This window comes from Cobetia sp. MMG027, assembly GCF_027947415.1.
GTDB lineage: Bacteria > Pseudomonadota > Gammaproteobacteria > Pseudomonadales > Halomonadaceae > Cobetia > Cobetia marina.
Genome location: NZ_JAQJIO010000012.1, coordinates 57,672 through 115,342 on the forward strand (window position 1 = coordinate 57,672; position 57,671 = coordinate 115,342).

Here is a 57,671-nt window from a genome sequence, read left to right on the forward strand (position 1 = left end):
CCCGCTTTGCCGAAGCGATCGCCTCGCTGACGCCACAGCAGTTCCGCGTGCTCAACATGCTGACGGAAGGCCTGCTCAACAAGCAGATCGCCTATGAGCTGAATGTGTCCGAGGCCACCATCAAGGCGCACGTGACCGCCATTCTGCGCAAGCTTGGCGTGCATTCCCGCACCCAGGCCGTCATCGCGGCGCAGCGTCTGGAAGTCGAGCCGCCGAAGGTTCGCTCCTGAAGTGGCTGTGATTGACGGGATGATGCATCCCGTTCGATGAGCATGATCCTGCTTCGGAAAGACAAAAGCCCGCCCTGTCACTGACAGGGCGGGCTTTTTGCGGATACAGCGCCTGCTCGTTCACAGGCGCTGCGCGATTCACCCGCGATCAGCCATCGCTGTTCTCCGGGGCTCCGCCTGTCTCATCCGAGGTACCGCTGGCATGCTTCTCGGCACGATTGGCCTGCAGGGTACGCGTCAGCAGTGCGCGCAACGCCGCTGGACGCACCGGCTTGAGCAGCAGGTGATAGCCGGCACGGCGTACCTCCTCGGCGACTTCGTCAGTGCGATCCGCGGTGATGACGATGCCGGGCACGGAGCCTGCCAGGCGTTCATCCAGAGCATCCAGCGCCATCAGACCGGTCACTTCATTGTCGAGGTGATAATCGGCGAGGATGGCATCCGGATCACCATCCAGATTGCGAATCACGGATTTGGCGCCACCGATGGACGTGGCGGTGAAGACTTCGCAGCCCCAGCCGGACAGCATCGCCTTCATGCCTTCCAGAATCAGGCTCTCGTTGTCGATGCACAGCACGCGGGTGCCGGTCAGCTTGTTGCCGGCGCGCTTGCGGGCCGGGACGGCATCCGGCTGTTCAGCGGCCGGCAGTGTCTTGCTGATCGGGACGCTGACGGCGAAGACCGTCCCCACACCGACCCAGCTGCGCACCGTGATCGGGTGATCGAGCACGCGACTCATGCGCTCGGCGATCGACAGGCCCAGTCCCAGCCCCTTCTCGCTCTCCTTGTGACGCTCGCTCTGATCGAGACGCCGGAATTCCTGGAAGATCTCGGTCAGCTTGGACTCGGGGATGCCGGGGCCGGTGTCCCAGACTTCGATGCGAATGCGATCCCCCAGGCGGCGACAGCCCAGTAGTACGTGGCCCTGACGGGTGTAACGCACGGCGTTGGACAGGAAGTTCTGCACGATGCGCCGCAGCATCTGGCCGTCAGAATCCACCGCCAGCTGGGTCATCACCACCTTCAGGTCCAGCCCTCGGTCTTCCGCCATCACCTCGAACTCGGCCTTCAGCGGCTTGAGAATATCCGACAGGCGGAACACGCTGCGGCGTGGCGCCAGCGCGCCGGCATCGAGCTTGGAGATGTCGAGCAGGGTGCTGAGCAGCTCCTCGGCGGCCTGCAGCGAGTTGTCGATGTGATTGGTGGTGGTCTTCATCTCGCCTTCCACCTGCTGGGCGAGAGCGGAGGTGAACAGACGTGCGGCATTCAGGGGTTGCAGCAGGTCATGACTGGCCGCGGCCAGAAAGCGCGTCTTGGAGGCGTTGGCATCCTCGGCCAGCTGCTTGGCCTGACGCAGTGCCTGCTCGGCTTCCGCGCGCACACGGTTCTCGGTACGCAATGCCTCGTTGACCTGTGACAGCTCCTGGGTACGCACGCGAACGCGTTCTTCCAGATTCTCGTTGGTTTCCTTGAGGGCAATCTCGGCCAGGCGGCGTTCGGTGATGTCCTGATAGAGCGCGAAGAAGCCGAGGATGTTGCCCTTGCCGCTGAAGTGCGGCGTATAGGTCACCAGCATGTAACGCACACCGCCCTCGGGGGCTTCCAGCGAGATCTCGAAGGAGACGCGTTCCCCCGCCAGGGCGCGCGTCATCCAGGGGGCGCGCTGGCGATAGATGTCTTCAGGCATCGCCGCCTCGGCCGGCTCGCCGATGACGGCGGTACGGTCGATGCCCATCACCGCTTCATAGGCGCGGTTGGTGAAGAGGTAACGACACTCCTTGTCGAAGTAGGCGATCAGCGCCGGCACGTTGTCGGTGTAGATGCGGATGTTGTTTTCCGAGCGGATCAACGCCTCTTCGGTGCGCTTCTGCTGGGTGATGTCCTGGTAGGTATAGACGAAGCCGCCGCCGGGCATCGGGTTGCCCTGGATCTCCATCACGGTGCCGTCCTGGCGATAGCGCACGTAGCGATGCGGCTCGCCGTCACGGATGGCGTCCAGCAGCTGATCGACATGCTCTTCCGGGTCGCCCGGACCATATTCACCATTGTGCGCGTTGTAGCGGAAGATGCGATCGATCGGGGCGCCGACACGGATCAGGTTGTCAGGGAAGCGGAACATGTCCAGATAGCGCTGATTCCACACCACCAGGCGCATGTGCTGGTCGACCACGCTGATGCCCTGATGGATGTTCTCGATGGTGGCCTGCAGCAGGGCGCGGTTGAATTCCAGCACCTGTGAGGCTTCATCGACGATGGAGATGACATCCGAGATACCGATGCCGCGCCCCTGCAGGGCGGAGTTGACCACGATCCGCGCCGAGGAGGCACCGAGCACGGAAGCCAGGAAGCGCTCGGTGAACTGGATCAGGTCGATTGACGCGCGCCCGTGCAGTTCCAGCGGCTGGCCGCTGCGGCGTGCGTAATCTTCGAAGGCGCGTTCGACCTGCTCATGGCTCAGGAAGCGCTCACAGAGTACGCGCAGGTCCGAGACGGAGGTAGAGCCGGTCCACGGGCGCGAGACGCTGGTCTGACGCGTCTCGACGCTATCGACGAACAAGGACGCCTGGATGCGCTCGACCACGCGTTGCGGCGTCATCTGCGAGACGAAGATATAGCCGAACAGGTTGAGGCCGAGAGACAGCATCACGCCGTGGGTCAGCGGGTCACTGAAGCGGAAGCCGAACAGGCCATGCGGCGAGAGCCAGTCGATGCCGAGCGGACCGTAATTGACCATGTCGGCGGGCATCAGGCCTGCCTGGGCCAGTGCCGGAACCAGCAGGGTCCAGGCCCAGACGGCGAAGCCGAGGTTGAGGCCGACGATGACCCCCAGGCGATTGCCACGCTTCCAGTAGAGCCCGCCCAGCAGAGAGGGCGCGAACTGGGCCACGGCGGCGAATGACAGCAGCCCGATGGCTGACAGCGTGCTGTATTCGGCGATCAGAAGATAGAAGCCGTAGGCCAGGCCGAGAATCATCACGATGGTCAGGCGGCGGGCCAGCAGCACGATATGACTGTAGTCGCGGGCTTCGGTATCGAACCAGCGCAAACGGAACAGCAGCGGGATGACGATCTCGTTGGAGATCATGATCGAGACCGCGACCGCCGCGACGATGACCATGCCGGTCGCGGCCGAGAAGCCCCCGATGAAGGTCAGCAGGGTCAACCAGGTCTGATCTGCCGCCATCGGCAGTGCCAGCACGAAGCTGTCCGGTGATACCGAGCCATCCGGGAACATCGTCAGGCCGGCGGCGGCGATGGGCAGCACGAAGAAGGAGATGGCGATCAGATAGATCGGGAACAGCCAGCGGGCGCGGCGGGCATCCGAGTGGTGGGTGTTCTCGACCACCGCGACATGGAACTGGCGCGGCAGGCAGAAGATGGCCAGCATCGCCAGCAATGTCTGGGCCCAGAAGCCGGAGCCGAAGGTCTGGTTCTCGAGCTGTTGCTGGAGCTCCAGATAGGTGTCCGCCTTGGTGAAAAGATCCCCCAGGCCATTGAACATGCCCCAGGTGACATAGGCGCCCAGCGTCAAAAAGGCGATCAGCTTGACCAGAGATTCGAAGGCGATGGCCTGCAACAGGCCGACATGGTGCTCGGTGGCATCGGTATGCCGCGTGCCGAACAGGATGGCGAATATCGCCATCACCGCCGCGACATAGAAGGCGGTATCCCCCAGCCAGGCAGTGCGCGTGACGTCACTGGTGTCGGTCAGTACCTGATAGGCACTCGACACCGCCTTCAGCTGCAGGGCGATGTAGGGCAGGGTGCCGACCAGTGCCACCAGCGAGGCAAACACGGCCAGTGACTGCGTCTTGCCGTAGCGCGAGGCGATGAAATCGGCGATCGAGGTGATGTTCTGTCGCTTGGCGACGCGAATCATCTTCAAGAGGATCGGCCAGAACAGCAGACAGGTCAGGATCGGCCCGATGAAGATGCTCAGGTAGCTCCAGCCACTGGTCGCGGCCTGGCCGACACTGCCGTAAAAGGTCCAGCTGGTGCAGTAGACCGCAAGCCCCAGACTGTAGACTGCCGGTCGGCGAGTGGCCGACCCGTGCTTCTTGGCGTTGCGATCCCCTCGCCACGCAATCATGAACAGTACCGCGATATAGCCCAGCGCCACTGCGATTAGCCACCACCCCTGGAACATGTTGCTCTCCTCTCTGGAAGCGCCATTCTACGCAGGCCCGGCCATGAGTCCCAAGCCTTGCAGGCCGCTCAGGGCTTCCGCCTGGCCATCAGACGACAAGATGTCTGCTCTCGCTCGTCCGTTCTCACCCGGCCTGAGGTGTCTCCGGCAGAAAATTGCGCCGCTTTCTTTCAGTGACATGACGAAAGAGCGGGGCCGTCTCGCCATCATTTCCGACGCGTCATGAGAGTGTTTCGTTACTCATTTGGCCAATAGACCAAGGGAGTGCGTCTTTAGTTTATCTTTCAAGTATCTGTTATTTAAGGAATTGATGAGAGGCGTCATGAGGTCTTCAAGCGGATGCTCATGCTCTCGACTAAAGTCAGCCTGCGATGAGCTGGCCCCTTGGCTACTGTCAGAAGCGAGTCGCCAAGTTTCCTGATAAGCAACGCAAGACGCAGGGAATATCACTCACTCCATGAGGACGAATGATTCAGTCAATGGAGACCATTCATCGGTTCATCGCCGATGGGTCTCTCGCCAATCACAATAACAATGCGAGAACTCCGTCATGAAGGAAGAGAATGCCAAGGCGTATTGGGCCGCCAATATCAGACTGATCATGGGGTATCTCGTGATCTGGTTTGTCGTGTCCTATGGATGCGGAATCCTGTTGGTGGATGTCCTCAACAATATCCAGTTCTTCGGTTTCAAACTCGGTTTCTGGTTTGCTCAGCAAGGGGCGATCTATTTCTTCCTCGCGCTGATCATCTTGTACGCCCGTTCGATGAACAAGCTGGATGAACGCTTCGACCTCCACGAGCAATGAGCGGTGTTGAACCGCTTCCGTGGGCAGGTCTGCGATGAATTCCAGCAACGGCTCTGCAGGAAAGGAACAGGACTGAGCGTTTCATCTCTCACGACAACAAGATGATCGATATCGCCAAGGACAACGCCAATGGATGTTCAATTACTGACGTACCTTTTCGTGGGCGCCTCGTTCGCGCTCTACATCGGCATTGCGGTGTGGTCGCGTGCCGGCTCTACCAAGGAATTCTACGTGGCGGGCGGAGGGGTCCACCCCATCGCCAACGGGGCCGCCACCGCTGCGGATTGGATGTCTGCCGCCTCCTTCATCTCCATGGCGGGCATCATCGCCTATGTGGGCTATGACGCCTCCGTCTATCTGATGGGCTGGACGGGTGGCTATGTGTTGCTGGCGATGTTGCTGGCACCGTATCTGCGCAAGTTCGGCAAGTTCACGGTGCCGGATTTCGTCGGTGACCGTTATTACTCGAGCGTCGCACGTACCGTGGCGGTGGTCTGTGTCATCTTCATTTCCTTCACCTATGTCGCGGGTCAGATGCGCGGCACCGGCATCGTCTTCGCGCGCTTCCTTGAAGTGGACGTGAACGTCGGTGTCGTCATCGGCATGGCGATCGTCTTCTTCTATGCCGTTCTGGGTGGCATGAAGGGGATCACCTATACCCAGGTGGCGCAGTACTGCGTGTTGATCTTCGCCTTCCTGGTACCGGCCGTCTTCCTGTCGATCATGATGACCGGACACGTGCTGCCTCAGACCGGCTTCGGCGGCACGCTGGTGGATGCACAGGGCAACGATACCGGCGTCTATCTGCTGCAGAAGCTGGATCAGGTCGTGACCGACCTCGGCTTCCGCGAGTATACCGAAGGCTCCAAATCCACCATCGATGTCTTCTTCATCACGGCGGCACTGATGTGCGGGACCGCGGGTCTGCCGCACGTCATCGTGCGCTTCTTCACGGTACCGACCGTCAGGGATGCGCGTATCTCCGCTGGCTGGGCGCTGTTCTTCATCGCACTGCTCTATACCACTGCGCCGGCCGTGGGTGCCTTTGCGCGGGTGAATCTGGTCGAGACCGTCAACGAGACACCCTATGAGGAACTGCCGGGCTGGTTCTACAACTGGGAGAACACCGGTCTGATCGGCTGGGTCGACAAGAATGGCGACGGCATCATCCAGATGCGCGGCGGTGACCCCTTCGCGGGCAAGCCGAGCTATGAAGGCGACGCCGACAGCCAGGCCGCTCGTGGTGAGTATGGTCAGCGTCTGGTGAGCAACACGCCCACCGACAACGAGAGCGAGGTCTACATCGACCGCGACATCATCGTGCTGGCCAACCCGGAAATCGGCAATCTGCCGGCATGGGTCATCGCGCTGGTGGCGGCAGGTGGCGTGGCGGCGGCGCTCTCGACGGCAGCGGGGCTGTTGCTTGTCATCTCCTCGGCCATCTCGCATGACCTGCTCAAGAAGACCTTCAAGCCAGACATCACCGAGAAACAGGAGTTGATGGCAGCTCGCATGGCGGCAGCGGTGGCCATCGTGATCGCCGGTTACTTCGGCATCAATCCGCCAGGCTTCGTGGCGCAGGTGGTGGCCTTTGCCTTCGGTCTCGCGGCCTCGAGCTTCTTCCCGGTCATCCTGCTGGGGATCTTCTCCAAGCGCATGAACAAGGAAGGCGCCATCGCGGGCATGCTGGTCGGGCTGGTGTTCACCTTCAGCTACATCGTCTACTTCAAGTTCATCTCGCCGGAGCTCAACACGGCGGAGTACTGGCTGCTGGGCGTGTCGCCGGAGGGGATCGGCTCGCTGGGCATGGTGTTCAACTTCGTCGTCGCGGTCGTCGTCTGCAAGGTGACACCGCCGCCGCCCGAGCACATCCAGCATATCGTCGAGGATATCCGCGTGCCGCGCGGGGCAGGAACGGCAGTGGATCACTGATCCCTGACGACAGCGCCTGGCCCGCTTGACCTCTCGGTCTGCGGGTCAGGCCCTACATATCCCGAGGCCCCGTCGTGCATTCGCAGGCGGGGCCTCATGGCTTGATGATCCGTGCCCTTCGGGACGGAGAGCCAGTGGAGTCGTGTCATGCAAGCCACATTAGTCGAAATTCCGTTCGGCGAGCCGCCGTTCAGCCTGCTGGATGAGCGCAGCCGGGCACGCCTGGCCGAGAACGTCGACCTGCAGTACTTCGCGGCCCTGGAGCAACCGCTGATACCGGGAGCGGTGGGAGAGGCGCTCTTCATCATCCACAAGGGCGAGGTGGTCGAGCTGGCGGCAGAAACACCATTGCCGGACACCGCCACCCTGGAGCAGGCGCGACGTGAGGGTCACGACGCCTGGCTGAGTCTGCGCATCGGGCATTACAGCAAGGGAGATCTGTTCGGGGCCTTGACCCTGCTCAACGGCGAATGCCGGACACGCTTCGTCTGCGAGCAGGAAACGCTCTGCTATCAATTGCCGGCCGACCACTTCCATCAGCTGTGTGAAGACAATCCCGGGTTCGAGGAGTATTTCCAGCACAGCCTGCGTGACAAGGCCCGGCTGCTCGCGGCGTATCGGGACACCCGACTCGGCAGCAGCCGGGACCAGACAGGCTTCATGCTGGCGAGGGTGATGGATTGCATGCGTCCGCCACTAGTGATGCCAGCCAGCAGCAGCATCGAGGCAGGCGTGAAGGCCATGGGAGAGGCTGGTGCTGACAGTCTGATCATCGAGGTACAGGGCCGTTGTGGCGTGGTCACGCGCACCGATCTGCTCAACGCACTGGTGCTGGAGGGACTTCCTGCCACGCATCGTCTCGCCCCTCTGGGCACCTTCGCGCTGGTGGCGGTCACCGCCGAGGATTATCTGTTCCAGGCACTGGTCCAGATGACGCGTCATCGGGTCGCCCGCGTGGTGGTGCAGGAATCGCTCGCTGCCGATGCCAAGGTGGTCGGAGTCATCGAGCTGACCGATGTGCTGGGCTTCTTCTCCAATCGTAGCCAGCTGGTCAGTCTCGAGATCGAGCGCGCGGCGGATCTGGAGGCGCTGGCGCTGGCCAGTGCTCGCCTGCCGGAGCTGGTCCGCGCGCTGGTTCTCCAGGGCGCGCATCTGCGCCATGCCATGGCACTGCTCAGCGCCCTCAATGGACGTCTGATCGAGCGCACCTTCGCCCTGCTGGTGGAAGAGCAGCACCGAGTCTCCTGCTGTCTGATGCTGATGGGCAGTGAGGGGCGTGGCGAGCAGATGCTCAAGACCGACCAGGACAACGGGCTGATTCTCGCTGATGGACATCAATGGCCAGACTGCAGCGACGCCATGCAGACCTTCAGCGCTACCCTGGCACGCCTCGGCTATCCGCCGTGTCCGGGCAACATCATGGTCTCCAATCCAGAGTGGGTCGCGACCGAATCCCGCTGGCGCGGCAAGGTGGCGCGCTGGTGTGCCGGACGCGATGGGGAGGCGCTGATGAATCTGGCCATCGTCTTCGATGCACGCGCCAGCGGTGGCAATGCCGAGCTGGTCGACAGTCTGCGCGGACACCTGGTGCAGCATGCCCGACGTGATGAATTGCTGCTGTCGCACTTCGCGCGCCCGGCATTGCGGTTCTCGACGCCGTTGACGCTGTTCGGCTCACTGCGCTCACCCCGCCATGGCATCGACATCAAGAAGGGCGGCATCTTTCCCATCGTGCATGGGGTACGCACCATGGCGCTGGAGCGTGGCGTGATGGCGACCGGCACCTTTGCGCGTCTTGAGGCGCTGGTAGAGGAGGGGCGTATCGAGGCCAGCGACAGCGAAGATCTGTCTGAGGCCCTGTCGCTGTTCTCCGAACTGCGTCTGCGTCAGCAGTTGCGGCATCTCGAGGAGGCGCCGGCCAACGCTGGCAGACACGCTGAGCAAGAGCTGTCCGAGGCACGGGGTGACGCCAGCACCGCCAGTGCCAATCTCATCATCACCCAGTCGTTGTCTTCGCTGGAGCGGGACCTGCTGCGCGATGCCTTGAGTCGGGTCAAGGATTTCAAGCAGCGCCTGACCCATCGTTATCACCTGGATTACTGACGCGCGGCCGAGCGCCGCAAGGAGATGGCATGTTCCAGCAGCTACGTCGTGCGGCAGACCGCCGCCGCCATGGGCATGGCGAGTTTGCCGAGCTGTTCAGACCCTGGCACGCCAGTGAACATGAGGGAGAGCGGGTGGCACTGGATTGCGAGACCACCAGTCTCGATGTCGAGCGTGCCGAGCTGGTCTCGCTGGCGGCGGTACGTTTCGATGCGCGCCGGGTGAGGACGGCCAGCGCGCTGTCGTTGCAGCTCCAGTGTCCGGAAGGCCTGCGCGGTGACTCCATCCGGATTCATCGCCTGCGCGGAATCGACCTGCATGGTGGCGAGGCGCTCGGCGACGCCTTGCACCAGTTGCTGGCCTTCATCGGCAATCGCCCGCTGGTGGGGTGGTGCATCGATTTTGATGTCGCGGTGATCAATCGCCACCTGCGGCCACGTTTCGGCTTCGACCTGCCCAATCTGCGTCATGATCTCGCGCGCGACTACCTGAAGCGCTGTCGTCACGCTCAGCCCGAGGCCGCGCCGGACCTGCGCTTCGAGGCCATGGCCGAGGCGCTGCAGGTGCCGGTGATCGGGCGGCACACTGCGCTGGGGGATGCCGTGACCAGCGCCATGATGGCGCAGCGCCTGATGCTGCCGGTCACTCAAGTCGTGCCACGTCACGATGCCTGTTCAGGCTCATGAGCCTGAACCACCTGGTCCATGCGTCGCCCGGGCGACGAGCCTGTGGTTGATGGCCCTGCGATTGATGGCCCTGTCGTTGTTAAACCTCTTGGCTAATAAACCAAGGTCTGTTGCCGGAATGTCCAATGGCAAGACATCACCCGCTTGGCCACACTGGCCCCATACGACGACGCCACGCTGCTTTTCCTCATCGTGACAGGCATGCGCGAGCCCTTGTCGAACCGGATTACACGCCAGTGCAGTACCGACCAGCAACACGGTCAGCCATGCAGGATGCATTACCGAGCAGCTTGATAATCATAACGGGGTAGCGACAGCGTGCAGAGGTCATGATCGACGAAGACCTGCTGTCAGCCAGCCCCAGTCAGGCCCGAGGGATGTGAACGCTTCGCCCTGCGCGATGACGGATGCACTCTCGGGATCGCCATCACTACGCCAGGTGATGGCACCGGGCCTTGGGCACCTGCCTGAGGCCCGGTTTCAGATTGGGCACCACGCGCTGTTGCCTTTCTTGCCTATTCAGGGTTCTTGCCCACGAGGTGCGACATGCTGATCGCGACCAACACGTTATTGATCATTGGCCTTGCCACCGTTCTGTTTGCCTATTCCCTCTACATCCGTCGTACCCAGGATGTCCGGGGAGTACTGATGTTCTGGTCTCGCAAGCTGGCGCTCACCGCGCTCGAATTCCGACTGCAGCGCTTCGGCATCATGGTGATGCTGGGCGGAGTGGTCATCCGCTATCTGGAAGTCCTGCGGCTGTTCTGATCGCTTCCCGTCATCTGCACGAATCCCCCCACGCCCGCTGACTGCGGGCGTCTTGCGTATTGCGGCAGGCCGTCCGCCTCTGTGACGTGACACTGGCCGATGCTAGACTGTGTGCCCTCCCAAACTGCCTGTCTGATGCCCCATGTTCACACCTGAAACTGACGCCACCTCCCGCACGCATGACGCAGCGGATGCCAAGCATGAGCTGAACAAGCTGCAGAAGCGGCTGCGCCGCAATGTCGGCACCGCCATCACGGATTACGGCATGATCCGCGATGGCGACAAGGTGATGGTGTGCCTGTCAGGTGGCAAGGACTCCTACACCATGCTGGACATCCTGATGAACCTGCAGCGCAATGCGCCGGTCCAGTTCAGTCTGGTGGCGGTGAATCTGGATCAGAAACAGCCCGGTTTCCCGGAGCACGTGCTGCCGGCATGGCTTGAGTCAGTGGGCGTGGAATACCACATTCTCGAGCGTGACACCTATTCCATCGTCAAGGAGAAGGTGCCCGAGGGCAAGACGACCTGCGGGCTGTGCTCACGCTTGCGGCGTGGCTCGCTGTACGGCTTTGCCACCGAGATAGGGGCGACCAAGATCGCCCTTGGCCATCACCGCGATGACATTCTCGAGACGCTGTTTTTGAACATGTTCTTCGGTGGCAAGCTCAAGACGATGCCGCCCAAGCTGCTGTCGGATGATCAGCGGCATATCGTCATTCGTCCGCTGGCCTATTGCCGCGAATCGGACATCGAAGCCTATTCCACGGCGCGTCAGTTCCCGATCATTCCCTGCAACCTGTGTGGCTCCCAGGAGAACCTGCAGCGTCAGGTGGTCAAGGAGATGCTGCAGGACTGGGAGACGCAGCATCCCGGGCGGCTCGAGACCATGTTCCGTGCCGTCACTTCCGTGGCACCCTCGCACCTGGCGGACCGTGAGCTGTTCGACTTCGCGGGGCTGGATGAGAAGCGCGATCGCTTCCAGGCCACGCGTATCGATGCGCTGGACATGGGCTCGGAGCAGGCCGGCATGGCAGAAGACCTCTTCGAAGCCGAGCGCCGTGTTCAGACTGCCTCCGAGACTGCGGCCTCATTGGGCCGGGAGCTCTAAGCCCGGATCCTGCTGACATCCGCGAATCCCCGACGCCATCTCGCCTGTCGCGAGGTGGCGTCGTGCGTTTCAGGGCCGGTAATCCGTAAATGGCAAGACGGGACAGCGCTGGCGTGCGTGAGTGGAACGTCATCGACAGTTGATGGCCCGCGACCATTGTCGTCTCGCCTGACGGGGCAACTGTCCGCATGCTCTGAGGATGTCGGATGACCCAAGGGCAGGGGGCGGTGATGGACAATGATGTCGATGAACGTGGCAATGGTCAGCAGGGCCAACGTCTGGCGGCGACGGTGCTGCATGGCTTTGATGAGTACCGCTCGCGCTTCAAGCAGATTTCCAGCGATGCCAGACGGCGTTTCATCGAGGCCGACTGGCGTGAGGCACAGCAGGCCTCGGCGGCACGCATCAACCTCTATGACGAGAAGGTCGCCGCGACCATGGAGCGTCTGGCGCGCGCCTTCGAGCCTGAGCGTCTGAGCGAATGCACCCTGTGGGGCGAGGCCCGACGCCATTACATGACGCTGATCGATCAGCGCCTGGACTACAAGCTGGCCGAGACCTTCTACAACTCCATCTTCTGCAGTGTCTTTTCCCACCGTCATATCCGGGACGACTGGATGTTCGTGTCATCTTCCCGACAGGCGCCAGCTCGCCACTCCGGGATGAGCATCAGCCACCGTGTGCCGGTCGAGGGTGATTGGGCAGGGGCGCTGGACACGGTATTGAGCGAGGCCCCGCTGGGGATCGCCTTCGAACATCAGGGGCGCGACGTGACATTGGGCGCCGAGATGCTGCTCGAGGTGTTGCCACCCGAGGTGCGTGAGGCCTCCGATGCCACCTTCGAGGTGCTGCGCAGCGTCTTCTATCGCAACAAGGGGGCCTACCTCATCGGACGCATCGAGGGCGGCGGGCAGACGCTGCCGCTGGTGCTGCCGGTACTGCATACCGAACGCGACGGCGTCTATCTCGATACCGTGATCATCGAGCCCGAGGAAGTCTCGATCATCTTCTCCTTCACCCGCGCCTACTTCCAGGTCGAGATCGAGGTGCCCGGTGAGGTGGTGGGCTTCCTGCAGACACTGATGCCCGACAAGCCCATCGGCGAGCTCTACGCTGCCATCGGGTTCTACAAGCACGGCAAGACCGAGCTTTTCCGTGGCCTCAACGACCACGTCGCCAGCCGCACCGACCGATTCATCATCGCGCCGGGCGTGCGAGGCATGGTGATGGCGGTCTTCGTGCTGCCCAGCTATCGACTGGTCTTCAAGCTGATCAAGGATCGCTTTGCGCCCAGCAAGGACATGAGCCGGGACCAGGTGCGCCAGAAGTATCGTCTGGTCAAGCGCCACGACCGCGTCGGCCGTCTGGCGGACACCCAGGAGTTCTCCAATTTCGCCGTCGGACGCGATCATTTCGATCCCGACTGCCTGGCCGAGCTACTGGAGGTCTGCAGCTCCTCCATCACGCTGCGCGGCAACAAGGTATTGATTCGGCATTGTTATACCGAGCGCATGATGACGCCGCTCAATCTCTATCTCGAGCAGTGTGATGAGGATGAGACGCGTGCCGTGCTCAATGACTACGGCAATGCGATCAAGCAGCTGGCCGCGGCCAACATCTTCCCCGGCGACATGCTGCTGAAGAACTTCGGCGTGACCCGTCATGGTCGGGTGGTCTTCTACGATTACGACGAGATCAACTATCTCACCGAGTGCAATTTCCGCGAGATTCCCGAAGCGCTCTACCCTGAGCAGGAGATGGCCAGCGAACCCTGGTATTCCGTGGGACCGAACGACATCTTCCCGGAAGAATTCGGCCCCTTCCTGTTCGCGGATCTTGGGCTGCGCAAGCTGTTCTACGAGCTGCATCCGGAAATCTTCCAGGCCAGCTGGTGGAAGGGGCTGCAGGATGCCATCACGGCGGGACGGGTGATCGATGTCTACCCCTATCGCAACAAGCGACGTTTCGGGGTCGATCGCAGCCAGGACTTCATCGATGACTGAAGGCTTGCGTTTGGACAGGAAGCGCCCCCAGGCTCGGCAATGGGACGTCACGATCAAGTTCACAGCGAGAGAGAGTGTTGGATGAGTGAAGGTTTCAGGGATCCTGGCGCGCGCCATGGTCGGCATCTGGTCGTGCTCAGTGGCGCAGGCATCAGCGCGGAAAGCGGTCTGCGCACCTTCCGTGCGGAAGATGGCCTGTGGGAAGAGCACCGTCTGGAGGAGATCGCCACTCCGCAGGCATTTCGGCGTGATCCGCAGAAGGTGCTGCGCTTCTATGATGATCGCCGTGCCCAGGTCCGGCGGGCCAGGCCCAACGCGGCGCACAAGGCACTGGCAGAACTTGAACAGGCCGGTTTTCGTGTCTCGGTGATTACCCAGAATATCGATGATCTGCACGAGCGCGCCGGCTCGCGTGAGGTCATGCATCTGCATGGCGAGATTCTCAAGGCACGCTCGAGCGTCGACCACGGCTTGCGCTACCCGCTGCCGCGCGGTGGCATTCGGCTGGGAGACCTGTGTGACAAGGGCAGTCAGTTGCGCCCGGACGTGGTGTGGTTCGGTGAGGCAGTGCCACTTTACGGCGTCGCCGAAGGCCTCGCGGCGGAAGCGGATCTGCTGTTGATCGTGGGGACCTCGCTCAAGGTGATGCCGGCCTCGAATCTCTATGCAGCGGCACCGTTGGATGCCCCCATCGTGCTGGTGGACCCGAATGCCCATGAGCTGGCGGAGCCCGGCGTGCATCCCCTGGCGGAAAGCGCCGGGCAGGCAGTGCCACGTCTTGTGCGCCATTGGTTGTATCAGGGACACCTGGGCCTGCCTGATACGTTATGATGCGCGGCTTCAGGCCTGCCATGGGCGGTGGGCCAGCAATCCCGGAGGCAAGCAACCTTCGGTGACCGGAAATTGAAAGCATGTTTGAGACGCTGAATCGTTTCTTCCCGCTGTGGGCCCTGTTGTTCGCCGGCCTCGCCGTGCTGGCGCCGGCGCCTTTCGTGGCCCTCAAGGATGTCATCCAGCCGCTGCTGGCCCTGATCATGTTCGCCATGGGACTGACGCTGTCGCGTGAGGATTTCATGCGTGTCGCACGTCGCCCGGGGCCCATCGCGCTGGGCCTGCTGCTGCAATACAGCGTGATGCCGCTGGCTGCCTTCCTGATCGCGCGGCTGCTGGGGCTGGACCCCGCGTTGACGGTCGGCATGGTGCTGGTGGGGGCCACTGCGGGGGGAACCTCCTCCAACGTGATGACCTGGCTCGCCGGTGGTCACGTGGCCCTGTCCGTCTCGATGACCATGGCCTCGACACTGCTCTCCATCGTGATGACGCCGCTGTTGACCTGGTGGCTGCTGGGGACGGACATCGACGTGCCGGTGAGCGGCATGCTGCTGAGCATCGCCAAGCTGGTGGTGGCGCCCATCGTGCTGGGTGTCATCGTGCATCACTTCGCGCGTGACGCCATCCGCGAGTGGGAATCGGCGCTGGCGAGTCTGGCCATGCTGGCGATCGTGTTGATCATCGCCATCGTGGTGTCGCTCAATGTCGGTCGCCTGGCCACGCTGGGCCCGCTGGTGGCATTGGCCGTCGTGGCGCACAACGCCATCGGCCTGAGCGCCGGCTATGGCCTGTCGCGCCTGTTCGGACTGGATGAGCGTACCTCGCGCACCATCGCCATCGAGGTCGGCATGCAGAACTCCGGACTGGCGGCGTCACTGGCCAGCCAGTTCTTCTCCGCCACGGCGGCGTTGCCGGGAGCGATCTTCTCCATCTGGCACAACGTCTCCGGCTCGTTGCTGGCCGGTTACTGGAAGCGTCGGCCGCCGAAGTTCGTGACCGGCGGCAAGCACCGCTACGAGGTATAGCCGCGACACTCGCTGAGTGAACCACGCTCGGCGACATGAGACGGCAACATGAGAAAGGGACACGCATGCTAGAATGCGCGTCCCTTTTTCTTTGGTACTGACCACCCATCATGTGTGATTCCCGTCTTACGCCGGCCGCTGGTCATCCCGCCAGCGTTGATCAAGCCGCTTCCTCCGCCCCGGAGTCGACCGAGCCGGGCGAGGCCAGCGGTATCACGACGCTTCCCAGTGGCGAGCCGGATGAGTGGCACGGACGCCACCCGCGACGGGAATTCAAGGCGCGTGGCAGCCAGGTGATCCGTTGCGAGGCCTGCCGTCTGCCCAGGCTCAACTGCCTGTGCCCGTATCAGGTCAGCGCGCAGTCACGGATCACGTTCTGGTTGATCACCCACCCGCTTGAGCACTACAAGCCCACCAATACCGGGCGCCTGATCGCGGATGTGCTGGCGGGCACCGAGGTCTTCAGCTGGTATCGTGTCGAGCCCGACCCCCGCCTGCTGGCGCTGCTGGAAGATGAGCGCTATCAGCCGTTCATCATCTTCCCGGACGATCAGCCGGACTACGCTGATCGCGTGGTCGACGTGAACGCCATCGCCGGTGTCGGGCCCGAGGTGGCGACGCATACCGCCAGTGGCGAGGAGCGCATTCCGGTCTTCATCCTGCTGGACGGGACCTGGCGTCAGGCGCGTCGCATCTTCCGCAAGAGCCCTTATCTGGATGGTCTGCCGGTGCTGCCGCTGCACACCACGCGTCTGACGCGCTATCACCTGCGCAAGCCGGCGTCCCAGTCACATCTGTGCACGGCGGAGGTGGCGGCGGAGCTGCTGCGTCAGGCGGGGGAGGAGGAGGCGGCCAACGTGCTGGATGATTACTTCGACGCCTTCAACGACTGCTATCGCGCCAGCCGGATTCACTATGTGCTGGAGCCGACCGCACCGATGCGTCGGCTGTTGGCTCGCCGTGAGGCCAAGGCCGGCGAATAGCCGTGACACAGAAGTGAGAACGCCCCCGTCGGAGCCATCTGGCGGGGGCGTTCGCGTTCAGGGGCGGGCAGGAGCTTGTCCGCTCCGCCTGTTGGCAGGGCTCAGCGTCGCCAGAAGGCCGGCGTGAACAGAACCAGAACCGTGAAGATCTCCAGGCGTCCCAGCAGCATCGCCAGAATCAGGATGCCCTTGGCCGCCCCCGGGATATCGCCGTAGTGGGTCGCGACCTCACCGAGTCCCGGCCCCAGGTTGTTGAGCGCAGAGCCGACCGCCGACCAGGCCGTGACCTGATCCAGTCCGGTGGCCAGCATGCCCAGCATCATCAGCACGAACAGCAGCAGGTAGACGGAGAAGAAGCCCCATACTGCCTCCGCGACCCCTTCGGAGATGCGCATCTTGCCCACCTTGACCGAGAGGATGGCGTTGGGGTGGATCAGACGATGCACCTCACGCACGCCCTGCTTGAGAATCAGCAGGATACGGATGACCTTCATGCCGCCGCCGGCGGATCCGGAGCACGCGCCGATGAAGGCGGCGATGAACAGCATCATCGGCAATACGCCCGGCCAGCCGGTGAAGTCGGCGACGCCGAAGCCGGTGGTGGTGGCCACCGAGACGGCCTCGAACAGGCCATGGCGCAGCGCCTTGCTGTCATCGTAGCTGCCGGTGAGCAGCAGGCCGGCGATGGTCACGCAGGTCAGGATCAGCAGCAGGATCAGGAAGAAGCGGGTCTCGGGGTCGCGCAGATAATGACTGATCCGCCCCTCGCGCCAGGCGGCGAAGTGCAGGCCGAAACTGATCGAGGACACCACCATGAAGAACACGCAGATCATCTCGATGGTGGCGGAATCGAAGTAGCCGATACTGGCATCGTGGGTCGAGAAGCCGCCCACCGCGACGGTGGAGAAGCTGTGGCCGAGGGCATCGAACCAGCTCATGCCGGCGGCCCAGTAGCTGGCGAAGCACACCAGGGTCAGGGCGGCGTAGATGTACCAGAGCGCCTTGGCCGTCTCGGTGATGCGCGGCGTCAGCTTGGAGTCCTTCAGCGGCCCGGGGATCTCGGTGCGATAGAGCTGCATGCCGCCGATACCGAGAGTCGGCAGGATCGCCACCGCCAATACCACGATCCCCATGCCGCCCAGCCACTGCAGCTGCTGGCGATAGTAGAGGATGGAGTGGGGCAGCAGATCGAGCCCCGTCATCACCGTCGCCCCGGTGGTGGTAAGTCCCGAGAACGACTCGAACATGGCGTCGATGATCGACAGGTTCGGGTCCTCGGCGAGCAGGAAGGGCAGCGATCCGAAGGCTCCCAGCACCGTCCAGAACAGCACCGTGATCAAGAAGCCATCGCGGTTGCGCAGCTCCTTGCGGGCATGCCGGTTGGGATAGAACAGCGCGAAGCCGGTCAGCAGGGTGATGCCGAGGGCGATGGCAAAGGCGCTGAGGGTGTGGTCCTCGAAGGCCAGCGAGATGAGCATCGGCGGGACCAGCGTCAGGCTGAACAGCATCAGCAGAATGCCGAGGATGCGATAGATGACGCGCAGGCTCATGCACGACCCCCACGCATCATGACGCGGAAGTGGCGGCCCATGCAGCGAGCCCGGCTTGCGAGAGACATCGTGGCGGCCATCATCAGAAGAAGGTCAGCCCGACCTGGAACAGGCGCTCGACTTCCCGGATACGGCGCTTGTCGACCACGAACAGGATGACGTGGTCGTTGGATTCCACCACCAGATCGTGATGCGCGACCAGCACTTCCTTGCCACGCACCACGGCACCGATGGTGGCACCCTCGGGCAGATTGATGTCCTCGATGCGCCGGCCCACCACCTTGGAGGAGCGCTCATCGCCGTGGGCGATGGCCTCGATGGCTTCTGCCGCGCCGCGCCTGAGAGAGTGCACGTTGACGATGTCGCCCTTGCGCACATGCGTCAGCAGACCGCCGATGGTGGCCTGCTGCGGCGAGATGGCGATATCGATCTCGCCACCTTGCACCAGGTCCACGTAGGCCGCGTTGTTGATCAGCGTCAGTACCTTCTTGGCGCCGAGTCGCTTGGCCAGCATCGAGGACATGATGTTGACCTCGTCATCGTTGGTCAGCGCGCAGAAGATGTCGCAGTCCTCGATGTTCTCCTCCAGCAGCAGGCGCTTGGAGGTGGCGCTGCCGTGCAGGACCACGGTGCGGTCGAGGCGCTCGGACAGGTCGGTGCATCGGGCCAGCGAGTGCTCGATGATCTTGACCTGATGGGTGTGCTCCAGCGTCTCGGCCAGGCGCTCACCGATGTGGCCGCCACCGGCGATCACCACGCGACGGAAGTTGCGGTCCACGCGGCGCAGTTCGCCCATCACGGTGCGGATATCCTTGCGCGCCGCGATGAAGAACACCTCGTCATCGGCCTCGATCACGGTATCGCCACGCGGGATGATCGGACGATTGCGCCGGTAGATGGCTGCCACGCGAGTATCCACGTTGGGCATGTGACGACGCAGGAAACCGAGTTCCTGACCGACCAGCGGACCGCCATAGTAGGCCTTTACCGCCACCAGCTGAGCGACGCCATTGGCGAAGTCCAGCACCTGCAGGGCACCGGGATACTCGATCAGGCGGCGGATGTGATCCGTCACCACCTGCTCGGGGCTGATCAGCACGTCCACCGGGATGGCATCGTGGGAGAACAGGCCCTTGCGGGTCAGATAGGCGGTGGAGCGCACCCGCGCGATCTTGGTCGGGGTATGGAACAGGCTGTGGGCGATCTGACAGGCAATCATGTTGACCTCGTCAGAATTGGTCACCGCGATCAGCATGTCGGCATCTTCGCCGCCGGCCTGACGCAGCACCTGGGGATAGCTGGCCGCGCCGGTGACGGTGCGGATATCGAGACGGTTGTGCAGCTCGCGCAGCCGCTCGGTGTCGGTGTCCACGACCGTGATGTCATTTTCTTCATGGGCCAGGTGTTCGGCGAGTGTGCCGCCGACCTGACCTGCACCCAGAATGATGATTTTCATGTCCGGCTCGTCCGCTGTTGCTCAGTCGGCACAGGATAAACCAGTGCCATGACGGAAGACAGCCGTGCCCCGGGAGTCGGGGCACGGCTGTCCTGATGTGCCAGGCGCATCATCTCGCAAGCCGGGATGCGGTACGCCTGTCCGGTGATCCTGCCGAGCGTCAGGCGCCGGCCTTGGTGATGTGCGCCAGATAGAAGCCATCGTGGCCATTGACCTGCGGCAGCATCTGACGACCGGCACCGGAGACGCGGCCCCAGTCGGCCTTGATGGTCTCGGCCTTGGCATCCGGCGTGGCGGCCAGGAAGCGATCCATCACCCGGGCATTCTCCTGGGTGATGATGGAGCAGGTGCCGTAGACCAGGGTGCCGCCGGGCTTGAGCATGCCCCACAGGTTCTCCAGCAGCTTGCCCTGCAGGCGCGCCAGGTCCCCGATGTCGTTCGGGCGACGCAGCAGCTTGATGTCCGGGTGACGGCGGATGACGCCACTGCCGGAGCAGGGCGCGTCGAGCAGGATGACATCGAAGGCTTCGCCGTCCCACCAGTCGCGCTCGCTGGCATCGGCGCACACGACGCCGGCGCCCAGTTCCAGACGCTCCAGCGTCTCTTCCACGCGTTCGAGACGCTCGCCGTCGATGTCGATGGCAGTGGCGTCCAGCGCGGGGAAGCGCTCCAGCATGTCCGCCAGCTTGCCGCCCGGCGCGGTGCAGGCATCCAGCAGGCGCACGCCTTCCCCTTCGGGGTTGATGGCCGTCACGGCAGGGGCCAGCAGCTGACCGGCCAGCTGGGCGGCCTCATCCTGCACGCTGACCAGGCCTTCCTCGAAGCCCGGCAGGGCACTGACGTCGCAGGCGCTGGCCAGGGTGATGCCGTGCTCGGCGAAGGGGCAGGCCACGGCGTCGATCTCGGCGTCGGCCAGCTGGGCGAGGTAGTCCTCGCGGCTGATGGCGGCGACATTGACGCGCAATGTCATCGGGGCCTGGGCGTTGTTGGCGGCGGCGATGGCCTCCCAGTCGTCCGGCCAGTTGCGCTGGAAGGTGTCCAGCAGCCACTGCGGGTGGGAAAGCGCCACGGCGGGGTCCTTGTCGACCTCGGCTTCCAGTGCTTCCTGCTCACGCTGGAAACGACGCAGGCAGGCATTGAGCACGCCCGTCGCCCAGCCCTTGCCCAGGCCGCGTGCGGCGCCAGCGGTCTCACCGACGGCCGCATGCGGCGCGATGCGCATGTACAGCAGCTGATAGAGGCCGAGCAGCAGCAGGGCGTGGATATCCTGATCCTGCGCCTTGAAGGACGATTTCAAAAGCTTGCCCGCGAGTGCGTCCAGACGCGGCAGCTGGCGGCAGACACCGAAGCACAGTGCCTTGTAGAGGCCCTGGTCACGCCCGGCGACGCCAGACGGCAGGCCGTCCAGATTCAGAGAGGTCTTTGTCGCCAGTACCGGCGCCAGGGTGCGCGCAGCGGCAACCCGGACGGCAGCGCCCGGTGAGGCCGGGGCATTGTCAGGCTTGCGGCGTGCACCACCGTGCTTCGAACCACCGCCCTTGCTGCGGGCCGGCGGCAGGGAGTTGCGCTTCTTGCCGTTGCCCTTGGAGGACGGGTTGTCTGACTGGCTCATGCGGAAGTCTCGGTCTGTGAATCGGAATCAGGGGCGTGGTCGGCGCCGAGGACAAGGCCCTCGGGGAAGCGCGCGGCACGTGAGTTGAGCAGGTCCTTGACGGACAGCGGCTTGGCACCGGGCAGCTGGGCACGGGTGATCTCCAGCACCTGATGGCCATCACCGCAGACGATGCGCAGGCAATCATTGCCGGGCGCCAGCAGAGTGCCGGGTGGTACGAAGTCTGCGAGGCGCTGCTCGCCCGTGCGCGACATCCACAGGCGTAGCGGCTCGCCGTCCAGGCGTGTCCAGGCCACCGGCCACGGATTGAAGGCGCGAATGCGCGCGTCCAGCTCGGCGGCGGGACGGGTGAAGTCGAGTTCCGCCTCGGCCTTGGAGAGCTTGGCGGCGTAGGTGACACCTTCCTCGGGCTGTCGGGTCGCCGGAAGATCGCCATCGGCGATGGCGTCGAGGGCCGTGACGATGGCCTCGCCGCCCTGTGCCGCCAGGGCATCATGCAGCTCGCCGCCAGTAGTGCTGGCGGTGATCGGGGTGCGACGGATCAGCAGCATGTCGCCGGTGTCCAGGCCGGCATCCATCTGCATGATGGTGACACCGGATTCGCTGTCGCCGGCCTCGATGGCGCGCTGGATCGGCGCGGCACCGCGCCAGCGTGGCAGCAGGGAGGCATGGATGTTCAGGCAACCGAGGCGCGGGATGTCGAGCACGGCCTGCGGCAGGATCAGCCCGTAGGCCACCACCACCATGATGTCGGCCTCGAGATCGCGCAGGATCTGGCGATCGGCCTCGTCCTTGAAGTTGAGCGGCTGATGGACGGGAAGGTCGTGCTGGAGTGCCAGCTGCTTGACGGGGCCGGGGGTCAGCTTGCGGCCGCGCCCGGAAGGGCGGTCAGGCTGGGTATGGACACTGACGATCTCATGGCGGCTTTCGAGCAGCGCGGCGAGACATTCGGCGGCGAAATCGGGGGTGCCGGCAAAGGCGATGCGCAGGGCTTTCGACATGCAAGAGCTCTCATATGGGGAGCGCGGCCGAGGGCCAGGCTCAAGGTGCTGACGGTAAAGGAGGGATTCAGGCGGTGCCGGTGAATCACTCATCAACAAGCAGGGAGGCCAGAGGAAATCCTCCGGCCTCCCTGCGATGTGACATGGCGCACCGGAGTCCCCTCCGGCGTGCGGATCACGCTTCCTGCAGCTTGTGGCGCTTCTGCATCTTCTTCATCACCCGATCACGCTTGAGCGGGGAGAGGTAGTCGACGAACAGCTTGCCTTCGAGGTGGTCGTTCTCGTGCTGGATGCAATGTGCCAGCAGGCCTTCGGCCTCGAGTTCGTAGGCCTCACCGTTGCGATCCTGAGCGTTGAGCCGTACTTTCAGATAGCGCGGCACTTCGGCGTAGTATTCCGGGATCGACAGGCAGCCTTCCTGCATCGGCTCCTGCGCTTCGCCGATGGGCGTGTATTCGGGATTGACCAATACCAGAGGCTGGGATTGATCTTCGCTGACGTCGATGACGATCAGACGACGATGCACGTCGACCTGGGTAGCGGCGAGGCCAATGCCACGCGCGTCATACATGGTCTCGATCATGTCGTCGATCAGGGTCTGCAGTTCCGCGTCGAAGGTATCGATCGGGGCGGCAACATTGCGCAGACGCTCATCGGGGAATTCAAGAATTTCGCGCTTGGCCATGACTGGTGTAATTACCGTTGTGCTGTCAGTGGAGATTTGCCTGATATTGTAGTGTGCACAGCCGAGGAACGGAACCGATGGCCTTCAATGCTGCTACTATCGCGGCAATAGTCATGATTGATCGCGAGTTCCGTCAGGCAGGGGCAAGGCTGGGCGGCACGCGCTCGGCGCGGGTTTGAGACAGGCCATCACCACCGACAACAACAGGTGGCATCAACGCAAGGGACGCAGGAATGGGCATGAAACGACTGGTCGGCAACGCCGTGTTCACGGCACTCCTTGGCATGGCGACGCTGGGGGCAAGCGCAGGGACGTCGCTGGCGCAGGCGGCAACCGTACGTGATGACGTACCCTCCACCTATGTGGTGGTGCGCGGCGACACGCTGTGGGACATCTCGGGACGCTTTCTGCGTGAGCCCTGGCTGTGGCCGGAAGTCTGGCGTGCCAATCCGCAGATCAAGAATCCACACCTGATCTATCCGGGAGATCGCATCTCGCTCTATTACGAGAACGGCGAGCCTCGTCTGCGCCTGGAGCGTGGCCAGGGCGGCGTGGTCAAGCTCTCGCCCAAGATTCGCAAGATTCCCAAGCGCGAGGCCGTGCCACCGATCCCGCTCGAGAAGATCTCCGCCTTCCTCAAGGACCACCGCGTGGTCGATCCTGGCCTGCTCGAGAATGCGCCCTACGTGGTGGCCGGTGACGACACGCGTCTGATCAGTGGTGCCGGGGATACCGTCTATGCGCGTGGTCAGTGGCCGGCCTATGACACCTTCAGCATCTACCGGACGGGGCAGCGTTACCTGGACCCTGTCACCCAGGAATTCCTGGGCCTGGAGATGATCAGTATCGGGGATGTCCAGCTGGAGCGTCGCGAGGGCGACATCGGCGTGATGCATGTGGTCTCGGCCAATCGCGAGATTCTCAACGGTGATCTGCTGTTGCCGGCCGATGGCGGGGCCATCAGCACCAGCTTCCAGCCACAGCCTCCCGTCGAGGTGTCGGGCGGCGAGATCCTCGCGGCACCGGACGGACTGCGCAACATCGGTCGCAATGACATCGTGGCGCTCAACCGCGGGAGCCGGGATGGCGTGGAGCCGGGCTTCGTGTTCGGTGTCGAGCGTCAGGGCGAGACGATCACCGACCCCAAGACAGGGGAGCCGATCACTCTGCCGGGTGAAGAGGGCGGCCTGCTCATGGTCTTCCGTATCTATGACAAGGTCAGCTATGCCCTGGTGATGAAGGCGGAGCGCCCGCTGAGTGTCGGAGACAAGCTGCTGGAGCCGCATGGCTGAGCAGACATGCCCGGTATTTGATCCGCAACTGTGAGCATCCGCTCGGGAGGTGTGGCGTGTCGATCGATGGTGATGTCGAGCAGCGCCGCCCCTCGCGGGCGGATTTCGTCTTTCTGGCGCGTCTTCCGGGTATCGGTACGCACACCGTGGCCAAGCTGCTTGAACGAGCTGACTGGCCACAGGGGTGGCTGGCGGCACTGCCGTCGCGCCTTGCCGCGCCTGTGCGACTGTGGTGTGAGCGACCCGCGTCTTCACCGCTTCATCAGCAGGTGATGACGGATCTTGCCTGGCATGCGCCAGAGCAGGGGCGTCATCTGCTGACCCCCGCCGATGCTGACTGGCCTGTCATGCTGGCGCTGTTGCCAGACCCGCCCATCGCGCTGTGGGCCCTGGGCAGGCGCTCCCTGCTCGAGCAGCCCATGCTGGCCATCGTCGGTGCCCGCAAGGCGAGTCCCGCTGGCATGACGTATGCGCATGACCTGGCCGCCGAGCTGGTCTCCCGGGGCTGGAGCGTTGCCAGTGGCCTGGCGCTGGGCATCGATGCCGCAGCGCATCAGGGGGCCTTGAATGCTGCGCTGCGCCTGGAAGCCGATGCCTATCCCGCGCCACCCTCGTCTCTCGCCGTGCTCGGGTGTGGCGTCGACGTGACCTATCCTGCCCAGCACCATCAGTTGCGGCTCCGGCTGCTGGAGAGCGGAGGCCTGCTGCTGTCGGAGCATCCGCCTGGTACCGGGGCGCATGCCCGTCATTTCCCGCGTCGCAATCGTCTGATCACCGGCCTCTCGCATGGCGTGCTGGTGGTGGAGGCCACGCTGCGCAGCGGCTCGTTGGTCAGCGCGCGTCTGGCGATGGAGCAGAACCGCGAGGTCTTCGCATTGCCCGGGCGGATCGATGACATCGCCTCCAGCGGATGTCTGGAGCTGATCCGTCAGGGGGCTACCTTGGTGCGTGATGTCGATGACATGCTCGCCGAGCTGAGCCATCTGATGCCGACGGAGCAGCGTCGCCCCTTGGCCAGCCCTCGAGGTGTCGTTGACTCGCCATCCACGCCTCGCGTCTCCTCCTCCCGTTCCGTGCCGACGGGGGCGCGCGGCAATGCGCTACCCGAGAATCTGCCGCTGCTGGAGGGGGACAGGCCTGTCGCGGAGACGTCACCTGTGCCTGCCCCGCTGTGTTATCTGAGTGCGATGCCACTGGCACTGGATCAACTGGTGGAGCTCTCGGGGACGCATGTGAGTGTCCTGAGCATGCAGCTTCTGGAGCTGGAGCTGGAAGGGCGTGTGGTGCAGGCGCCGGGAGGCTGGAAACGCCTGTAAGCCGTTCAGACATCCCGTCATGGCCCGTCGTGTTTCACGCAAGCTTGCGCAGCGAGCCGTCTCTAGACATCAAAACGCCCTTCAGCGCTGCCTCGGCGGCATCTGAAGGGCGTTCCTGTTTTCTGCAACCCTCAGGCGAGCGTGACTCGCCTGAGGGCGTTGCCGGCCATGCATGGCCGGCAACGTGAACTCACTTGCCTTGGCTGACGCTGCCGCTCTCGGGTTGCCAGACATTCAGTGCCGCCTCGCGCATGGCACGCTTCTCGGCATCGCTTGCTCCCCAGTTGCCGTCATAGACGACACCTTCCCATTCGCCGTAGGTCGGGTTGGGCAGCATGATGAAGCGGCGTCCGAATTCACCGGCCTGCTTCTCGACTTCCGCGTGGCGTGCCGCGCTGGTGGCTTGCTGGAAGGCCTGATCGAAGTCCCCCAGGTTGTCACCCATCAGGATGACGATGTCGTGCTCGGCCGTGACGCTGGCGCGGCGTGCGGTCTTGTCGGAGCTGTCGGTACGCGGCATCACGTGCTCGGCATTCGCCTGCGGGAAGCCCAGTGCGGCGAGATTGTCGATGGTGGCCTGCTTGCCGACCGCCTTGCGATTGGTGATGTAGTAGACATCGACACCGCTGTCGTGGGCGTAGTTGAGGAAGTCGACGGCGCCCGGGGAGGCGGTGGAGACGGCGTCGTCTACCCAGTCCGCCCAGCTCTGGCTGTCGTAGGTACGGCCTTCGCGCAGCGCCCAGCCACCATAGCTGGTGGTGTCGAGCACGGTATCATCGACATCCACGACCACCGCGAGTGGCTTGTCCTCGGCAGTGCGGCGCGCGAGTGCCAGATTCAGACGATCATGCGCCACATTGAAGGCCTGCAGCGACAGGCCATGGAATTCAGCGCTGCGTTGTATCCAGAGGGTCGCCAGCATGGCCTGGTCGCTGAGTGGAGCGGCCTGGGCGGCGGCGGGGGCCCCACCTTCGGTGGAATTCAGGGAAGGCGTCTGTTCCACTGTCGGGGCTCCAGAGCTGGCACAGCCGGCCATCGTCAACAGGAGGGCGGCAGACGTACTGAGGGTCGCAAGACGGCGCATGAGGCAGGGTTTCCTTGTTCGGGAGGAGAGGGTGGATTCGTGGTGACCTGCGGTCATCGTGATCCAGGGATGATGCGATTGCGGGATGATGACGTGATGTCGGTGCCATCATAAGTCATGCCTGCGCGACTCAGCGTTGCGTCGGCCTCGCGCTGAGTGGCGTGGTAGAATCCGCCGACTGTCGATGCGGCGACAGGCAAGCCGCCTCGCCGTATCCCCTCTGCCAGTGTCCATTTCCAGGAGTCCGTGCGGATCATGAATGCCAGTGCTGTTTCGTTCGATCTTTCCGCGGTAGCGGCGGCTGCCGAGCATGTGCGTGGTGGCGGCATCGTCGCCTATCCCACCGAGGCCGTGTGGGGGTTGGGGTGTGACCCCGACGATGGCGAGGCGCTGTCGCGCCTGATCCGGCTCAAGGAGCGCGATCCGTCCAAGGGGCTGATCCTGATCGCCGGCGACGTGACGCAGATCGAGCCCTGGCTTGAAGGGATCTCCGAGCAGCAACGTGAACGGTTGATGGCCAGCTGGCCCGGCCCCTTCACCTGGCTGGTGCCTGACAATGGTCGCGCCCATCCGCTGCTCAAGGGAGAGCACGTGAGTCTGGCGGTACGTGTCAGTGATCACCCTCTGGTCCAGGCGCTGTGTGCGGCGCTGGATGGCCCGCTGGTATCCACCTCGGCCAATCGTGCGGGAGACGCTCCGGCGATGACGGCTGCCGAAGTGCAGGCTGCCTTCGGTGAGGCGCTGGCGGATGACGTGATTCTGACGGGGCCGCTGGGCGGCAATCCTCGCCCCAGTACCATTCGTGATCTGGTGACCGGCGAGGTCCTGCGGGCCTGAGCGTTCACTTTCTTGATGCAGGTCAGGCACGCAGACGAGTTCGTCTGCCCGGCCCGCGCGGGAGGGGTATGCTGGCGCTTTCGTTTTCCTCGGCAAGCGCAGCGACGTTATCGTCGCTTTGACATCTTTCATTTTTCGATTCATCGGAGGCATCGTGGCACACGCCAATCTTGAAGACGTGAAGGTCTACCTGCTCGACCTGCAGGACCGCCTGTGTGATGCATTGCAAGCCTGCGATGGCAAGGCTGACTTTCGAGAAGACAGCTGGGAGCGTGCCGAAGGGGGTGGCGGCCGCTCACGAGTCATCGAGAATGGCGGTGTCTTCGAGAAGGGCGGCGTCAATTTCTCGCATGTCTTCGGTCACGAGCTGCCGGCCTCGGCGACTGCCGTTCGTCCTGAGCTGGCGGGCCGCAGTTTCCACGCGGTGGGGGTCAGCTGGGTGTTGCATCCCCATAATCCGCATGTCCCGACCAGTCATGGCAACGTGCGCTTCTTCATCGCCGAGAAGGAAGGCGAGGAGCCGGTCTGGTGGTTCGGAGGTGGTTACGACCTGACGCCGTTCTATCCGGTGCTGGAAGATGCCCGTCATTGGCACCAGACCGCGCACGATGCCTGCATCGCCTTCGGCAGTGATGTCTATCCTCGCTACAAGGCCTGGTGTGACGAGTATTTCTATCTCAAGCATCGCGGTGAGACGCGTGGCATCGGCGGCCTGTTCTTCGATGATCTCAACGAGTGGGGCTTCGAGCGTTGCTTCGCCTTCCAGCAGTCAGTGGGAGACAGCTTCCTCGATGCCTATCTGCCCATCGTCGAGCGCCGTCGTGATACGGCCCATGGCGAGCGTGAACGCAACTTCCAGCTCTATCGTCGCGGCCGGTACGTGGAATTCAATCTGGTCTGGGACCGTGGCACCCTGTTCGGCCTGCAGAGCGGCGGACGCACCGAGTCCATCCTGATGTCGATGCCGCCGGTGGTCCACTGGGAGTATGGTTACCAGCCCGAGGAAGGCAGTCCCGAAGCCGCGCTCTATCGTGACTTCCTGCATGCCCGCGACTGGCTGGGCGAAGAGGCTTGATCGCGTCATTGGCCCTGATGTTTCACTGTGATTGTCACCGGAGTCCTGATGTCCCGCTACGCTGTATTCGGCAATCCGATTGCCCACTCGAAATCCCCGCTGATTCATCGTGCCTTCGCTGAGCAGCTCAAGGACTCCCTGAGCTATGAGGCGCGACTGGCGCCGGTGGATGACTTCGCGGCTGGCTGGGCCGAGTTCGTCGCTGAAGGCGGGCAGGGGGCGAATGTCACCATGCCCTTCAAGGAGCAGGCTTATCGGCTGGTCGAGGTATTGAGTCCGCGCGCTCGTCGCGCCGGTGCCGTGAATACTCTGCTGCTGGGCAAGAATGGCCAGCTGTATGGCGATACCACCGATGGCGTCGGGCTGACCCGTGACCTCGAGCGTCTCGAGGCCCCGCTCACGGACGCGCGTATCCTGATTCTTGGTGCTGGCGGCGCCGTGCGTGGCGTGCTGGAGCCTCTGTTGGCCAAGCAGCCTGCAGCATTGGTGATCGCCAATCGCACCGCTGCCAAGGCCAGCGCGCTGGCCGAGGACTTCGCGGACCTGGCGGGAGATGGCTGTCAGCTCTCCGGTGGCAGCTACGAGGCCATCGAGGGTCAGTTCGATCTGGTCATCAATGGCACCAGCGCATCGCTGGGCGGTGAGTTGCCGCCGTTGCCGGATTCGTTGTTCTCATCGCAGGCGCTGGCCTACGACATGATGTATGCCGCCGAGCCGACCGTCTTCATGCGCTGGGCCAGCGAGCAGGGGGCACGGGGCGAGGATGGTCTCGGCATGCTGGTGGAGCAGGCGGCCGAGTCCTACTTCCTGTGGCGCCACAAGCGCCCGGATACGGCACCCGTGGCGGACATGCTGCGCAAGATGCTGGTCAGCGGCTGACAGGTCGCTGAGGCAGGTCAGTCAGTGACTGCAGCCCGGGTGTTCGGGATGCATGCAGGAGCCGGCACTTCGTTCAACGACGTGCCGGCTCCTTGCGTTGCGGGGCAGAGAAGGAAGTGGATACCGAGGAGGTGGGTACGATTCTCAAGCGCTGGCAGCGGACAGCGCCGATGGCGTGCAGGTTTCCAGACGATAGCCATGTTGATACACGCTCTTCAGGCGCAGGCCACGCCGACCGTCGAGTTCCAGCTTGCGGCGCAGGCGACTGATATGGGTGTCGACGGTGCGGGTGGAGATGTCGCCATTGATCCCCCAGACCATCTCGAGCAGGTAAGCCCGCGAGAACAGCTCTCCAACATGACGCAACAGCAGCACGGCAAGCCGGTATTCGCGCTGCGTCAGATTGACGGGATGTTCGCCGCACCAGATGGTGTGCTCATCCTGTTCGATCCGGTACTGGCCGGGGAGCGCTTCCACTTCCTGCGATCCATTGCTGGCCTTGCTGTTGGCAAGGCGTCGTCCCAGCGCGGACACCCGGGCTGACAGCTCTCTGGGATTGATGGGTTTGCTCAGGAAGTCGTCGGCACCATGCTGCAAGGCATGCACGACATCCTCCTCTCCCTGGCTTGCGGTGATGAACAGGATCAACCCCTGCCAGCCGTGTTCATTGCGCAGCGTACGCGTCAGTTCCATGCCGCAGGCATCCGGCAGCTGCCAGTCGATGATCAGCAGGTCGAAGCTGCGTTCACGCAATGCGCGCAACAGTTGGCTCGCGCGTTCGAATCCTGCCACTTCATGCCCCTGGGACTCGAGACACAGGGTCAGATAATCACGTTGATCATGGTCATCTTCGAGAATGCCGATATGCATGTCGTTGCCTCCCTGCGTGGGTATGACCAGCAGTCTACGCGCCCCTTGCGTGAGACCGCGTCACAATGGTTCACGTTTGGCCCGACGATGGCGGCTTATACTCGTTCCCAGCTGCTCTCTTGCTGTCGTGCACCTCTGCTCATGGTGGCTCGTGATTGGCGATGATGCCTCGCGACGGTGAATCACTGGCCGTGATCAATGGCTACCCATGATCCACAGGAGTCTCCCTCATGCCTCTTCTCGAACTCTCACGCCGCTTCATTCTGGCGTCATGTCGCATGCGCCACTGGCTCCTGCTGATGGCGTTGTCGCTCTCACCCTTCGCCATGGCGCTGGAAGCACCGCAAGGGCCGGTCGTGCTGCGCGTCACGGGTGATATCCGTCACGTCAATGCCGGTGATGAGGCACATTTCGATCGCGCGATGCTACAAGCGCTGCCACAGCGGGAAACCGTGACCACCACGCCATGGCATGACGGTGAAGTCAGCTTCAGCGGACCGCTTGGTTCGGCGCTGATGGAGGCGGTGGGCGTTGACAGTGGCACCATGCGCATCGTCGCGCTCAATGACTACGCGGCCAATGCCCCGGTGCAGGATTACTTCGACTACCCGGTGATACTGGCCATGCAGGCCGAGGGCAAGCGTCTTCGGGTACGCGACAATGGCCCGATCTTCATCATCTATCCCTTCAGCGAGCAGCCGGATCTCCTCAACGAGGAAATCATGACTCGCTCTGTCTGGCAGGTGAAGCGGATCGTCATCGAACGCTGAGCCCACATTCTCCGCTCCGTCTGATGAGCTCTGGCAGGATGCCTGTGCATGAATCCTCTTCGTTCTCTGCATTTCAGAACCGCCATCGCCATTGCCGCGACGCTGTTTTTCGTCTCGGCACTGGTGACTGGCGTGTTGGTCTACCAACGCCAGCAGGCCCTTGAGCACAAGCTGCGCGAGAACCTGATCTGGGCGGTCTATCAGTTCGACAGGGAGGTACGCGAGCTGCGCATGGTGGTGGCCGAGGAGCAGCAGTCTCCCACGCCACCGGAACTGATGGATGACAGTGAGCTGCTGTTGCGTCTGGACATCCTGTACAGCCGGGTACAGCTGCTGCAGAACGGTCAACTCGGCAGCATGCTGGCGGGGATGCCGGAACTGCATGTCCAGCTGCTGGCGATGCTGCCCAGAATCGAGGTGCTGGACAACGGCATCATGGAGCTTGCGAGTCGTCAGCAGCGTGAAGAGGCACTCTACGCGCAGCTGCTCAGTCGCCTGGTCTCTCTTCAGGAGCAGACAGGCAAGCTGCTGCTGGATATCAATGCGGAGGCTGCCTTGCAGCGCACGAAGGAGCGTACAGAGCTTCTCAATCTGTATGCACTCGCGCTGTCACTGGTCCTGCTGATGACCCTCAGCGGCACTGTCCTGGTGGTCGCTCTGATCGTCGAGAGTCGCGGGCGGGCCTCCAAGACCCGCAAGCTGGAGGAGCGTACTCAGGAGCTGGATGGCATGGTGCAGCTGGCGCAGGCCGCCAGTCGTGCCAAGTCGGAATTCATGGCGATCATGAGTCATGAGATACGCACGCCTCTCAACGGCATGGTCGGCGTATCGGACCTCATCGGTGAGGAAGTCTCGACCCAGCGTGGGCAGCAATATCTGGTGATGCTGCGTCAGAGTGCCGAGAGTCTGCAGGCCGTCATCAATGACGTGCTGGATTATTCCAAGATCGAGGCCGGCAAGCTGGAGCTGGACCGGCGCTGCTTCTCGCTGCCCGACTTTCTCGAGTCATTGTCCGCGCATTACACCCGTCAGGCAGACAGTGCCGGCAAGGGGTGCTCGCGTATCTTCCTGGAGGAGCGTGCCGATGACCTGCCTGTCTGGGTCGAGGGAGACGTCAATCGTCTGCGCCAGGTGCTGACCAACCTGCTCAACAACGCGTTCAAGTTCTGTCCCCAGGGGACCATCCGGTTGCGGGTGTCGTCGCAAGAGGACGAGACCCTTCATTTCGAGGTCCACGACAGCGGTTGCGGTATCGCCTCTGACCAGGTGAGTCAGCTGTTTGCCCCCTTCACCCAGGTGGATACCTCGATGGCACGTCGCCATGAAGGGACCGGGCTGGGGTTGGCCATCTGCAAGCGGCTGGTGGAGGCAATGGGTGGAGAGATCGGCGTGGAGAGTCATCTTGGCCTCGGCAGTCGATTCTGGTGTCGCGTGCCGTTGCCGGCGCTGACAGCCTCCGAGGCCTGCCCCCAGCAGACGGCGAGGGAAGCCCCCTTGCCCGAGGCCCGCGTTCTGGTGGTGGAAGACAACGAGGTCAATCAGTCGCTGGCTCGCGCAATGCTGGAATATCTGGGGCAGCAGGTCACGATCGTCGAGGAGGGGGAGCAGGCGCTGGCCTGGCTGTCGCAGGCGGACCATGAGGTTGATCTGATCTTCATGGACATGCAGATGCCAGTGCTGGATGGTCTGGAGACGACACGACGCTGGCGTCAACGGGAAGCCGAGACGTCCGCGACCCGCCTGCCGATCATCGCGATGACTGCCAACGTGATGCAGGAAGATGCACGCCGTTGCATCGAGGCCGGAATGGACGGTGTCCTGCACAAGCCCTTCACTCGTGATGACCTGCAGCAGGTGCTGCACCAATATCTGACGCCCCGCCAGCGGGAGATCCCCGTGGACGCTGGCGTGGGCTCTGGCGCGGAATCTGGCACGGAAGTTCTCGCCATGGCGAGCCTGGCGGAGGAGCCCTCCGCCAGTGGCGTCAACGTGTCGTTGGCGGATGAGCAAGCGGCGCCGCTCGGTACGGAGCCGTCATCTGACGAGACACATGCTGGCGCCGATCCGGCCTCTGATCAGTGTGACCTGCAGGGCAACCCGTCATCGCTGCTTCAGCAGGCGACCTGTCAGGAGCTGCTTGCCACCCTGAGTCGCGAGGCTTACTCACGACTGTTGAGCAATTACCTGGCGCGCCTCGAGGGGCGACTCGACGTGATGTTGACCCTGCTGCAGCAGAGGGATCTCGGGGAGCTCAAGCGGGAAGCGCATTCCCTGAAAGGGGCATCTGCATCGTTGGGATGCAGCGGTATCGCCAGCGGTGCCAGGGCGTTGGAGGAGGCCGTGATCTCCGAAGACATGACTCGGGCGCATCATCATGTCGCCACGCTGCGCGCCTTGAGTGTGCCGACGCGCGACAGTCTTCTCGAGCAGGGATATCTGCTCTCCTGAAGGGCTTTTTCTCCTGAAGTGCCTTTTGCAGGAGCTCTCATGTGAGGGCGATAGGCGAGCGAAGGGAAGTGAAGCGGAAGAGAAAAGAGTGCAGGAAGTGCAGGAAGTGTAGGAAGTGTAGGAAGTGTAGGAAGTGCAGGGCTCGCAAGACAGAAACGCCACCCATGGTGACATGAGTGGCGTTTCTGTCTTGAAGGAGCATCCGCTTGCTTGAGTCGGCTTTCTTGATCCGGGCATGCGTTGATGGGAAGCCTGTCTGTCAGTGAACGGAAGGCGCATGGCGCTGGATGAGGGCACTGACGGCAGTGGGTGGGCAGTGGCTCCAGGCATTGAAGTCGGTGACCGTCATGGGCCGCGCGAAGAGATAGCCCTGGCCGAGATTGCAGCGAGTATCGCAGAGGTAGTCGCGTTGCTGTGTCGTCTCGATGCCTTCCCCGACGACAGCGAGATTGAGTCGCTGGCCAAGCTCGACGATGGTGCGCGTGATGGCACGGGCTTCCGGGTGGCTATCGCTGCGGCCGACGAAGCACTGGTCGATCTTCAGCTCGTCAAAGGGCAGATTGTAGAGCTGCATCATCGAGGAGAAGCCGGTACCGAAGTCATCCAGTGCCAGGCGATAACCGCGCTCGCGAATGGCGTTCAGGAGATGGCGGGCGTAGGTCAGACAGTCGATACCGCAACTTTCCGTGAGCTCCAGGGTGATCGTATGGGGGTCGACCTGATGCTGGCTGGCAAGCGCATCAAGCTTCTTCAGCATGTCACGCGAGCGCAGCAGTTGTGGGGAAAGATTGAGCGCCAGATTCAGCGTGAGGCCCTGTGATTGCCACTCCTGCTGCTGACCGAATCCCTGATTGATGACCTGCCAGGTAAGCGATTCGATGCGATTGCTGCGCTCCGCCAGGGCGATGAACTGGTTGGGCATGACCATGCCGCGCAGAGGATGCTGCCAACGCACGAGGGCCTCGGCGCCACTCAGCTGGCCACTGGCAAGATCGATCTTGGGTTGATAGACGAGATGCAGCTGCTGTTGGGCCAGGGCCTCATCCAGCTCCGCGAGCGTCAGCGGATTATGGTGTTCATCGAGATCATTGAGCATGGACGCCAGATGCTTGAGATCGAACGGCTTGCTGAGCTGTCCCAGCATGTCCAGGCCACTGCGTCGGCCCTGATTGATCATCGCCTGCATGTCGTCATCGTGACAGGCGCTCATCAGAATGATGCCCGCCTCGACATTGCGCTCACGCAGATAGCTGAGAACATCAGCGCCGGTGAAGTCCCCCAGTTCATAATCCACCAGGATGAGGTCTGCCTGCAGAGAGGAAGGGTCACAGGCGATGTCCTGCAGTCCCTCACTTTCCATGCAGCTGAATCCGAAGGTGGAAAGCAGTCCGGCGATCAGCTCACGAAAGTCCGGATCATCGTCGATGATGAGTGCATGTCGCGTCATGTGATACATCCTTGGCTGGGGGCGAGAGGACGCTCACGGTGACATTTCTCGAGGGGTAGGTGAGCGCATGTCTGAAGACTAGCAACGTCGCCACTCACAACGCGTATATCGACACATTTGGCGCCACCTTTTTACATTCATGCGCCTGGTGGAGTCGTCCGGATTCAGAGTGGCGCACGGCGGTGAGACGTCGGGGCGCGAGATCGATGAATGCGCGGCAGAGATGCCAGAGGCGCCCGACAGGCGCCTCTGGAAGACGGGGACGTTCTCCTGCGTAAGCCGGCTCAGCGCAGCCTGTCGCAGTTGGGCTTCTCGCCGGCGGCCCGTGCCTGTTGGTAGGTCGGCAATGCGGTCTCGAGGCGCTCGTTGAGCGCGGTCATGCGCTGCTCGTCACTGGGGTGAGTGGACATCCAGACCGGAGGCTGAGCGCCACCGGAGGCGTTCATGTTGGCCCACAGCTTGATGCTGGCACGTGGGTCAAAGCCGGCTTCGGCCATCAGGTCCAGCCCCAGCAGGTCGGCCTCGGACTCATGTGAACGCGAGAACGGCTTGAGCACGCCATATTCCGCGCCCATGCCCAGCAATCCCATGAGCTGGTCACCGCCGGTGCCTTCCAGTCCGGCCAGTGCCTGGGTCAGGGAAAGACCTGCGGACGTCAGGGATTGGGTCGAGACGCGCTCATTGGCATGGCGGGCCAGCACGTGGGCGATCTCATGGCCGATGACGGTCGCCAGCTGATCCTGATTCTCGGCGACTTCCAGCAGACCGGTGTTGACGCCGATGTAGCCGCCCGGCAGTGCGAAGGCATTGGCAGAGTCATCCTCGAATACCTTGACCTGCCACTCGCTGATGCCATAGCTGGCGGGCACCTTGGCGGTCACGGCATCTGCCACGCAGCTGACATAGGCATCCTGGCGGCCTTCCACCACCGGCAGCTCCTGTTGGTACTTGCTGAAGCTGGCTTCTCCCATCTTCTCCAGCTCCTGATCCGAATAGAGCGTCAATTGGCTTCGGCCCAGAGGAGAACTGGCGCAGGCACTCAGGGTGACGGACGCCGCAAGAGCCGCCAGCGGGAGCAGACGGCGCAGGGCGCGGGGAGATGAGTGATCGAGCAATCCTGGCATTGAGGCCTCCTGGCAATGGTGACGATGACAACCTTCGAGTGCACGGCAAGGCGGTGCTGAACGTGCAAGAAACGTGCAGACAGCATAACCGGATAGGCGCAGTGGTGCAGTCAGCGAAATGATACGTTGCTGAGATCACAGCAACGTCAGGCCAGACGGGCTCGCCGGGCATGAGATACTGGGCGCGATCTCATGGGCCTGCCACGGCCCTTGCCCCATGTACCTGACAGGGAGTCATCATGTCACCAGAGTTTGAACACCGCCTCTCGCAGTTGCTGGACCGTCTGGAGCCGATGCTGCCGCCGACGGCTGTCGAGGTGGACTGGACACGAGACGTCGCCGCCTTGTGGACCCGCCACCCCCTGGGCGGCCGCCTGACCCCGATCGCGCCGCGTGATGCCCTGACGCTCGAGGATCTGCTCGGCATCGCCCGTCAGAAGCGCGAGCTGCTGGCCAATACCCGCGCCTTCCTGGCGGGTCGGCCGGCCAACCACGCGCTGCTGTGGGGCGCGCGTGGCACCGGCAAGTCATCGCTGGTACGTGCGCTGCTCAACACCCTGGGCAGTGAAGGCCTGCGGTTGATCCAGATAGACCGTCACGACCTGCCGGCACTGCCGGGGCTGGTCGCCGAGCTGGCACAACAGCCGCACCGCTTCATCGTCTACTGTGATGACCTGTCCTTCGAGGGCAGCGATGACGCCTACAAGGCGCTCAAGAGCGTGCTGGATGGCACCCTGACGGGCCCACCGGAGAACGTGCTGCTGTACGCCACGTCCAACCGTCGTCATCTGCTGCCGGAGCACATGAGCGACAATCACGACACCCATATCGTCGATGGCGAGCTGCATCATGGCGATGCGGTGGAAGAGAAGATCTCGCTGTCGGACCGCTTCGGCCTGTGGCTGGCCTTCCATCCCTTCAATCAGGATGCCTATCTGGAGACCTGTCAGCACTGGGTGGAATGGCGTCTCGGCGCGGGCAGCTTCGACGAGGCGGCGCGTGCCGAGGCGTTGCGTTACGCCACTCAGCGCGGGGCGCGCAGCGGGCGTGCTGCCTGGCAGTTCGCCAATCTGTGGGCGGGACAGAAGACGCTGGAAGCCTGATGCCATCATGTGACCGGGATGTGCAGCACCGGCCACTGGCCTGAGGCAATGCGCCCGGACGAAGACGCCGCCCCTGCAGTCATCTGCGGGGGCGGCGTCGTTCAGGTGTGGAACCTGTTCAGAGCATGCGCGGCGGCTGTGATCAGCGGCGTTGCTTGCGTTCCTTGCGGGCTTCCTTGGTGCGCGCCAGTGAACGCTCTTTCGCGCGCTCGCGGTCATCGCTGCCCTGGGCGCCGTCGAAGGGGTTGTCGCCTGAGCGGAACTCAAAGCGCATCGGCGTGCCCTTGACCTTGAGCACCTTGCGGAAGGTGTTGGTCAGATAGCGCTTGTAGGCTTCCGGCAGCTTGTTGGTCTGGTTGCCGTGCACCACGATCAGCGGCGGATTGGCGCCGCCCTGGTGCGCCATGCGCAGCTTGATGCGACGGCCGTTGACCATCGGCGGCTGGTGCGCCTGAGTGGCATCCTGCAGCAGGGTGGTCAGGCGCTTGGTCGACCAGCGGGCCACGGCACTCTCGAAGGCGCGGTCGATGGACGGGTAGAGGTCACCCACCGCCGTACCGTGCAGTGCGGAGATGAAGTGCAGGTCGGCGTAGTCGGCAAAGCCCAGACGACGCTTGATCTCGGAACGCATCTTCTCCTTGGCTTCGCTTTCCAGGCCATCCCACTTGTTGACCACCAGCACCAGAGCGCGACCGCTGGTCAGCACGAAGTCCAGCAGGTGGAGATCCTGCTCGACCAGTCCCTGACGGGCATCGAGCACCATCACGGCGACGTTGCACTTCTTGATCGCTTCCAGGGTCTTGATGATGGAGAACTTCTCCACCACTTCGCGCACGTTCTTGCGGCGACGGATCCCGGCGGTATCGACCAGCAGATACGGCTTGCCACGACGCTCGAAGGGAATCTCCACGGCGTCGGTGGTGGTGCCGGCCTGGTCAAAGACGACCACGCGCTCCTCGCCCAGCAGGCGGTTGACCAGCGTCGACTTGCCGACGTTCGGGCGACCGATGATGCCGATGCGCACGCCGCGGTCATCCAGCTCCGGATGCAGGTCCTCGTCTTCGCCTTCCTCGACTTCCGGGTAGGGCGAGAGTACCTCTTCCAGCAGCGTGGTGACGTTGCGGCCATGCTCGGCGGCGATGGCGCGCGGGTCACCCAGACCCAGGGTCCAGAAGTCGGACTTGCCGATTTCCTCGTCCATGCCGTCGGTCTTGTTGACCACCAGCCAGGTCTTCTTCTGGTTGATGCGCAGGTGGTTGGCGATGGCTTCATCGGCCATGTTCAGGCCGGCGCGCGCGTCGACCATGAACAGCACGATGTCGGCCTCATCGATGGCGGCCAGCGACTGGCCCGCCATCATCAGGTCGATACCTTCCTCGTCACCGCTGATGCCGCCGGTGTCGATGACGGTGTAGGGCTTGCCACCGACCTTGCCGGTGCCGTACTTGCGGTCACGGGTCAGGCCCGGGAAGTCGGCGACCAGGGCATCACGGGTCTTGGTGAGGCGATTGAATAGCGTCGACTTGCCGACATTCGGGCGGCCGACCAGGGCGATCACGGGGTTCATGAAATCTCACAGCATTCGCAGGGATAGCATCGATGCCGGCCCCGGGCGGTCTGCTTCGAACCATGACGGCTGGAAAGCACCTTGTGCAGGCAGGGCGATAGCGATGATATCGGACTTGGGTCACTGAAGGGCGTCGTCGGCAGGCGCCGGACGAGGCGTGTCTCCAGTATGGCCCGCAGAGTGGGCCTTGGCACTCTCTGCGGAAATGATCTCGTGGCTGAGTTCAGCGAATCTGCCGACACCTTGGCGCGTCAGCCGACTCGTGTGGTCAGCGGGGGCGGTATTCTAGCACTGCGAGCATGACGCTACCAATGGCGTAGACGGCATTGCGTGCCCACAACGCATCAACGGCAGCACTGGGGCTGCCGTTGATGCGTTGCAGAGGCTTCCCGACCGGACTCAGGGAGCTTCGAGATCCAGTGCGATCAGCTCGCCATCATTGGTGTAGACGAAGATGCGCTTGCCTTCGGTGAGCGGCGTGATGCTGATACCGTCGCCACCGACGTCGTAGCGGCCAGCCATTTCCCCACTCTGGGCATCGATCAGGTGCACGTAGCCTTCATAATCTCCCACCACCAGCTTGCCATCGATGAAGGCGGGTGAGGTCAGCCAGCGACCCTCGAGGTCTTCCGATTTCCACAGCACGTTGCCGGTGTTGGCATCCATCGCCAGGATGTGGCTGGCGTTGTCGATGCTGAACAGGTAGTCACCCACGACGATCGGTGTCAGGTAGCTGGAGGAAGGCTTGTCCCACAGCGGCTCGCCATTGCGAGCATCTAGCGCGATCAGACGGCCGTTGTAGCTGGTGACGTACAGGCGACCGTCACGGGTCAGCACCGGCTGGCCATCCAGATCCACCAGCTGATCCACTTCGGTACGCCCGGAGGGCACCGCGACCCGCAGGTCCCACAGCTCCTGACCCGAGCGGTTGTCCAGGGTCACGAGCTTGCCATTGGCGAAGCCGGCAAAGGTGACCGGCTGGATGACGCGCGGTGCGCCGGTGCCGCGCAGCGTCAACGCGGGGATGGTCGCGGAATAGACCCACTGTTCCTCGCCGGTGAAGCGATCCAGTGCGGTCACGCTGCCATCGACGCTCTGCACCACGATCAGCTCCTCGTTGTACTGAGGTGCGGCCAGCACTTCGCTGGAGACTCGCGTGCTCCATTCGATGCTGCCGTCCTGCTGGTCAATGGCGCTGACCTTGCCATCGCGGGTACCCACATACAGGCGAGACGGGTCGGCATTCAGTGCACTGGTGATGCCGGCCGGCAGGGTGATCTGCCAGACCTCGTCGCCGGTCTTGGCATCGAAGGCCTCCAGCTCACCCTCTTCTGCCGCCACGAACAGCCGGTCATTGGCCACGATGGGGGCCAACGGGTAGTGAGCGCGACCCAGGCCGTTGCCGACCGATTCGCTCCAGGCGGAATCCAGCGCCACCGTGGCATCGAAGTCGACGAGTTCCTTGGGGGCATACTCTGGCTGGGCACTGCTGGCGCAACCGGCCAACAGGCTGACGGTCAGCAGTGACACAGGCAGCGACAGGCGGTGATTCAGTTTCATGACGGGCTCTCCACGGCGAGGTCGGCGAGTTTCAGATCCAGCCCGTAGACCGGCTGGCCGCTCTGCTCGGACAGGCGGCTGGCTTCTTGATAGGCCGCGACGGCTTCATCACGCTTGCCTTGTGCCACCAGTGCATCCCCGCGCACGGCGGCGGCCTGTGCCGCGAGGGTCGTGGGCGGGTTCTCCAGCAGGCTCAAGGCCTTGTCCTGCTCGCCGAGCTCCACATGGAGTCGGGCCAGACGCAGGCTGGCCAGCCCCTTGAGATAGCTGTCGGCGTCGCTGTCCACCACGCTCTGCAGTGCCTTGGCGGCAGCGTCGAGGTCATTGGCCTTCACCGACATGCTGGCATCCAGCAGATGGGCCATCTGGGTGTAGAGACTGTCGGCGTGCTCGCTTTCCAGCTCACTGATCAGGTTGCGTGCCCGCTGGACACCCGCATCTTCCAGCGTGGGCTGACTGACGAGGCTGATCAGCTGCTGATAGCGCATGGAGGCTGCCTCGGACTGACTGGCCTCGTAATTCTGCCAGGCCTTGAAGGCAAAGATGCCGGCACCGGCCAGCACGACACCGGCGATCAGTGACTTGCCGTTCTCGCTCCACCAGCGCTTGATGGCCTCAAGCTGTTCTTCTTCGCTTCTGAGCTCTTCCGCCACGGGCGGTCTCCTTGACCTGGCCGGTACGCCGGCACATGCATTCGGGAGGCGGGGCGCACTGGCCCCGCCGGATATTCACTGGCCGTCTCAGGCGCTGAAGACACTCGCGAGACGCTCGCCGAGGGCGCGCTGATTCAGGGTTTCCTGATCACGCTCCTCGCGCAGGAACTTGAGTCCCACGGTCCCTTCGATGACTTCATTCTCACCGAGAATCAATGCCACGCGTGCGCCGCTCTTGTCGGCCTTCTTCATCTGGCTCTTGAAGCTGCCGCCGCCGCAATGCTGCACGAGGCGCAGGTCGGGTAGGGCGCTGCGCAGATCTTCGGCCAGACGCATGGATTCGGCTTCGGCCTGCTCGCCCATCGACATCAGATAGACATCGACGGTCTCACGCACGGCCTCCGGGACCAGTTCCAGTGTCTCGAGCAGCAGGATCAGGCGCTCGACACCCATGGCGAAGCCGACCGCCGGTACCGGCTTGCCGCCCAGCTGTTCGAACAGGCTGTCATAGCGGCCACCGGCACACACGGTGCCCTGGCTGCCCAGTGCGGTGGTGGTCCACTCGAACACGCTGCGCGAATAGTAATCCAGGCCACGTACCAGGCGCGGATTGATGACGTACTGGATGCCCGCCGCATCGAGACGTGCCTTGAGGCCCTCGAAGTGCACGCGGGAGGCTTCATCCAGGTGATCGCCGAGACGCGGCGCGGCATCGACGACGGCGGCCATGTCCGGGTTCTTGGTATCGAGAATGCGCAGCGGATTGCTGTGCAGGCGACGCTTGGCATCCTCGTCGAGCACGTCCAGATGCTGCTCGAAGTATTCGATCAGCAGGTCACGATAGGCAGCACGTGCTTCCAGGCTACCCAGTGAGTTCAGTTCGAGCGTGACGTGCTCCAGCAGGCCCAGCTGACGCCACAGGCGTGCCGAGATCAGGATCATCTCGGCATCGATGTCCGGGCCATCCATGCCGTAGGCTTCGACACCCACCTGATGGAACTGACGATAACGGCCTTTCTGCGGGCGCTCGTGGCGGAACATGGGGCCGGCATACCACAGGCGCTGGATCTGGTTGTGGACCAGACCGTTCTCCATCGCCATGCGCACGCAGCTGGCCGTGCCTTCCGGACGCAGGGTCAGGCTGTCGCCGTTGCGATCCTCGAAGGTGTACATCTCCTTCTCGACGATGTCGGTCACCTCGCCGATGGAGCGCTTGAACAGCGCGGTCTGCTCAACGATGGGCGTGCGAATCTCGCGATAGCCGTACTGGCCCATCAGGGTCTGCACCTGGCGTTCGAAGTATTGCCATACCGGTGAGTGGTCCGGCAGCAGGTCGTTCATGCCACGGATGGCCTGGATCTTGGTGCTCAACGTTCTCTCCTGAATCCTTGCGCATCTCCCCGCGGCAGCGGCATGCAGCAGCATGACGTCAGGCGGGGAGACGAAGGCGCATCGTGATGATGCGCAAGCCGGCTGAGACGTGCTCAGCCCTGGCGGATGATGGTATCGGCCTCACGGGCCTCTTTTTCGGCGACCTTGTCTCGAATCAGACGTTCCAGGTCATCGACGAGCGTGTCGTTGGTCAGCTTGCTGGCCGGCTTGCCGTCCAGATAGACCAGATTCGCCGGGCTGCCGCCGGTCAGACCGACATCGGTCTCCTTGGCTTCACCGGGGCCGTTGACGACACAGCCGATCACCGAGACGTTCAGCGGCGTCAGCACGTCCTCGAGGCGATTCTCCAACTCGTTCATGGTCTTGATGACGTCGAAGTTCTGACGTGAGCAGCTGGGGCAGGCAATGAAGTTGATGCCCTTGGCACGCAGCTTGAGACTCTTGAGCATGTCGAAGCCGACCTTGATCTCCTCGACCGGGTCCGCGGCCAGCGAGACACGAATGGTGTCGCCGATGCCGTCCATCAGCAGCATACCGAGGCCGATGGAGGATTTCACGGTACCGGAACGCAGACCACCGGCTTCGGTGATCCCCAGGTGCAGCGGCTGTTCGATGCGCGTGGCCAGATCACGATAGGCGGCGACGGCCATGAAGATGTCGCTGGCCTTGACGCTGACCTTGTACTCCTGGAAGTCGAGGCGATCGAGGTGATCGATGTGGCGCATGGCGGATTCGACCAGCGCGGCCGGCGTCGGTTCGCCGTATTTCTTCTGGAGGTCCTTTTCCAGGGAGCCCGCGTTGACGCCGATGCGGATCGGGATACCGTTGTCACGCGCGGCACTGACCACGGCACGCACACGGTCTTCACGGCCGATGTTGCCCGGGTTGATGCGCAGGCAATCCACGCCGAGCTCGGCGACGCGCAGGGCGATCTTGTAGTCGAAGTGGATATCGGCCACCAGCGGGATGTTGCTCTGCTGCTTGATGCGACCGAAGGCTTCAGCGGCATCCATGTCCGGCACGCTGACACGCACGATATCGGCACCGGCATCCTCGAGGCGCTTGATCTGCGCGACGGTGGCGGCGACATCGTTGGTGTCGGTATTGGTCATGCTCTGCACGGAAATCGGTGCATCGCCGCCGACGGCGACGTTGCCGACATGAATCTTGCGCGAGACGCGGCGCTTGATGGGGGAGTGACTATGCATGGGATTCCGGATCATTCACCGAGTGTGAGTTTGGCGACGGTGCCGCGTGTGGCGCTTTTCAGATCAACCGGCTCGTTCATGTATTCAAGGACGACGCCCGCAGATTTGCCGATGGTGAGCTTGAAAGGCGGCTTGCCTTCCAGCGTCTTGCTGCTGCCTGGCGGGTTGGTGCCGTAAAGCAGTTTCTTGCCATCAGCATCACGGATATCGGTCCAGGAATCCGTATTGAAGGTCAGTGTCAGCTTGCGCGGGTCAGCGGCAGGGGCAGGGGCGGTAGCTTCCTGTACCGCTTGCGGTTCTGTCGTGTCCTCTGCGCCGGCAGCCGCGGTGTCGCTTGCGGTGTCCGCCGCGAGGCTGGCATCCGCCGGCGTGGTGCCGGTTTCGCTGACGTCGCCGCCAGTCGAGGCCGGAGTCGCCCCGGGTGTCGTCGCGACGGATTCGCCGGCGCTGGCCTCCCCGGCATCGTCAGTGGCAGGCGCTGCTGCCGTCTGGGAGAGGGTCAGCTCGATCGAGCCATCGGCATTGACGACCGGTGAGCCATCGTCGGTCGCGCCTTCGCTGAGGGGAGCGGCGTCGGACGTCTCTGACGGTGAGGTGCGTCCATAGTCTCCACTCTGCCACCAGACGTAGCTGAGGCCGATCAGTCCGGCGATGACCAGCAGGCTGACGAGTCGAAACAGGTACTTGCCCAGCTTGCCGGGCGGGCGCACCGAGGGGCTCATCGCAGGAGGATGGCGCTCCACCTCGGTGGTGCCGAACTGGGCATTGTACTGGCCGACGACCGCTTTCTCATCCATGCCCAGCAAGCGGGCATAGGCGCGCAGGTAACCGCGGCGGTAGGCCGCGATGGGGATCTGGTCGTAGTGGTCGCGTTCCAGGTCATCGACCAGACTGGGGCGCAGGTTGAGCTGTGTTGCCACTTCACCACGTGACAGCCCCTGATGCTCCCGCTCAGCCTTGAGAAGCTTGCCAGGCAGTGTGTCGCTGACGGACATGTCAGGGGAGGGCTGATGTTCGCTCATGGCGCATCCTTGTAGGGAAGAACGGACGACCGGATACCTGTCCGGGCACTCTTCCGGTATTGCTGTGAACAGTTACTGTAAACAACTGCTGTGAACGATGGTCGTGAAAACGGGTGACTGCCAACAGGAGTGACCATCCGCTCCGGCTGTCGAGCTGACATGCCACGACGGTGACGTGATCTCGCCGGCGATGGCAAGCCGTCATGCCATGTTGACGTCGGCACTATACCAAGGCCGGGCCAGAATTTTCACCGGCATTTCGGTCTTCCGGTGCCTCAACGAAGCAACCTGTCGCCGAGTGACGGCCGGTGAGCCGGGCGCGCAGGGCGTTTCCCCGCATCACGCCACGCCCGAGCCCCGGTTTCATGGTGTGCGGATGACCGCGCGTCCGGCCTCGCGTGTTCTGATCTGCTCCAGCTGTCGGCCGTAGAGGTCCGCCAGACGTGCATCACCGCGTGCCACGGCGACATCCACGGCCAGTTCCAGACTGTCACTGTCGGTGCCGTTCAGTCGGAAATATCGGCTCAGCGCCTGCTGGGCAGCGTCATCGTCACTGGCGTCGTGTTCCATGCGCGCCTTGGCGAGCCACGCCTCGGCTTCCCGCGGGTTGATCTTGACGGCACGATCGAAGTTCGCCCGTGCCTCGCTTGTCTTGCCCAGCTGCAGCTGACAGCGCCCCAGGTTGGTGTAGAGCTGGCCGCGGTTGTCATAGGTCAGATCCTGCGTGGCTTTTTCCAGCTGCTCGCAGGCGGCGACGTACTCCCCGCGCGAGTACAGGAATGCCGCATAGTTGTTGCGTGCCCGCGTGAACGAGGGGTCACTGGCGATGGACTGCTTGAAGTAGTCATCTGCCAGCACGTTCTCGCCCTGACGCTGATAGATCATCGCCAGCCCGGCCTTGGCTTCGGCATTCCCCTGCTGCAGCTTGAGTGCCTTCTGGAAGGCATTGTCCGCGCGTTGCAACTGATTACGACTCAGATAGGCCTCGCCAAGTTCCACATAGGCCGTCGATGCCTTGTTGTCATCGGGGGCCGCGTAAGGGTCATTGGTTTCCACGCGCGTCGCGCAGCCCGACAGGGTCAGGCCGGCAAGACTCAGGCACAGCAGCATGCCGCGAACTCGCGCCGTGGCGCCGCGGCGGGAAAAGCGATGAAGTGGCAGACGACTCGACATGCAATCCTCGCGAGATAAGGCTCGTGATCTGCCTGCGGGCGAGGATCGCTGCAGGCAACAGAAGCGCCTCCATCAAAGCGCTGCACTCCAGACAAGTCAAGGCGGGTTTGTCAGGCAGGGCGGTGGGGGTCGTCACAGTCGCGCGGCAGGCATCCCCATGGGCCATTTGCGGCTTCCCCGCGCGAAAACGCCAGCCATGAAAAGCTCATGGCTGGCGCTGGGAGTCACCGTGGTGGCCTCAGGTATCTGGCCCCGACAAGTGCTCTGGCTCAGTCGGCGTCGAGCTGGATGGCGTTGATGTAACGCTCGGCGCGACGGGTGCGGTCCTTGACCTGACCGACCAGCTGGCCACAGGCGGCGTCGATGTCATCGCCACGTGTCGCGCGCACCGGGGCGGTGTAGCCCAGCTCATAGAGACGCTGCTGGAAGCGCATCACCTGATTGCGTGACGGCTTCTCGTAACCGGAATGCGGGAACGGGTTGAACGGGATCAGGTTGATCTTGCACGGCAGCTCGTCGAGCAGCGCGGCCAGTTCCTCGGCGTGCTGGATCTGGTCGTTGACGTCCTTGATCAGGGTGTACTCGATGGTGACGATACGCGCGTCGTCACACTTGGCCAGGTAGCGATGGCAGGAGTCGAGCAGCGCGCGGATGTTCCACTTGCGGTTGATCGGCACCAGCACGTTGCGCAGTTCATCGTTGGCCGCGTGCAGCGAGATCGCCAGGCTGACGTCCATCTCGTCGCCGAGCTGGTCCAGCTTGGGCACCACACCGGAGGTGGAGAGGGTGACGCGACGCTTGGACAGGCCGTAGGCGTTGTCGTCCAGCATCAGCTTCATTGCCGGCACGACGTTGTCGTAGTTCATCAGCGGCTCGCCCATGCCCATCATCACCACGTTGGTGACCGGACGCTTGCGGGTGTCCTTGCGGTCTTCGGCGCCACGGGTGGCGACCCACACCTGGCCGATGATCTCGGCGGCGGTCAGGTCACGCTCGAAGCCCTGCTTGCCGGTGGAGCAGAAGCTGCAGTCCAGCGAGCAGCCGACCTGGGAAGACACGCACAGGGTGCGACGATTGCCGTTCTCGGACGGAATCAGCACGGTCTCGACATAGCTGCCGTCGCTGACTTCCAGCACCCACTTGCGGGTACCGTCCTTGGACTCGCCTTCATAGACGATGCCCGGCGCGCGAATCTCGGCGACCTGCTTGAGGCGTTCGCGCAGGGGCTTGGCGAGATTGGTCATCTCGTCGAAGCTGTCGACGCCTTCCTGGTGAATCCATTTCATCACCTGGGTGGCGCGGAATTTCTTCTCGCCGATGCTCTCGAAGAAGGCTTCCATCGCCGGGCGCGGCAGGCCAAGCAGGTTGGTGAGCTTCACGTCGGCAGGTGCCGCGGCATCGGTAGCGGTTGCAGTGGTATCAGTCATGGTCTCGGGCCGGTCGTGTCAGGGATGGGCAGGCGTCAGCCACAAGGATAGACGTCTGCAGGGTGGCGCTGTCAGCGGAGGTGGCGATGAATCGCGGACCTCAATGGACACTCGCAGTCAGGCAATGGGCAGGGAATGGCCGCACGGCACTGGCGGAGGTAGCTGCAGGGCTTCAAGAAAAGCGTATCGGACCTGCTCAAGCGTCGAATCTGCTTCAGGGAATGCAGGTTGGCGCACGACGCTTCAGCACGTCCGATACCACGACGGCCCCGCCACGCAGGCAGGGCCGTCGAGTCATGCACGGCTGGTGATATCACGCCCGCAAGGGACAGACATCATCAGGCGCACAAGGCGAAATCAACCGCGCGGGCAGATTTCGTTGTCGCCGAAGAAGTAGGCGATTTCGCGAGCAGCGGATTCCGGCGCGTCAGAACCGTGAACGGCGTTGGCGTCGATGGAAGTGGCGAAGTCTGCACGGATGGTGCCAGCTTCTGCTTCCTTCGGGTTGGTAGCGCCCATCAGGTCGCGGTTCTTGGTGATGGCGTCTTCGCCTTCCAGCACCTGGATCATGACCGGGCCGGAGGTCATGAAGCCGACCAGCTCACCGAAGAAGCCACGTTCGCTGTGCTCAGCGTAGAAGCCTTCGGCCTGTTCCTTGGACAGGTGAACCATCTTGGAAGCGACGATCTGCAGACCGGCCTTCTCGAAGCGAGAGTAGATCTCGCCGATCACGTTCTTGGCGACGGCGTCCGGCTTGATGATGGACAGAGTACGCTGGGTCATGGTGAATCTCCTGAGACAAGCTTTGAAGAGCCGCACGGCCTGGGGCCTTGCGGCGGAAAAAGGGCTCTGTCGACGCAGGGCTCGACAAAAGTGGGCGGCATTATAGCTGCTCGCGTCATCCACTGCATCCATCATGCGGATACTGGATGACGCGCGGATGGCAGGCGTCTTGTCTGCAATGACGCTCTACGCGCTGAGCCAGCTCTACACGCTGACGCTGGATCTACACGCTGAGCCAGGTCTACACGCTGAAGCTCTCGCCACAACCACACTCGTCCTTGACGTTGGGGTTGTTGAAGCGGAAGTAGCGGTTCAGACCGTCCTTGACGTAGTCCACTTCGGAGCCGTCGAGCACGGCCAGCGCTTCGCTGTCGACATAGACAGTCGCGCCGTGATCGACGAAGACGACATCTTCCTCGTTGGCCTCATCGGCGAAGTCGAGCACGTAGCTGTAGCCGGAGCAGCCGCTGGGCTTGACCGAGACGCGCAGGCCAAGGCCGTGGCCGCGCTCGGCCAGCACGACACGGATCTGGTCGGCGGCGGAGGGGGAAATCGACAGGTGTGCCATGAGCAGTCTCCCGGGTCAGGCGCGCAGCGAGGTCAGGGCATGCCTGAGCTCGCCGAGCGCGGATTCAATGTCGGCGGCGGTGGTGAAGCGTCCGAAGCTGAAGCGCAGTGACGCCAGCGCCAGTGGACGGGGCACCCCGATGCCGGTGAGTACGAAGGACGGTTCGACACTGGCGGAATTGCAGGCCGAACCGGTGGAAATCGCGATGCCACGCAGTGCCATCAGCATCGCCTCACCGTCCACGCCTTCGAAGGCGAGGTTGAGGATGCCGGGGGCGCTGACGTCTATATCGGTATTGAAATGCACGCCTTCAAGGCCGGATAGTCCGGCGACGAATTGCTGGCGCAGCGCGATCAGGTGCTGGTGGTCGGCATCGAACTGTTCGGCGCACAGGCGGTAGGCCTCGCCCATGCCGACGATCTGATGGGTGGGCAGGGTGCCGGAGCGCATGCCGCGCTCATGCCCGCCGCCGTGGATCAGGGCCTCTACCTTGATCTGCGGCTGACGTCGCACGTACAGCGCGCCAACCCCCTTGGGGCCGTAGGCCTTGTGCGCGGACAGCGACAGCATGTCGATGGGCTGTCGGCTGACATCGAGCTGCACCTTGCCGGGAGCCTGGGCGGCATCGACATGGAAGGCCGCGCCATGCGAGCGGGCGATATCGCCGAGGGCATCGAGATCATTCAGGCTGCCCAGCTCATTGTTCACTGCCATCAGCGATACCAGGATCGTGTCGGCGCGCAGAGCGTCACGCAGGCTCTGGGGGCTGATGCGGCCATCCGGCTGCGGTGCGATACGCGTGACCTCGAAGCCCTCGGCTTCCAGCGCACTGGCGGTATCCAGAATCGCCTTGTGCTCGATGGTCGAGGTGATCAGGTGACGCCCACGCTCGGCATTGGCGCGCATGTAGCCGGTCAGCGCCAGGTTGTCGGCTTCGGTGGCACCGCTGGTCCAGACGATCTCGCGCGGGTCGGCGCCGATGGCGTCGGCTACCTGACGACGCGCGCCCTCGACCGCCTGCTCGGCCAGCCAGCCCGGCATGTGACTGCGCGAGGCCGGGTTGGCGAAGGTGCCGTCCTGCGTCAGGTGACGCATCATCAGCTCGGCGACGCGTGGGTCGACGGGCGTGGTGGCAGCATAGTCAAGGTAGATCGGCTGGGACATGGTGACTTCCTGAAGACATGACGAACGGGTTCAGCTGCCGGGCATGACGGTGATCGGTGTCGGCTCGCAGGCCTTGCGCTGACGACTGGCAATCTGGCGAACCTCCTCACGTGCGACCAGGTCCGCCAGGCTGATGCCATCGAGAAAGCCATGGATCTCATCGGACAGGTCACACCACAGATGGTGCGTGAGGCAGGTGTCGCCTGCCTGACAGTCCGAGAGTCCCTGGCAGCGGGTGGCATCCACCGATTCATTCACGGCATCGATGATGCACGCCACGGAGGTGCTTTCCAGCTCGACGTCCAGCAAGTAGCCGCCACCCGGGCCGCGTACGCTCTTGACCAGCCCGGCACGGCGCAGGCGAGCGAACAGCTGCTCGAGATAGGACAGGGAAATGCCTTGGCGCACGGAGATGTCGGCAAGGCAGGTCGGACCACAACTGGCATGAAGCGCCAGATCGAGCATCGCGGTGACGGCGTAGCGTCCCTTGGTGGTCAGGCGCATGGCGGAACTCGTGAGCTGGTGGAGCGAATGGCATCGGCGACAGGGCCGCAGTGTCGGCGCCGTCTGCAGGCAGACGGCGCATCAGACTGTCCATTATGGTGAGACGCGGCGAGGGGGTCAATCCCGACTGATTTGGTCAACTTTATCCGTGCTGGCGCTCGGACTCGCCATGACCGGAGGCGCTGGGTGTGGCGTCGGCTTCGCGGGTGACCGGCCGGGCCTGCGGACGCTTGTCCGCGGGCTCACCACCACAGGGGCCCAGCTCATCGATCAGCTGCGCGAAATCGGCATCATCCAGCTCGGGTAGGTGGCCGGCGCGATAGCTGGCATCCAGCTTGCGCAGCGTGCCGCACATCTGTTCGATCCGCTTGTCCACCGCATGCATGTGATCGAGCATCGCGTGCATGGAGCGCGCGACCGGGTCGGGCATGTCCTGGCCCATGCCGTAGGCATCGAAGCCGAACTTCTCCTTCATGGCTTCGCGGCTTTCCGGATCGACGGGCGGCTCCTCCGCCACGTCCGGTTCGGCGCGCTTGACGATCTTGCCGGGAATCCCGACCACGGTGGCACCGGCCGGGACTTCGCGTGTGACCACGGCGTTGGAGCCGACCTTGGCCCCGGCGCCGACCGTGAACGGGCCGAGAATCTTGGCGCCGGCCCCGACGATGACGCCATCGCCGAGGGTCGGGTGACGCTTGCCGGCATTCCAGGTGGTGCCGCCGAGGGTGACGCCGTGATAGAGGGTCACGTCATCACCGATCAGCGCCGTCTCGCCAATCACGACGCCCATGCCGTGGTCGATGAAGAAGCGGCGCCCGATGGTGGCACCGGGGTGGATCTCGATGCCCGTCAGCCAGCGCATCAGGGTCGAACCGGTGCGCGCCAGCCACTTGGCGTTGTGACGCCACAACCAATGATTGATGCGATGCGCCAGCAGGGCGTGCAGACCCGGATAGTTGGTCAGGACCTCAAAGAAATTGCGTGCCGCCGGGTCGCGAGCAAAGACGCTGTTGATGTCTTCACGCAGTCGAGTGAACATGGCGTGTCCTCAAAGAGTGCGGTTTGCCGCGTCGGTCTGTGCCAGGCGGACCTGCTTGTCGACTGACGAGAGAATCCCGCGCAGGATGTTGATTTCCATGCTGTCGGGGCGGGCGCGCAGGTACAGTCTGCGCAGGCGTGCCATCAGCTGGCGCGGTTGTTCCGGGTCCAGGAAATCGATGCTGATCAGCGTCTTTTCCAGATGCTCGAACAGGCGCTCGAGGTCTGCGTGGCTGGCCAACGGACTGTCCCAGTCGATGCCGAATGGCTGGTCATCCTCGGCCCGCGGGGTCTCGCCGGCGGCTTCCTGATCAGCCAGCCATGCCTGGCGGCACTCGTAGGCCAGCACCTGCACGGCCGCGGCCAGATTCAGCGAGCTGAAGTCCGGATTGGTCGGGATGTGGACATGACGATGGCAGCGTTGCAGCTCTTCATTGGAGAGCCCGGAATCCTCGCGCCCGAACACGATGGCCACGCGGGCCTCCGGCAGGCGGGTCTCATCGGCCAGGGTGGCGCCGAAGGCGCGCGGCGTGATCATCGGCCATGGCAGATTGCGGGAGCGTGCGCTGCACCCGACCACCAGACTGCAGTCCGCCACGGCCTCTTCCAGCGTCTCATGCACGTGGGCATTGGCGACCAGAGTATCGGCACCGGAGGCGCGTGAGGCGGACTCCTGACATTGCACCTGACAGCGCGGCGCGACCAGAGCGAGGTCGGCCAGGCCCATGTTGAGCATGGCGCGGGCTGCACCACCGATGTTGCCGGGATGGCTGGTACCGATCAGGACAATGCGCAGACGTTCAAGCATGAGGACTTCCAGGATAGCGATTGAAGGGCGGGGCAATCGACGCGGCCCGGACACCGGGCAGGGCGGGACGTGCGTCAGGACCCGATATCCTAGCATGAAGCCGGCGCGGGGAGCAGTCAGGCGCTGACCGATCAGGCCGGCTCTCTTCGCCGAAGGTCGGGGATGGCGATGGCAGCCGGGCGTCGCATCTGCTAGACTTCGCCGTCCTGTTGTAGCGTATTCGCTCTCCTGCATTGCCGACCCCCGTGTCCGGCAGGTGCCATGAGCGTGGCCGTTGCACCCGCTGGCAGATTCCCGGGCCAGCTGCGTTACACACCGTTCTTTAACAGCTTCCGACTCGTCAAGGCCTTGATCATGCATCCGATGGTCCAATTTGCGCTGCGTGCTGCACGCGGCGCCGCAGAGCAGTTCGTCCGTGTTCGTGAACGTATCGAAGTCGCGCGCAACGACAACGATCTCGATACCTTCATCGCTGACACCGCACGCCGCGCCGAAGCGCACATCGTGCGTCAGCTGGAACGCGGCTATCCGCAGCACGGCCTCTCCGGCCGTTACACCGACCATCGTGATGGCGAAGGCCAGGGCACTGACTACCACTGGCGCATCGAGCCGGTGCACGGGTATTCCAACCTGGCATCCGCCTCTTCCGGCTTCGCGCTGTCCGTGGTCTGCCTGTTCAAGGGGCGTGCCGAGCACGCCGTGGTCATCGCGCCGTTCACCGACGAAGAGTACATCGTCAGCCGTGGTCGTGGCGCCCAGCATTCCGGCCACCGTATCCGCGTGACCAATGCCACCTCCATCGAAGGTGCGCGTCTGGCGATGGGTCTGCCGGAAAGCTGGCAGCGTCCGCGTCACCTGGCCACCTACCTGTCCATCGTCCAACAGGTCGGCCCGCAGCTCGATACCCTGCGTGCCAATGGCTGTGCACTGCTGGATGTGCTCGAACTGGCCGCCGGCCGTGTCGATGCCGTCTACGTGCTGGGTCTGGAAGCCGGGGACAGCGAGATCGTCAGCCTGTTCCTGAAGGAATGTGGTGCACTGGCCGGCAGCGCCGATGGTACGCCGGTTGTCGTGGCGGAAGGCACGCTGATGGCCGCGGGTGCTCGCCTGTACAAGGCGCTGGCGCAGACCATGCAGCCGCACCTGTAAGACGCCGTGATTCGCAGTCCTGCCAGCCGCAGGGCGACGCGGAGAACGAAAAAAACCCCACCTCATGCGAGGTGGGGTTTTTTTGTGCCTGGCGATCCGTGCCGGGCGGTCGAGCGAGGCGCTTACGGCGCGCCGTCCTCGAACTGCTCCTTGGGCGGGGGGATCAGGTCCACGCGCTTCAGGCCGACCACCAGCAACAGCGCCGCTGCCACGTAGATGGACGAGAAGGTCCCCGCGACCACGCCGATGATCAGCGCGATGGCGAAGTTGTGGATCATGTCGCCGCCCAGGAAGAACAGCGCCAGCAGCACCAGCAAGGTAGTGCCGGAGGTGGACAGCGTACGTGACAGCGTCGCGTTGATCGCGTCATTGAAGATCGACGGCATGTCATCGGTACGCGATTTGCGAATGTTCTCGCGAATGCGGTCGTAGACGATGATGGTGTCGTTCAATGAGTAGCCGATCACGGCCAGCACCGCGGCCAGTACCGTCAGGTCGAAGTCGAGTCCGAACAGGGCGAAGATGCCCAGCAGGATGATGACGTCGTGACCCAGCGAGATGAGAGCGCCGAGGGCGAACTTGTACTGGAAGCGGAAGGCCACGTAGACCATCACCACGGCCAGGGCGAGCAGCATGCCGAGACCGGACTGGTCACGCAGCTGATCACCGACCTGAGCACCGACGAACTCGGCACGGATCAGGTTGACGCTATCGCCGGTGGCCTGCAGGTGCGCCACGATGTCATTGCCGATGCCGGCCTCGAAGCTCTGCTGCAGACGTACCAGAATCTCGTTGCTGGCACCGAAGGTCTGGACCGAGACGTCCTTGTAGCCGGCGGCTTCCAGTGTCTGGCGTACGCTGTCCAGCGCCGGCGCCGCCTGGTATTGCACTTCCACCAGGGTGCCGCCGGTAAAGTCGAGGCCCAGGTTCAGGCCGTGAATCACAAGGGCGCCAATGGCCACGATCGTCAGCACGATGGAGACGATGAAGGCCGCGCGCCGCTTGCTCATGAAGTCAAACTGTCGCATCACGATGGCCCCTCAGATCCAGAGTTTCTTGAGTGTCTTGCCGCCAATGGCAAGATTGATGATGCCGCGCGAGACCATGATCGCCGTGAACATTGACGTCAGGATGCCGATGGACAGCGTGACCGCGAAGCCCTTGACCGGGCCACTGCCGATGGAGAACAGGATCACCGCGACCAGCAGGGTGGTGATGTTCGCATCGACGATGGAGGTGAAGGCGCGTTCGAAGCCGGTATGCACGGCCTGGTGCAGCGGCATCTTGGAGCGCATTTCCTCGCGGATACGCTCGAAGATCAGCACGTTGGCATCCACCGCCATGCCCAGCGTCAGCACGATACCGGCAATGCCCGGCAGGGTCAGGGTAGCGCCCAGCATCGACATCGCGGCGATCAGGATCGCCAGGTTGGCGGTCAGGGCCACGTTGGCGACGACACCGAAGGCCTTGTAGCGGGCCAGCATGAACAGCACGACCAGCAGCAGGCCCAGCTCGACGGACAGGATGCCGCGCGAGATGTTCTCGGCACCCAGGCTCGGGCCGATGGTGCGTTCCTGCACGAAGTAGATCGGCGCGGCCAGCGAGCCGGAACGCAGCAGCAGCGACAGCTCCTTCGCCTCGGTCGGGGAATCCAGACCGGTGATGCGGAAGCTGTTGCCCAGCGCGCTCTGGATGGTCGCCAGACTGATCAGGCCCTTCTCGGTGTAGGGGATGCGCTTCTCGACTTCCTCGCCATCCTCCATCACGGTGCGCGTGCGGGTCTTGTGCTCGATGAACAGCACCGCCATGTTGCGGCCGATGGCAGCACGCGTGACGCGGTTCATGATCGAGCCACCGGTGCCATCCAGGTTGATGTTGACCTGCGGACGGCCACTTTCATCGAAGCTGGTGCTGGCGCTGGAGACACTGTCACCGCTGATGATCACGTCCTTCATGATGTTGGCGGTGCGCCCCGGCTGGTTGCGGAAGGCGAAGGTTTCCATCTCGCTGGAGGGCGTGTCGCTGGCCGCTTCGAGACGGAACTCGAGGTTGGCGGTGGCACCCAGTACGCGCTTGGCGGCGGCCGTGTCCTGCACGCCCGGCAGCTCGACCACGATGCGGTTCGGGCCCTGACGCTGCACCAGCGGCTCGGAGACGCCCAGCTCGTTGACGCGATTGCGGATCGTGGTCAGGTTCTGATTGACCGCGTAATCCTGAATCTCCTTGATGGCGGCGGTCGTCAGAGTGAGATCCAGTACGGCCCCACGATCGACATCGCGCTCATCGTATTCGAAGTTCTGGAAGTCGCGCGAGACCAGTGAACGTGCCTTCGAGCGGTCTTCGTCGTCGGAGAAGGTCAGGCTCAGCGTGCCATCGTTGACCTCACTGCCGCGGTAGCGGATACGCTCCTCGCGCAGGGTTTCCTTGATGGCGCTGGCGTTGACTTCCAGGCGTTGCTTGACCGCGGCGTCCATGTCGACTTCCAGCTGGAAGTGGACCCCGCCGCGCAGATCAAGCCCCAGCTTCATCGGCGAGGCGCCGAGACTGGAAAGCCACGACGGCGTGGCATCAGCCAGATTCAGCGCGACGATGGCGTCATCGCCAAGGGTGTCGCTGATCAGTTCCTTGGCACGCAGCTGCTGGTCGTTGCTGGTGAGGCGAATCAGGCCGGTGGAACCATTGAGTTCCTCGGATTTGGGCGTGATGCCGGCGTTTTCGAGGGCGCTGGTGGCGCGATCGAGATCTTGCTGGTCGATGGCATCGGCGCCGCTGGCGGCACTGATCTGCACGGCCGGGTCTTCGGGGTAGAGATTCGGCAATGCGTAGATCACGCCGACGGCAAGTACCAGGCAGATCACCAGGTACTTCCAAAGCGGATAGCGGTTGAGCATGGCAGCCCTGTCCTTGGTGGAGCGGGAGAGAAATAGCATGCTGCCGGCACAGGGGCCGGCAGCAGGAGGGAGATCAGATGGACTTGATGGTGCCCTTCGGCAGGACCGCAGCCACGGCGGACTTCTGCACGTTGACTTCGTTGCCTTCGTTCAGCTCCATGGTGATGAACTGCTCGCTGACCTTGGTGATGCGGCCGACCAGGCCACCACCGATGACGATCTCGTCACCCTTGGCCAGGTTGCTGATCAGGTTCTTGTGTTCCTTGGCGCGCTTGGACTGCGGACGCCAGAGCAGGAAATAGAAAATGACCACGAAGCCGACCAGCATGACGATCTGGCCGATGGCGCCGCCGCCGGCGACAGCCGCTTCGGCTTCCGCGTGTGCGGCAGGAATCAGGAATTCCAGCATGTGTATCTCCAGAGGTTACGAGTGAACTGTTGTTATGCAATGAGCGTGATTCGAGCGCTGCTTCACGCCTGTCTCGAGTCAGATACCAAGGCGACCGGAGCGGGTTGCTCTCCGGTCGCGCTTCGATTCGATCAGTCGGCCAGCGGCGGCACCGGCAGGCCGCGCGCGGCATAGAACTGTTCCACGAAGTCCTGCAATGTACCCGCTTCAATTGCACCGCGCAAACCAGCCATCACGGTCTGGTAGTAGCGCAGATTGTGGATGGTGTTGAGCATGGAGCCGAGCATTTCTCCACAGCGATCAAGGTGATGCAGGTAGCCGCGTGAGAAGTTGGTGCAGGTGTAGCAATCGCAGTCCGGGTCCAGCGGTGACGTATCGTGCTTGTGGACGGCATTGCGGATCTTGACCGTACCGGTCGGCGTGAACAGGTGGCCGTTGCGCGCGTTGCGGGTCGGCATCACGCAATCGAACATGTCGACACCACGGCGCACGCCTTCCACGAGATCCTCCGGCTTGCCGACACCCATCAGGTAGCGCGGCTTGTCCTCCGGCATCCACTCGGGAAGGTAGTCGAGCACCTTGATCATCTCGTCCTTGGGTTCGCCCACGGACAGGCCACCGATGGCGTAGCCATCGAAGTCGATCTTCTTCAGGCCCTCGAGGGATTTCTCGCGCAGGTCCGGATACATGCCGCCCTGGATGATGCCGAACAATGCCGAGGGGGAATCGCCATGGGCATCGCGGGAGCGCTGGGCCCAGCGCAGTGACATCTCCATCGACTTGCGGGCTTCGTCATGCGTGGCCGGATACGGCGTGCACTCATCGAAGATCATCACGATGTCGGACCCCAGCGAGCGCTGGACGGCCATCGACTCTTCCGGGCCCATGAAGACCTTGGAGCCATCCACCGGTGAGCGGAAGTGAACGCCCTGTTCGGTAATCTTGCGCGTCTTGCCCAGCGAGAAGACCTGGAAGCCGCCGGAATCGGTCAGGATCGGCTTGTCCCATTGCGCGAAATCATGCAGGTCACCATGCGCTTCGATGACTTCCGTGCCCGGGCGCAGCCACAGGTGGAAGGTGTTGCCGAGGATGATCTCGGCGCCGATCTCCTTGATGGATTCCGGTGTCATGCCCTTCACGGTGCCGTAGGTGCCGACCGGCATGAAGGCCGGGGTTTCCACC

Annotated in this window: 48 protein-coding genes (2 of these 48 cut by a window edge); 20 read left to right on the top strand and 28 right to left on the bottom strand. The window is 63.3% G+C overall.

Annotated features, from left to right (window positions below; genetic code table 11):
- Positions 1–230, top strand: partial view of a response regulator gene (locus PJK54_RS15845; RefSeq protein ID WP_077380128.1) — the 3' portion only. Its footprint begins 433 nt before the window's first position; only the last 230 of its 663 coding nucleotides appear in the window; its start codon lies off the left edge, out of view; its stop codon occupies positions 228–230.
- A 148-nt stretch (positions 231–378) separates the two neighbouring features.
- Here the strand turns inward: PJK54_RS15845 and PJK54_RS15850 are convergent, their stop codons facing one another.
- Positions 379–4,377, bottom strand: coding sequence for a hybrid sensor histidine kinase/response regulator (locus PJK54_RS15850; protein ID WP_271303333.1), 3,999 nt, complete (start codon positions 4,375–4,377; stop codon positions 379–381).
- 550 nt (positions 4,378–4,927) lie between these two features.
- On the opposite strand from PJK54_RS15850, the gene PJK54_RS15855 reads away from it, so the two are divergent.
- The 10 genes from PJK54_RS15855 (at position 4,928) to PJK54_RS15900 (ending at position 16,624) form a co-directional block, all read left to right on the top strand.
- The gene (locus PJK54_RS15855; protein ID WP_077380124.1) at positions 4,928–5,185 is read left to right on the top strand and encodes a DUF4212 domain-containing protein; all 258 of its coding nucleotides are present in this window, start codon (positions 4,928–4,930) and stop codon (positions 5,183–5,185) included.
- Positions 5,186–5,314: 129 nt separating this feature from the next.
- Complete coding sequence (locus PJK54_RS15860) at positions 5,315–7,117, top strand: sodium:solute symporter family protein (RefSeq protein ID WP_271303334.1); 1,803 nt, start codon at positions 5,315–5,317, stop codon at positions 7,115–7,117.
- 147 nt (positions 7,118–7,264) lie between these two features.
- A complete protein-coding gene (locus PJK54_RS15865; protein ID WP_176503940.1) occupies positions 7,265–9,220 on the top strand; it encodes a DUF294 nucleotidyltransferase-like domain-containing protein in 1,956 nt (651 codons plus the stop codon).
- A 29-nt stretch (positions 9,221–9,249) separates the two neighbouring features.
- Positions 9,250–9,906 carry a 3'-5' exonuclease gene (locus tag PJK54_RS15870; RefSeq protein ID WP_077380118.1) on the top strand — a complete coding sequence of 219 codons (657 nt, stop codon included), beginning with the start codon at positions 9,250–9,252 and terminating at the stop codon, positions 9,904–9,906.
- Between the two features lie 546 nt (positions 9,907–10,452).
- Positions 10,453–10,674 carry a hypothetical protein gene (locus PJK54_RS15875; protein WP_271303335.1) on the top strand — a complete coding sequence of 74 codons (222 nt, stop codon included), beginning with the start codon at positions 10,453–10,455 and terminating at the stop codon, positions 10,672–10,674.
- Positions 10,675–10,816: 142 nt separating this feature from the next.
- Positions 10,817–11,782 carry a tRNA 2-thiocytidine(32) synthetase TtcA gene (gene ttcA, locus PJK54_RS15880; RefSeq protein WP_271303336.1) on the top strand — a complete coding sequence of 322 codons (966 nt, stop codon included), beginning with the start codon at positions 10,817–10,819 and terminating at the stop codon, positions 11,780–11,782.
- Between the two features lie 230 nt (positions 11,783–12,012).
- Positions 12,013–13,785 carry a bifunctional isocitrate dehydrogenase kinase/phosphatase gene (gene aceK / locus PJK54_RS15885; RefSeq protein ID WP_077380112.1) on the top strand — a complete coding sequence of 591 codons (1,773 nt, stop codon included), beginning with the start codon at positions 12,013–12,015 and terminating at the stop codon, positions 13,783–13,785.
- 81 nt (positions 13,786–13,866) lie between these two features.
- Complete coding sequence (locus PJK54_RS15890) at positions 13,867–14,616, top strand: SIR2 family NAD-dependent protein deacylase (RefSeq protein ID WP_271303337.1); 750 nt, start codon at positions 13,867–13,869, stop codon at positions 14,614–14,616.
- Between the two features lie 80 nt (positions 14,617–14,696).
- Positions 14,697–15,641: a bile acid:sodium symporter family protein gene (locus PJK54_RS15895; protein WP_077380107.1), complete on the top strand. Its 945-nt coding sequence runs from the start codon at positions 14,697–14,699 to the stop codon at positions 15,639–15,641.
- Between the two features lie 110 nt (positions 15,642–15,751).
- The gene (locus PJK54_RS15900) at positions 15,752–16,624 is read left to right on the top strand and encodes a tRNA-uridine aminocarboxypropyltransferase (RefSeq protein WP_077380105.1); all 873 of its coding nucleotides are present in this window, start codon (positions 15,752–15,754) and stop codon (positions 16,622–16,624) included.
- Between the two features lie 101 nt (positions 16,625–16,725).
- On the opposite strand, the gene PJK54_RS15905 is transcribed toward PJK54_RS15900, so the two are convergent.
- The 5 genes from PJK54_RS15905 to def form a co-directional block, all read right to left on the bottom strand.
- Positions 16,726–18,174 (bottom strand): TrkH family potassium uptake protein, encoded by a 1,449-nt coding sequence (locus PJK54_RS15905; RefSeq protein WP_077380103.1) that lies wholly within the window; start codon positions 18,172–18,174, stop codon positions 16,726–16,728.
- An 82-nt stretch (positions 18,175–18,256) separates the two neighbouring features.
- Entirely contained in the window at positions 18,257–19,630 is a 1,374-nt protein-coding gene (gene trkA, locus PJK54_RS15910) for a Trk system potassium transporter TrkA (RefSeq protein WP_077380101.1), read from the bottom strand.
- Positions 19,631–19,790: 160 nt separating this feature from the next.
- Positions 19,791–21,242: a 16S rRNA (cytosine(967)-C(5))-methyltransferase RsmB gene (gene rsmB / locus PJK54_RS15915; protein WP_271303338.1), complete on the bottom strand. Its 1,452-nt coding sequence runs from the start codon at positions 21,240–21,242 to the stop codon at positions 19,791–19,793.
- Positions 21,239–22,243, bottom strand: a complete 1,005-nt coding sequence (gene fmt / locus PJK54_RS15920; protein ID WP_271303339.1) for a methionyl-tRNA formyltransferase — start codon at positions 22,241–22,243, stop codon at positions 21,239–21,241. Before fmt ends, rsmB begins: the two co-directional genes overlap by 4 nt.
- 175 nt (positions 22,244–22,418) lie before the next feature.
- Positions 22,419–22,928, bottom strand: coding sequence for a peptide deformylase (def, locus tag PJK54_RS15925; RefSeq protein ID WP_077380095.1), 510 nt, complete (start codon positions 22,926–22,928; stop codon positions 22,419–22,421).
- A gap of 239 nt (positions 22,929–23,167) precedes the next feature.
- On the opposite strand from def, the gene PJK54_RS15930 reads away from it, so the two are divergent.
- Both PJK54_RS15930 and dprA read left to right on the top strand, forming a co-directional pair.
- Positions 23,168–24,220 (top strand): LysM peptidoglycan-binding domain-containing protein, encoded by a 1,053-nt coding sequence (locus tag PJK54_RS15930; protein WP_205632725.1) that lies wholly within the window; start codon positions 23,168–23,170, stop codon positions 24,218–24,220.
- A gap of 56 nt (positions 24,221–24,276) precedes the next feature.
- Positions 24,277–25,536 (top strand): DNA-processing protein DprA, encoded by a 1,260-nt coding sequence (dprA, locus tag PJK54_RS15935; RefSeq protein WP_271303340.1) that lies wholly within the window; start codon positions 24,277–24,279, stop codon positions 25,534–25,536.
- 190 nt (positions 25,537–25,726) lie between these two features.
- Here the strand turns inward: dprA and PJK54_RS15940 are convergent, their stop codons facing one another.
- Positions 25,727–26,620: a 5'-nucleotidase, lipoprotein e(P4) family gene (locus PJK54_RS15940; RefSeq protein ID WP_271303341.1), complete on the bottom strand. Its 894-nt coding sequence runs from the start codon at positions 26,618–26,620 to the stop codon at positions 25,727–25,729.
- 255 nt (positions 26,621–26,875) lie between these two features.
- On the opposite strand from PJK54_RS15940, the gene PJK54_RS15945 reads away from it, so the two are divergent.
- The 3 genes from PJK54_RS15945 (at position 26,876) to aroE (ending at position 29,411) form a co-directional block, all read left to right on the top strand.
- Entirely contained in the window at positions 26,876–27,457 is a 582-nt protein-coding gene (locus PJK54_RS15945) for an L-threonylcarbamoyladenylate synthase (RefSeq protein WP_077380089.1), read from the top strand.
- A 154-nt stretch (positions 27,458–27,611) separates the two neighbouring features.
- Positions 27,612–28,532, top strand: coding sequence for an oxygen-dependent coproporphyrinogen oxidase (gene hemF, locus PJK54_RS15950; RefSeq protein ID WP_077380086.1), 921 nt, complete (start codon positions 27,612–27,614; stop codon positions 28,530–28,532).
- A gap of 45 nt (positions 28,533–28,577) precedes the next feature.
- Positions 28,578–29,411, top strand: coding sequence for a shikimate dehydrogenase (gene aroE, locus PJK54_RS15955; protein WP_103751502.1), 834 nt, complete (start codon positions 28,578–28,580; stop codon positions 29,409–29,411).
- 144 nt (positions 29,412–29,555) lie between these two features.
- On the opposite strand, the gene PJK54_RS15960 is transcribed toward aroE, so the two are convergent.
- Complete coding sequence (locus PJK54_RS15960) at positions 29,556–30,281, bottom strand: response regulator transcription factor (RefSeq protein WP_077380082.1); 726 nt, start codon at positions 30,279–30,281, stop codon at positions 29,556–29,558.
- Positions 30,282–30,511: 230 nt separating this feature from the next.
- On the opposite strand from PJK54_RS15960, the gene PJK54_RS15965 reads away from it, so the two are divergent.
- Together PJK54_RS15965 and PJK54_RS15970 are read left to right on the top strand one after the other, a co-directional pair.
- Positions 30,512–31,051: a hypothetical protein gene (locus PJK54_RS15965; protein ID WP_271303342.1), complete on the top strand. Its 540-nt coding sequence runs from the start codon at positions 30,512–30,514 to the stop codon at positions 31,049–31,051.
- 48 nt (positions 31,052–31,099) lie between these two features.
- Positions 31,100–33,499 carry an ATP-binding protein gene (locus PJK54_RS15970; protein WP_271303343.1) on the top strand — a complete coding sequence of 800 codons (2,400 nt, stop codon included), beginning with the start codon at positions 31,100–31,102 and terminating at the stop codon, positions 33,497–33,499.
- Between the two features lie 259 nt (positions 33,500–33,758).
- On the opposite strand, the gene PJK54_RS15975 is transcribed toward PJK54_RS15970, so the two are convergent.
- Both PJK54_RS15975 and PJK54_RS15980 read right to left on the bottom strand, forming a co-directional pair.
- A complete protein-coding gene (locus tag PJK54_RS15975) occupies positions 33,759–34,946 on the bottom strand; it encodes an EAL domain-containing response regulator (protein WP_164850252.1) in 1,188 nt (395 codons plus the stop codon).
- A gap of 284 nt (positions 34,947–35,230) precedes the next feature.
- Positions 35,231–36,070, bottom strand: a complete 840-nt coding sequence (locus PJK54_RS15980) for a M48 family metallopeptidase (protein ID WP_170877501.1) — start codon at positions 36,068–36,070, stop codon at positions 35,231–35,233.
- A gap of 239 nt (positions 36,071–36,309) precedes the next feature.
- Between PJK54_RS15980 and PJK54_RS15985 the strand changes: the two genes are divergently transcribed.
- On the top strand, positions 36,310–37,173 hold the full coding sequence (locus PJK54_RS15985) for an ATP-binding protein (RefSeq protein ID WP_271303344.1): 864 nt from the start codon (positions 36,310–36,312) through the stop codon (positions 37,171–37,173).
- A 142-nt stretch (positions 37,174–37,315) separates the two neighbouring features.
- Here the strand turns inward: PJK54_RS15985 and der are convergent, their stop codons facing one another.
- The 14 genes from der to trmJ form a co-directional block, all read right to left on the bottom strand.
- On the bottom strand, positions 37,316–38,740 hold the full coding sequence (gene der, locus PJK54_RS15990) for a ribosome biogenesis GTPase Der (protein ID WP_077380074.1): 1,425 nt from the start codon (positions 38,738–38,740) through the stop codon (positions 37,316–37,318).
- Positions 38,741–39,139: 399 nt separating this feature from the next.
- On the bottom strand, positions 39,140–40,300 hold the full coding sequence (gene bamB / locus PJK54_RS15995) for an outer membrane protein assembly factor BamB (RefSeq protein ID WP_271303345.1): 1,161 nt from the start codon (positions 40,298–40,300) through the stop codon (positions 39,140–39,142).
- Positions 40,297–40,953, bottom strand: a complete 657-nt coding sequence (locus PJK54_RS16000) for a YfgM family protein (RefSeq protein WP_271303346.1) — start codon at positions 40,951–40,953, stop codon at positions 40,297–40,299. Before PJK54_RS16000 ends, bamB begins: the two co-directional genes overlap by 4 nt.
- Before the next feature lie 87 nt (positions 40,954–41,040).
- A complete protein-coding gene (gene hisS, locus PJK54_RS16005; RefSeq protein WP_271303347.1) occupies positions 41,041–42,324 on the bottom strand; it encodes a histidine--tRNA ligase in 1,284 nt (427 codons plus the stop codon).
- A gap of 113 nt (positions 42,325–42,437) precedes the next feature.
- Complete coding sequence (ispG, locus tag PJK54_RS16010) at positions 42,438–43,553, bottom strand: flavodoxin-dependent (E)-4-hydroxy-3-methylbut-2-enyl-diphosphate synthase (RefSeq protein WP_077380065.1); 1,116 nt, start codon at positions 43,551–43,553, stop codon at positions 42,438–42,440.
- A gap of 11 nt (positions 43,554–43,564) precedes the next feature.
- Positions 43,565–44,575, bottom strand: coding sequence for a RodZ domain-containing protein (locus PJK54_RS16015; RefSeq protein ID WP_271303348.1), 1,011 nt, complete (start codon positions 44,573–44,575; stop codon positions 43,565–43,567).
- A 363-nt stretch (positions 44,576–44,938) separates the two neighbouring features.
- The gene (gene pilW / locus PJK54_RS16020; protein ID WP_271303349.1) at positions 44,939–45,748 is read right to left on the bottom strand and encodes a type IV pilus biogenesis/stability protein PilW; all 810 of its coding nucleotides are present in this window, start codon (positions 45,746–45,748) and stop codon (positions 44,939–44,941) included.
- A gap of 269 nt (positions 45,749–46,017) precedes the next feature.
- Positions 46,018–47,175 carry a 23S rRNA (adenine(2503)-C(2))-methyltransferase RlmN gene (rlmN, locus tag PJK54_RS16025; protein WP_077380059.1) on the bottom strand — a complete coding sequence of 386 codons (1,158 nt, stop codon included), beginning with the start codon at positions 47,173–47,175 and terminating at the stop codon, positions 46,018–46,020.
- Positions 47,176–47,532: 357 nt separating this feature from the next.
- Positions 47,533–47,958 (bottom strand): nucleoside-diphosphate kinase, encoded by a 426-nt coding sequence (gene ndk / locus PJK54_RS16030; protein WP_043333812.1) that lies wholly within the window; start codon positions 47,956–47,958, stop codon positions 47,533–47,535.
- Between the two features lie 241 nt (positions 47,959–48,199).
- Complete coding sequence (locus tag PJK54_RS16035; protein WP_077380057.1) at positions 48,200–48,526, bottom strand: HesB/IscA family protein; 327 nt, start codon at positions 48,524–48,526, stop codon at positions 48,200–48,202.
- A gap of 15 nt (positions 48,527–48,541) precedes the next feature.
- Positions 48,542–49,690, bottom strand: coding sequence for an aminotransferase class V-fold PLP-dependent enzyme (locus PJK54_RS16040; RefSeq protein WP_271303350.1), 1,149 nt, complete (start codon positions 49,688–49,690; stop codon positions 48,542–48,544).
- Positions 49,691–49,720: 30 nt separating this feature from the next.
- Positions 49,721–50,194 carry a Fe-S cluster assembly transcription factor gene (locus tag PJK54_RS16045; RefSeq protein WP_271303351.1) on the bottom strand — a complete coding sequence of 158 codons (474 nt, stop codon included), beginning with the start codon at positions 50,192–50,194 and terminating at the stop codon, positions 49,721–49,723.
- Positions 50,195–50,336: 142 nt separating this feature from the next.
- Positions 50,337–51,233, bottom strand: coding sequence for a serine O-acetyltransferase (gene cysE / locus PJK54_RS16050; RefSeq protein ID WP_077380051.1), 897 nt, complete (start codon positions 51,231–51,233; stop codon positions 50,337–50,339).
- 9 nt (positions 51,234–51,242) lie between these two features.
- The gene (gene trmJ / locus PJK54_RS16055) at positions 51,243–52,040 is read right to left on the bottom strand and encodes a tRNA (cytosine(32)/uridine(32)-2'-O)-methyltransferase TrmJ (RefSeq protein ID WP_077380049.1); all 798 of its coding nucleotides are present in this window, start codon (positions 52,038–52,040) and stop codon (positions 51,243–51,245) included.
- Between the two features lie 354 nt (positions 52,041–52,394).
- On the opposite strand from trmJ, the gene PJK54_RS16060 reads away from it, so the two are divergent.
- Positions 52,395–53,189 (top strand): inositol monophosphatase family protein, encoded by a 795-nt coding sequence (locus PJK54_RS16060; RefSeq protein ID WP_271303361.1) that lies wholly within the window; start codon positions 52,395–52,397, stop codon positions 53,187–53,189.
- 122 nt (positions 53,190–53,311) lie between these two features.
- Here the strand turns inward: PJK54_RS16060 and secF are convergent, their stop codons facing one another.
- The 4 genes from secF to tgt form a co-directional block, all read right to left on the bottom strand.
- Entirely contained in the window at positions 53,312–54,217 is a 906-nt protein-coding gene (secF, locus tag PJK54_RS16065) for a protein translocase subunit SecF (RefSeq protein ID WP_077380045.1), read from the bottom strand.
- Positions 54,218–54,229: 12 nt separating this feature from the next.
- Positions 54,230–56,080 (bottom strand): protein translocase subunit SecD, encoded by a 1,851-nt coding sequence (gene secD, locus PJK54_RS16070; RefSeq protein WP_077380043.1) that lies wholly within the window; start codon positions 56,078–56,080, stop codon positions 54,230–54,232.
- A gap of 73 nt (positions 56,081–56,153) precedes the next feature.
- Entirely contained in the window at positions 56,154–56,489 is a 336-nt protein-coding gene (gene yajC / locus PJK54_RS16075; RefSeq protein ID WP_077380041.1) for a preprotein translocase subunit YajC, read from the bottom strand.
- A gap of 131 nt (positions 56,490–56,620) precedes the next feature.
- Positions 56,621–57,671, bottom strand: partial view of a tRNA guanosine(34) transglycosylase Tgt gene (tgt, locus tag PJK54_RS16080; protein ID WP_127734466.1) — the 3' portion only. Its footprint extends 68 nt past the window's final position; 1,051 of the gene's 1,119 nt are visible here — the last part of the coding sequence; its start codon lies beyond the right edge, outside the window; the stop codon is at positions 56,621–56,623.

What these genes read in the sequence shown, in the direction of transcription:
- PJK54_RS15905 (WP_077380103.1), bottom strand. Translation starts at nt 18,174, where the DNA reads ATGAGCCTGCGCGTCATCTATCGCATCCTCGGCATTCTGCTGATGCTG.
- secD (WP_077380043.1), bottom strand. Translation starts at nt 56,080, where the DNA reads ATGCTCAACCGCTATCCGCTTTGGAAGTACCTGGTGATCTGCCTGGTA.
- cysE (WP_077380051.1), bottom strand. Translation starts at nt 51,233, where the DNA reads ATGTTCACTCGACTGCGTGAAGACATCAACAGCGTCTTTGCTCGCGAC.
- PJK54_RS15890 (WP_271303337.1), top strand. Translation starts at nt 13,867, where the DNA reads ATGAGTGAAGGTTTCAGGGATCCTGGCGCGCGCCATGGTCGGCATCTG.
- aceK (WP_077380112.1), top strand. Translation starts at nt 12,013, where the DNA reads ATGGACAATGATGTCGATGAACGTGGCAATGGTCAGCAGGGCCAACGT.
- pilW (WP_271303349.1), bottom strand. Translation starts at nt 45,748, where the DNA reads ATGTCGAGTCGTCTGCCACTTCATCGCTTTTCCCGCCGCGGCGCCACG.
- PJK54_RS16035 (WP_077380057.1), bottom strand. Translation starts at nt 48,526, where the DNA reads ATGGCACACCTGTCGATTTCCCCCTCCGCCGCCGACCAGATCCGTGTC.
- PJK54_RS16045 (WP_271303351.1), bottom strand. Translation starts at nt 50,194, where the DNA reads ATGCGCCTGACCACCAAGGGACGCTACGCCGTCACCGCGATGCTCGAT.
- fmt (WP_271303339.1), bottom strand. Translation starts at nt 22,243, where the DNA reads ATGTCGAAAGCCCTGCGCATCGCCTTTGCCGGCACCCCCGATTTCGCC.
- PJK54_RS15930 (WP_205632725.1), top strand. Translation starts at nt 23,168, where the DNA reads ATGAAACGACTGGTCGGCAACGCCGTGTTCACGGCACTCCTTGGCATG.
- rsmB (WP_271303338.1), bottom strand. Translation starts at nt 21,242, where the DNA reads ATGAGCCAGTCAGACAACCCGTCCTCCAAGGGCAACGGCAAGAAGCGC.
- PJK54_RS15875 (WP_271303335.1), top strand. Translation starts at nt 10,453, where the DNA reads ATGCTGATCGCGACCAACACGTTATTGATCATTGGCCTTGCCACCGTT.
- PJK54_RS15965 (WP_271303342.1), top strand. Translation starts at nt 30,512, where the DNA reads ATGCCTCTTCTCGAACTCTCACGCCGCTTCATTCTGGCGTCATGTCGC.
- bamB (WP_271303345.1), bottom strand. Translation starts at nt 40,300, where the DNA reads ATGAAACTGAATCACCGCCTGTCGCTGCCTGTGTCACTGCTGACCGTC.
- PJK54_RS15970 (WP_271303343.1), top strand. Translation starts at nt 31,100, where the DNA reads ATGAATCCTCTTCGTTCTCTGCATTTCAGAACCGCCATCGCCATTGCC.
- PJK54_RS15900 (WP_077380105.1), top strand. Translation starts at nt 15,752, where the DNA reads ATGTGTGATTCCCGTCTTACGCCGGCCGCTGGTCATCCCGCCAGCGTT.
- PJK54_RS15850 (WP_271303333.1), bottom strand. Translation starts at nt 4,377, where the DNA reads ATGTTCCAGGGGTGGTGGCTAATCGCAGTGGCGCTGGGCTATATCGCG.
- trmJ (WP_077380049.1), bottom strand. Translation starts at nt 52,040, where the DNA reads ATGCTTGAACGTCTGCGCATTGTCCTGATCGGTACCAGCCATCCCGGC.
- PJK54_RS15865 (WP_176503940.1), top strand. Translation starts at nt 7,265, where the DNA reads ATGCAAGCCACATTAGTCGAAATTCCGTTCGGCGAGCCGCCGTTCAGC.
- PJK54_RS16015 (WP_271303348.1), bottom strand. Translation starts at nt 44,575, where the DNA reads ATGAGCGAACATCAGCCCTCCCCTGACATGTCCGTCAGCGACACACTG.
- PJK54_RS15960 (WP_077380082.1), bottom strand. Translation starts at nt 30,281, where the DNA reads ATGCATATCGGCATTCTCGAAGATGACCATGATCAACGTGATTATCTG.
- ttcA (WP_271303336.1), top strand. Translation starts at nt 10,817, where the DNA reads ATGTTCACACCTGAAACTGACGCCACCTCCCGCACGCATGACGCAGCG.
- PJK54_RS15895 (WP_077380107.1), top strand. Translation starts at nt 14,697, where the DNA reads ATGTTTGAGACGCTGAATCGTTTCTTCCCGCTGTGGGCCCTGTTGTTC.
- PJK54_RS15985 (WP_271303344.1), top strand. Translation starts at nt 36,310, where the DNA reads ATGTCACCAGAGTTTGAACACCGCCTCTCGCAGTTGCTGGACCGTCTG.
- PJK54_RS16040 (WP_271303350.1), bottom strand. Translation starts at nt 49,690, where the DNA reads ATGTCCCAGCCGATCTACCTTGACTATGCTGCCACCACGCCCGTCGAC.
- secF (WP_077380045.1), bottom strand. Translation starts at nt 54,217, where the DNA reads ATGCGACAGTTTGACTTCATGAGCAAGCGGCGCGCGGCCTTCATCGTC.
- PJK54_RS15870 (WP_077380118.1), top strand. Translation starts at nt 9,250, where the DNA reads ATGTTCCAGCAGCTACGTCGTGCGGCAGACCGCCGCCGCCATGGGCAT.
- ndk (WP_043333812.1), bottom strand. Translation starts at nt 47,958, where the DNA reads ATGACCCAGCGTACTCTGTCCATCATCAAGCCGGACGCCGTCGCCAAG.
- def (WP_077380095.1), bottom strand. Translation starts at nt 22,928, where the DNA reads ATGGCCAAGCGCGAAATTCTTGAATTCCCCGATGAGCGTCTGCGCAAT.
- PJK54_RS15980 (WP_170877501.1), bottom strand. Translation starts at nt 36,070, where the DNA reads ATGCCAGGATTGCTCGATCACTCATCTCCCCGCGCCCTGCGCCGTCTG.
- ispG (WP_077380065.1), bottom strand. Translation starts at nt 43,553, where the DNA reads ATGCATAGTCACTCCCCCATCAAGCGCCGCGTCTCGCGCAAGATTCAT.
- PJK54_RS15975 (WP_164850252.1), bottom strand. Translation starts at nt 34,946, where the DNA reads ATGACGCGACATGCACTCATCATCGACGATGATCCGGACTTTCGTGAG.
- rlmN (WP_077380059.1), bottom strand. Translation starts at nt 47,175, where the DNA reads ATGACTGATACCACTGCAACCGCTACCGATGCCGCGGCACCTGCCGAC.
- PJK54_RS16060 (WP_271303361.1), top strand. Translation starts at nt 52,395, where the DNA reads ATGCATCCGATGGTCCAATTTGCGCTGCGTGCTGCACGCGGCGCCGCA.
- PJK54_RS15855 (WP_077380124.1), top strand. Translation starts at nt 4,928, where the DNA reads ATGAAGGAAGAGAATGCCAAGGCGTATTGGGCCGCCAATATCAGACTG.
- PJK54_RS15860 (WP_271303334.1), top strand. Translation starts at nt 5,315, where the DNA reads ATGGATGTTCAATTACTGACGTACCTTTTCGTGGGCGCCTCGTTCGCG.
- yajC (WP_077380041.1), bottom strand. Translation starts at nt 56,489, where the DNA reads ATGCTGGAATTCCTGATTCCTGCCGCACACGCGGAAGCCGAAGCGGCT.
- PJK54_RS15940 (WP_271303341.1), bottom strand. Translation starts at nt 26,620, where the DNA reads ATGCGCCGTCTTGCGACCCTCAGTACGTCTGCCGCCCTCCTGTTGACG.
- trkA (WP_077380101.1), bottom strand. Translation starts at nt 19,630, where the DNA reads ATGAAAATCATCATTCTGGGTGCAGGTCAGGTCGGCGGCACACTCGCC.
- PJK54_RS15945 (WP_077380089.1), top strand. Translation starts at nt 26,876, where the DNA reads ATGAATGCCAGTGCTGTTTCGTTCGATCTTTCCGCGGTAGCGGCGGCT.
- der (WP_077380074.1), bottom strand. Translation starts at nt 38,740, where the DNA reads ATGAACCCCGTGATCGCCCTGGTCGGCCGCCCGAATGTCGGCAAGTCG.